The 57,671-nt window shown below is 40.5% G+C and carries 48 protein-coding genes (2 of these 48 cut by a window edge); 25 read left to right on the top strand and 23 right to left on the bottom strand.

Going from position 1 to position 57,671, the window contains the following annotated elements; translation table 11 throughout:
* Both OCI93_RS13420 and OCI93_RS13415 read left to right on the top strand, forming a co-directional pair.
* Positions 1-510 carry the final stretch of a DUF294 nucleotidyltransferase-like domain-containing protein gene (locus tag OCI93_RS13420; protein WP_261593534.1) on the top strand. 1,386 nt of this gene lie to the left of the window's left edge, so only the last 510 of its 1,896 coding nucleotides appear in the window; the start codon falls outside the window, past its left edge; its stop codon occupies positions 508-510.
* A gap of 37 nt (positions 511-547) precedes the next feature.
* The gene (locus OCI93_RS13415; RefSeq protein ID WP_261593533.1) at positions 548-1,249 is read left to right on the top strand and encodes a 3'-5' exonuclease; all 702 of its coding nucleotides are present in this window, start codon (positions 548-550) and stop codon (positions 1,247-1,249) included.
* 207 nt (positions 1,250-1,456) lie between these two features.
* Here the strand turns inward: OCI93_RS13415 and OCI93_RS13410 are convergent, their stop codons facing one another.
* From OCI93_RS13410 to OCI93_RS13400, 3 genes are all read right to left on the bottom strand, one after another.
* The gene (locus OCI93_RS13410; protein WP_261593532.1) at positions 1,457-3,037 is read right to left on the bottom strand and encodes a BCCT family transporter; all 1,581 of its coding nucleotides are present in this window, start codon (positions 3,035-3,037) and stop codon (positions 1,457-1,459) included.
* 476 nt (positions 3,038-3,513) lie between these two features.
* Positions 3,514-3,639: a hypothetical protein gene (locus OCI93_RS13405; protein WP_261626594.1), complete on the bottom strand. Its 126-nt coding sequence runs from the start codon at positions 3,637-3,639 to the stop codon at positions 3,514-3,516.
* 243 nt (positions 3,640-3,882) lie between these two features.
* On the bottom strand, positions 3,883-5,784 hold the full coding sequence (locus OCI93_RS13400; protein ID WP_261593531.1) for a beta-ketoacyl synthase: 1,902 nt from the start codon (positions 5,782-5,784) through the stop codon (positions 3,883-3,885).
* Positions 5,785-5,900: 116 nt separating this feature from the next.
* Between OCI93_RS13400 and OCI93_RS13395 the strand changes: the two genes are divergently transcribed.
* Positions 5,901-6,893, top strand: a complete 993-nt coding sequence (locus tag OCI93_RS13395; RefSeq protein ID WP_261593530.1) for a GlxA family transcriptional regulator — start codon at positions 5,901-5,903, stop codon at positions 6,891-6,893.
* A 147-nt stretch (positions 6,894-7,040) separates the two neighbouring features.
* Here OCI93_RS13395 and OCI93_RS13390 read toward each other — a convergent pair whose 3' ends face one another.
* The 6 genes from OCI93_RS13390 to seqA form a co-directional block, all read right to left on the bottom strand.
* On the bottom strand, positions 7,041-8,603 hold the full coding sequence (locus tag OCI93_RS13390; protein ID WP_261626593.1) for a dihydrolipoyllysine-residue acetyltransferase: 1,563 nt from the start codon (positions 8,601-8,603) through the stop codon (positions 7,041-7,043).
* 9 nt (positions 8,604-8,612) lie between these two features.
* Complete coding sequence (locus OCI93_RS13385) at positions 8,613-9,590, bottom strand: alpha-ketoacid dehydrogenase subunit beta (protein WP_261593526.1); 978 nt, start codon at positions 9,588-9,590, stop codon at positions 8,613-8,615.
* Entirely contained in the window at positions 9,590-10,807 is a 1,218-nt protein-coding gene (locus OCI93_RS13380; protein ID WP_261593525.1) for a thiamine pyrophosphate-dependent dehydrogenase E1 component subunit alpha, read from the bottom strand. Before OCI93_RS13380 ends, OCI93_RS13385 begins: the two co-directional genes overlap by 1 nt.
* 275 nt (positions 10,808-11,082) lie before the next feature.
* The gene (gene astE, locus OCI93_RS13375; protein ID WP_261593524.1) at positions 11,083-12,117 is read right to left on the bottom strand and encodes a succinylglutamate desuccinylase; all 1,035 of its coding nucleotides are present in this window, start codon (positions 12,115-12,117) and stop codon (positions 11,083-11,085) included.
* A gap of 103 nt (positions 12,118-12,220) precedes the next feature.
* Complete coding sequence (gene pgm / locus OCI93_RS13370) at positions 12,221-13,858, bottom strand: phosphoglucomutase (alpha-D-glucose-1,6-bisphosphate-dependent) (RefSeq protein WP_261593523.1); 1,638 nt, start codon at positions 13,856-13,858, stop codon at positions 12,221-12,223.
* A gap of 9 nt (positions 13,859-13,867) precedes the next feature.
* Positions 13,868-14,410, bottom strand: a complete 543-nt coding sequence (gene seqA, locus OCI93_RS13365) for a replication initiation negative regulator SeqA (protein WP_261593521.1) — start codon at positions 14,408-14,410, stop codon at positions 13,868-13,870.
* Between the two features lie 128 nt (positions 14,411-14,538).
* Between seqA and OCI93_RS13360 the strand changes: the two genes are divergently transcribed.
* The 6 genes from OCI93_RS13360 to OCI93_RS13335 all read left to right on the top strand — a co-directional run bounded on the left by OCI93_RS13360 (position 14,539) and on the right by OCI93_RS13335 (position 19,000).
* A complete protein-coding gene (locus tag OCI93_RS13360; RefSeq protein WP_261593520.1) occupies positions 14,539-15,303 on the top strand; it encodes an alpha/beta fold hydrolase in 765 nt (254 codons plus the stop codon).
* Between the two features lie 85 nt (positions 15,304-15,388).
* Positions 15,389-15,610 carry a DUF2788 domain-containing protein gene (locus OCI93_RS13355; protein ID WP_261593519.1) on the top strand — a complete coding sequence of 74 codons (222 nt, stop codon included), beginning with the start codon at positions 15,389-15,391 and terminating at the stop codon, positions 15,608-15,610.
* A 2-nt stretch (positions 15,611-15,612) separates the two neighbouring features.
* Entirely contained in the window at positions 15,613-15,891 is a 279-nt protein-coding gene (gene ybfE, locus OCI93_RS13350) for a LexA regulated protein (protein ID WP_070985549.1), read from the top strand.
* Between the two features lie 14 nt (positions 15,892-15,905).
* Entirely contained in the window at positions 15,906-16,433 is a 528-nt protein-coding gene (gene fldA / locus OCI93_RS13345; protein WP_261593518.1) for a flavodoxin FldA, read from the top strand.
* A 106-nt stretch (positions 16,434-16,539) separates the two neighbouring features.
* Positions 16,540-16,986: a ferric iron uptake transcriptional regulator gene (gene fur / locus OCI93_RS13340; RefSeq protein ID WP_261593517.1), complete on the top strand. Its 447-nt coding sequence runs from the start codon at positions 16,540-16,542 to the stop codon at positions 16,984-16,986.
* A gap of 169 nt (positions 16,987-17,155) precedes the next feature.
* On the top strand, positions 17,156-19,000 hold the full coding sequence (locus OCI93_RS13335; protein WP_261593516.1) for an ABC transporter ATP-binding protein: 1,845 nt from the start codon (positions 17,156-17,158) through the stop codon (positions 18,998-19,000).
* On the opposite strand, the gene OCI93_RS13330 is transcribed toward OCI93_RS13335, so the two are convergent.
* On the bottom strand, positions 18,984-19,586 hold the full coding sequence (locus tag OCI93_RS13330; protein WP_261593515.1) for a TetR/AcrR family transcriptional regulator: 603 nt from the start codon (positions 19,584-19,586) through the stop codon (positions 18,984-18,986). The genes OCI93_RS13335 and OCI93_RS13330 overlap by 17 nt on opposite strands.
* A gap of 282 nt (positions 19,587-19,868) precedes the next feature.
* On the opposite strand from OCI93_RS13330, the gene OCI93_RS13325 reads away from it, so the two are divergent.
* Positions 19,869-21,041 (top strand): efflux RND transporter periplasmic adaptor subunit, encoded by a 1,173-nt coding sequence (locus OCI93_RS13325; RefSeq protein ID WP_261593514.1) that lies wholly within the window; start codon positions 19,869-19,871, stop codon positions 21,039-21,041.
* 6 nt (positions 21,042-21,047) lie between these two features.
* Positions 21,048-24,221 carry an efflux RND transporter permease subunit gene (locus OCI93_RS13320; RefSeq protein WP_261626592.1) on the top strand — a complete coding sequence of 1,058 codons (3,174 nt, stop codon included), beginning with the start codon at positions 21,048-21,050 and terminating at the stop codon, positions 24,219-24,221.
* A 41-nt stretch (positions 24,222-24,262) separates the two neighbouring features.
* On the opposite strand, the gene OCI93_RS13315 is transcribed toward OCI93_RS13320, so the two are convergent.
* Positions 24,263-24,871, bottom strand: a complete 609-nt coding sequence (locus OCI93_RS13315) for a GNAT family N-acetyltransferase (protein ID WP_261626591.1) — start codon at positions 24,869-24,871, stop codon at positions 24,263-24,265.
* Between the two features lie 179 nt (positions 24,872-25,050).
* Here OCI93_RS13315 and OCI93_RS13310 point away from each other — a divergent pair, with 179 nt between their 5' ends.
* From OCI93_RS13310 to OCI93_RS13285, 6 genes are read left to right on the top strand one after another with little or no spacing between them, the layout of a single operon-like run.
* The gene (locus OCI93_RS13310) at positions 25,051-25,647 is read left to right on the top strand and encodes a PilZ domain-containing protein (protein ID WP_261593510.1); all 597 of its coding nucleotides are present in this window, start codon (positions 25,051-25,053) and stop codon (positions 25,645-25,647) included.
* A gap of 54 nt (positions 25,648-25,701) precedes the next feature.
* The gene (locus OCI93_RS13305) at positions 25,702-26,739 is read left to right on the top strand and encodes an agmatine deiminase family protein (protein ID WP_261593508.1); all 1,038 of its coding nucleotides are present in this window, start codon (positions 25,702-25,704) and stop codon (positions 26,737-26,739) included.
* 8 nt (positions 26,740-26,747) lie between these two features.
* Complete coding sequence (locus tag OCI93_RS13300) at positions 26,748-27,638, top strand: carbon-nitrogen hydrolase (protein WP_261593506.1); 891 nt, start codon at positions 26,748-26,750, stop codon at positions 27,636-27,638.
* A gap of 22 nt (positions 27,639-27,660) precedes the next feature.
* The gene (gene mfd, locus OCI93_RS13295) at positions 27,661-31,149 is read left to right on the top strand and encodes a transcription-repair coupling factor (RefSeq protein WP_261626590.1); all 3,489 of its coding nucleotides are present in this window, start codon (positions 27,661-27,663) and stop codon (positions 31,147-31,149) included.
* Positions 31,146-31,985, top strand: a complete 840-nt coding sequence (locus OCI93_RS13290) for a peptidoglycan binding protein CsiV (protein ID WP_261626589.1) — start codon at positions 31,146-31,148, stop codon at positions 31,983-31,985. Before mfd ends, OCI93_RS13290 begins: the two co-directional genes overlap by 4 nt.
* Before the next feature lie 13 nt (positions 31,986-31,998).
* A complete protein-coding gene (locus tag OCI93_RS13285; protein ID WP_261593502.1) occupies positions 31,999-32,247 on the top strand; it encodes an outer membrane protein assembly factor BamE in 249 nt (82 codons plus the stop codon).
* A gap of 260 nt (positions 32,248-32,507) precedes the next feature.
* Here OCI93_RS13285 and OCI93_RS13280 read toward each other — a convergent pair whose 3' ends face one another.
* The gene (locus tag OCI93_RS13280) at positions 32,508-32,675 is read right to left on the bottom strand and encodes a hypothetical protein (protein ID WP_261593501.1); all 168 of its coding nucleotides are present in this window, start codon (positions 32,673-32,675) and stop codon (positions 32,508-32,510) included.
* Positions 32,676-32,861: 186 nt separating this feature from the next.
* Positions 32,862-33,236 (bottom strand): rhodanese-like domain-containing protein, encoded by a 375-nt coding sequence (locus tag OCI93_RS13275; protein ID WP_261593500.1) that lies wholly within the window; start codon positions 33,234-33,236, stop codon positions 32,862-32,864.
* 191 nt (positions 33,237-33,427) lie between these two features.
* Between OCI93_RS13275 and OCI93_RS13270 the strand changes: the two genes are divergently transcribed.
* Together OCI93_RS13270 and sbcB are read left to right on the top strand one after the other, a co-directional pair.
* On the top strand, positions 33,428-37,669 hold the full coding sequence (locus OCI93_RS13270; protein ID WP_261626588.1) for a S8 family peptidase: 4,242 nt from the start codon (positions 33,428-33,430) through the stop codon (positions 37,667-37,669).
* 435 nt (positions 37,670-38,104) lie between these two features.
* Positions 38,105-39,571 (top strand): exodeoxyribonuclease I, encoded by a 1,467-nt coding sequence (gene sbcB, locus OCI93_RS13265; protein ID WP_261626587.1) that lies wholly within the window; start codon positions 38,105-38,107, stop codon positions 39,569-39,571.
* Between the two features lie 175 nt (positions 39,572-39,746).
* Here the strand turns inward: sbcB and OCI93_RS13260 are convergent, their stop codons facing one another.
* The gene (locus OCI93_RS13260; protein ID WP_261593497.1) at positions 39,747-40,634 is read right to left on the bottom strand and encodes an NAD(P)-dependent oxidoreductase; all 888 of its coding nucleotides are present in this window, start codon (positions 40,632-40,634) and stop codon (positions 39,747-39,749) included.
* Between the two features lie 136 nt (positions 40,635-40,770).
* On the opposite strand from OCI93_RS13260, the gene OCI93_RS13255 reads away from it, so the two are divergent.
* Both OCI93_RS13255 and OCI93_RS13250 read left to right on the top strand, forming a co-directional pair.
* Positions 40,771-41,286, top strand: coding sequence for a glutathione peroxidase (locus OCI93_RS13255; RefSeq protein WP_261593496.1), 516 nt, complete (start codon positions 40,771-40,773; stop codon positions 41,284-41,286).
* Entirely contained in the window at positions 41,252-42,235 is a 984-nt protein-coding gene (locus OCI93_RS13250) for a 2-hydroxyacid dehydrogenase (RefSeq protein WP_261626615.1), read from the top strand. The genes OCI93_RS13255 and OCI93_RS13250 overlap by 35 nt, the downstream gene beginning before the upstream one ends.
* Positions 42,236-42,284: 49 nt before the next feature.
* Here OCI93_RS13250 and OCI93_RS13245 read toward each other — a convergent pair whose 3' ends face one another.
* Positions 42,285-43,178: a DMT family transporter gene (locus OCI93_RS13245; protein ID WP_261593495.1), complete on the bottom strand. Its 894-nt coding sequence runs from the start codon at positions 43,176-43,178 to the stop codon at positions 42,285-42,287.
* A gap of 181 nt (positions 43,179-43,359) precedes the next feature.
* On the opposite strand from OCI93_RS13245, the gene OCI93_RS13240 reads away from it, so the two are divergent.
* Positions 43,360-44,133, top strand: coding sequence for a substrate-binding periplasmic protein (locus tag OCI93_RS13240; protein WP_261593494.1), 774 nt, complete (start codon positions 43,360-43,362; stop codon positions 44,131-44,133).
* A 359-nt stretch (positions 44,134-44,492) separates the two neighbouring features.
* Here OCI93_RS13240 and sucD read toward each other — a convergent pair whose 3' ends face one another.
* The 8 genes from sucD to sdhC all read right to left on the bottom strand — a co-directional run bounded on the left by sucD (position 44,493) and on the right by sdhC (position 54,327).
* Complete coding sequence (gene sucD / locus OCI93_RS13235) at positions 44,493-45,365, bottom strand: succinate--CoA ligase subunit alpha (RefSeq protein ID WP_261593493.1); 873 nt, start codon at positions 45,363-45,365, stop codon at positions 44,493-44,495.
* Positions 45,365-46,531, bottom strand: coding sequence for an ADP-forming succinate--CoA ligase subunit beta (gene sucC / locus OCI93_RS13230; protein ID WP_261593492.1), 1,167 nt, complete (start codon positions 46,529-46,531; stop codon positions 45,365-45,367). Before sucC ends, sucD begins: the two co-directional genes overlap by 1 nt.
* Before the next feature lie 178 nt (positions 46,532-46,709).
* Positions 46,710-48,203, bottom strand: coding sequence for a 2-oxoglutarate dehydrogenase complex dihydrolipoyllysine-residue succinyltransferase (gene odhB, locus OCI93_RS13225; RefSeq protein WP_261626586.1), 1,494 nt, complete (start codon positions 48,201-48,203; stop codon positions 46,710-46,712).
* Positions 48,204-48,213: 10 nt separating this feature from the next.
* A complete protein-coding gene (sucA, locus tag OCI93_RS13220) occupies positions 48,214-51,027 on the bottom strand; it encodes a 2-oxoglutarate dehydrogenase E1 component (protein WP_261626585.1) in 2,814 nt (937 codons plus the stop codon).
* A gap of 81 nt (positions 51,028-51,108) precedes the next feature.
* Positions 51,109-51,828: a succinate dehydrogenase iron-sulfur subunit gene (locus OCI93_RS13215; protein WP_261593489.1), complete on the bottom strand. Its 720-nt coding sequence runs from the start codon at positions 51,826-51,828 to the stop codon at positions 51,109-51,111.
* 10 nt (positions 51,829-51,838) lie between these two features.
* Positions 51,839-53,611: a succinate dehydrogenase flavoprotein subunit gene (sdhA, locus tag OCI93_RS13210; protein ID WP_261593488.1), complete on the bottom strand. Its 1,773-nt coding sequence runs from the start codon at positions 53,609-53,611 to the stop codon at positions 51,839-51,841.
* Positions 53,612-53,959: a succinate dehydrogenase, hydrophobic membrane anchor protein gene (gene sdhD / locus OCI93_RS13205; RefSeq protein WP_261593487.1), complete on the bottom strand. Its 348-nt coding sequence runs from the start codon at positions 53,957-53,959 to the stop codon at positions 53,612-53,614.
* A complete protein-coding gene (gene sdhC / locus OCI93_RS13200; protein ID WP_261626614.1) occupies positions 53,950-54,327 on the bottom strand; it encodes a succinate dehydrogenase, cytochrome b556 subunit in 378 nt (125 codons plus the stop codon). The genes sdhD and sdhC overlap by 10 nt, the downstream gene beginning before the upstream one ends.
* Positions 54,328-54,725: 398 nt before the next feature.
* On the opposite strand from sdhC, the gene OCI93_RS13195 reads away from it, so the two are divergent.
* The 3 genes from OCI93_RS13195 to OCI93_RS13185 form a co-directional block, all read left to right on the top strand.
* The gene (locus OCI93_RS13195) at positions 54,726-56,012 is read left to right on the top strand and encodes a citrate synthase (protein WP_261593486.1); all 1,287 of its coding nucleotides are present in this window, start codon (positions 54,726-54,728) and stop codon (positions 56,010-56,012) included.
* A gap of 103 nt (positions 56,013-56,115) precedes the next feature.
* Positions 56,116-57,333 carry an aminotransferase class V-fold PLP-dependent enzyme gene (locus OCI93_RS13190; protein WP_261593485.1) on the top strand — a complete coding sequence of 406 codons (1,218 nt, stop codon included), beginning with the start codon at positions 56,116-56,118 and terminating at the stop codon, positions 57,331-57,333.
* A 5-nt stretch (positions 57,334-57,338) separates the two neighbouring features.
* Positions 57,339-57,671, top strand: partial view of a SufE family protein gene (locus tag OCI93_RS13185; RefSeq protein ID WP_261593484.1) — the 5' portion only. The gene runs 75 nt beyond the window's last position; 333 of the gene's 408 nt are visible here — the first part of the coding sequence; it begins with the start codon at positions 57,339-57,341; its stop codon lies beyond the right edge, outside the window.

Raw genomic sequence — 57,671 nt, 5'->3', positions numbered from 1 at the left:
AAATGGGCTGAAAGCCTTACCAACTTTATTAGTAAAAAGGCGCAGAAAACACCCGGCTTTCTCGCCGCTATGGCGCACAACGCACTAAGAAGAACACCACCTTTAGGGTTTTTTAACGGCTTTGTTTTAGAGCAAGATGGTCAACATCGGCGCTCTATGAATATCAAACGTCGCGGTACAGCGCCCTTATCAGATTTAGTGCGTGTACATGCATTAGCTGTGGGTTCAAGAAAACAAAATTCATTTGAAAGACTTGAAGACATCAACGAAGCAAACATACTACCGAAAGGGAAAGTACAAGACTTGCAAGCTGCCCTTGAATACATTGCAATTATGCGCATTAAGCATCAATCTTGGCAAATTGAACAAAATGAAAAACCCGACAATAGTTTATCCCCTGAAACACTTTCAGAGTTTGAACAACGAAACCTTAAAGAAGCATTTGGTGTTTTAGACAAAGCACAAAGCTTTTTAAAATTCAGATATCAAAACAAATCAATAATGAAGTAAAAATAGGATTGCTTTAAATGAAACAGTTTAGCTAGTTATGCAGGGTAATATCATTTCGTGGCAAAGTCGTTTTCGGCGATTAGCACAAACATCAAAAGACACTCGCTTAAAAGCGTTTTATCAACAAGGTGTAGTAGACCCTTTTGGCACGTTAGCACAAAGTAACTTTGTTGCCCTTGACTTTGAAACTACAGGGTTAAACCCAAATAAAGATGACATAGTCAGCGTGGGTATTGTTCCTTTCAACTTAAGTAGGATCTGTTGTGCTCAGGCAAAGCACTGGTTAGTTAAACCAAGCTGTATATTAGCTGAAGAGTCCGTAACATTACACCGAATTACGCATTCTCAAATTGAGCAAGCGCCTGATTTAACAATTGTTTTAGAGGAAATATTAGCGGCGATAACAGGTAAAGTTATCGTGGTACATTATCAGTTTATGGAAAAATCATTTTTTCATGCTGCGTTAATGGCAAGATTAAGAGAGGGAATTGAATTCCCGGTCATCGATACTATGGAAGTAGAAAAAACAGCGATAAATAAGCAAAGAAGCTGGCTTGATAAACTTACCAACAAAGCGATACCATCGCTTCGGTTGGCTGATTGTAGAAAACGTTATGGCCTTCCCTATTATCAACCCCATCATGCGCTGTCTGATGCATTGGCAACTGCAGAACTATTGCAAGCTCAGTCACAATATTGTTTAGACCCTGCAACCATGATAAAAGATCTATGGCGCTAACTGATAACCGCTTTATTAAAATATTGATCATTCTAGCTCGCTAAATGACTCATGTGTGTAATAACTACATACTGGAATTTTTGTCTTGTTACTAAAGCATTTATCTATGGCAATATTTGATCATTTATTTGATGTAGTTGACATAAAAAACATACAAAAAAGCGAAACCTGAAGTTTCGCTTTTTTACACAAAAACTCTATGTAAATTTAATAGCTACTTTTAGGCTCTGTTCTTAATCCCAATATCAAACTAACACACATGAGCAATAGCACAAAAGTAAATGGTAAACCGGTAGATATGGCACCTGCTTGTAGTGCCTCTATAGCTTCTTTACCACCTATCCAAAGCAACGCCGCTGCAATTGTACCTTCAACACTTGCCCAAAAAATACGCTGTGGTACAGGCGCATCAATTTTACCACCCGCTGTAATACTATCTATAACCAAAGAGCCCGAATCAGAAGAGGTAATGAAGAATACCAATACCAGTAAAATCGCAACAACTGATAACAATTCACTCATAGGTAAATTTTCAAACATTTGGAACATAGCTAATGGCACTTCAGTTAAACCATCACTGCCTAACGCACCAATACCATTTTTAACTTGATCGATAGCCAACCCACCATAAATCGACATCCAAAGTACAGTTACCAAAGTTGGGATCAGTAACACTGCAATAATAAACTCTCTAATAGTACGTCCTTCAGAAACACGCGCAATGAACATGCCTACGAACGGTGACCAAGAAATCCACCAAGCCCAATAAAATACGGTCCAACCTTGAAACCAAGCTTCATCCTCTCGATTATGTGGGTTACTCAATGGAATGATATTTTCTACATACCCCATCAAAGTAGTCGGCACATTCCCAAGCGCCACCGCAAAACCAGCGATACAAACAAATAATAGTAGTGCAAATGCAATGAGCATATTTGCATTACTCAGCAGCTTAACACCTCCATCTATGCCACGTACGACAGATATAATCGCCAAAGCGGTCACACCCGCAATAACACCTACTTGCAAACCAAGTCCCGATTCAATACCAAAAACATGCTCAATACCAGCGCCAGCTTGTTGTGCGCCTAAACCTAATGACGTTGCAAGACCAAATAGCGTTGCGAGCACCGCCAATATATCAATAATATGACCTGGCCAGCCCCAAGCTCTATCACCTAATATAGGATAAAAAATTGAACGAATTGATAACGGTAGTCCCTTATTGTATGCAAAAAAGGCCAGTGATAATGCCACTATCGCGTAGATAGCCCAAGGGTGTAAACCCCAATGGTACATGGTTGCACCCATTGCCACTTTTGCTGCTTCAGGCGTATTTGCAGTAACGCCCAATGGCGTTTCATACCAACCAGTGTAATAAGCTACAGGTTCAGCAACCCCCCAAAACATTAAGCCAATACCCATTCCAGCAGCAAATAACATAGCTAGCCAAGACAAAGTAGAGTAGCTAGGTTTTGCATCGGCCCCACCGAGGCGTATTTTACCAAAAGGTGATATAACCAACACCAGACAAAAAACCACAAATAAATTGGCTGACCACATAAATAGTGCGTCAAATGTACCTATAATATCCCACTTTATGCCATCTAAAGTCGCTTTAGCTACCTCAGAATCAACAAGCAAAATGGCAACTAAAAAGGCTAAGATTAAACCTGCGCTCACACCAAACACTGGATTATGTACATCAAAACCCCATTTTTGAACGTTATCTTGTCCGACCGTATAGTCAGTATTGTCGATACTGTACTTATCGTGGTTATTACCCATGATATCCTCTTTTTTTGATTGTGATACGACACCAAACCATTTGTACCGTTACTTTCTTCACAGCACACTAAAAGTGCTGATAAGACTAAGTTAGCTTGGTAAGTCACTCGTAAAACTCAGTTGTAGCTTAGGTGTGTAAAATTTATTCCCGAGCATTAATTCCCGACCACTAAAAGAAATAAAAATTCATCTAAGTTGTTGTATCAATGTGTTACATCACTACAGTTAAACTACCAGCTAGTTTATTAACTACGCTTTTTTGAACTGAAGGGTAAATGATGGGTTTATGTTAGTTACAATGACAATATTATATCAATTGCATTAAATAAATGATCAGATGTTGCGATGGATAAATGGCTTGGTAACTAGGCAAAATTTCGCCATGTAGTTATTCTACATGCGTAATTTATAACGCAGTTAATGACTCATCTAACTCGCCAAAATGATCAATGTTCTAATAAAATTAATATCACGCCTTAAATAATTGTAATTAAGATAAACCAACCAAGCTGTTGTATATCAGCTTGTTTATTGCCTTGATAATCAATCAATACAACACTCAACTGCGTCTCTAGCTTTCCTTTACTAGTGTAGGGCTTCATATAAAAAAGTAAATGGAGACTGGATTTTTATTTATAAATCATCGCTTTCATGTACAAAAGTTAAACGTTAGTGGAATTTATGCGCTATCGAATAAGCAGATGTACGCTAAGTAAGAGAAAGCTATAACCCAACCCTAATACGTTCAATCGCAATTAAAGATGCCAGTTAATGCATTATAAAGCTTATAGGTACAACAAAAAGGCGCTCATCCTGAGCGCCTTGCTTTGCTTAACAATTCTTCTTTAGCTTAAATCGGTATACTGATTATTTTCAGTCAAGGTGATCTTATTATCAAACCCGGGGATGGTGAGTGACTCTTTATCAATCAGCAATTCTGACTCATCAATTTGCCCTTCGCCAAAGCGATAAATTAGCTCATATTGCCCTAAGTCTGCAGCGTGTTGATAACGTAACTGAGCTTGTACAGTACACTCTAGTTTGCTGTTGTAATCGGTAAATAAGTCATCGCTGTAGCGTTTAGCCAACAAGCGCATCGTTTGTTTAGGCGAAAAAACGGTCGCAGTGGCATTATTACCACCAAAACCTTTTGAATTAATAAATGCAATGTCCATATCTTGGCACTCATAATGCTCTGTGCGAATATCTAGATACTCGTTATACACATCATCAGCTACTTTATCTATCGTAGTCACCCCTGGCATTATATTGTGGCTAAACACCCCAAGTGCCATGGCTAGCTGGTCACCACTGGCAGGCGCTATGGTGTGTCCTACATAGGCTTTTGGTGCAGCGATTTTCCAGCCATTTATAGAAAAAGCTTCTGCAACTTTATGATAAATTAACGATTCGGTTACGCGATTTTGAGGCGTACTTGAGCCGTGAGCCAAAATAAAACTACGTTCTCGCAGCGCCTCAGTACCTGCAATCTGCTCTGCTAAAGCCACCGATTTTGCCATTGTTATATAATTACCCGGGCCCGGTGCCGTAATTGACTTTTTCACGCCATCAGCATTAACAAACACATCAACAACAGAGCCCATAATTTGAGCGCCCATAGCTAAAGCTAGTTCATCATCCATCAAAATAGCGACTTGTGCGCCCTCCCCAATGGTAAAGCCACAGTTTTCACCAAATGGACGACTGGTACGTCGATAATCTACATGATCACTGTTATCTAATTTTTTCAGACCTTCTTCATTAGCAAGCGCACCCATAGTACCAAAGCCCTCAATTACTTCAGGTGTTAAAGCACACTCAACGCTTGCCACAATTGCAACGCGCGTGCGGCCAGCTTGAATATCATTCACCGCAGCGCGCAGGTTATATAAAAAAGTGGCGCATGCACCTGATGTAGTGAAAGTTGTGCCCACACTTCCCGTTACGTAAGCATTAATAAAATCAGTCGACATCGTATTTAAGCCTAGCGCGAGTTGTTTAGTACTTACCCGCTCACCTTTCATGCGCGCTCGAATTAAGCCACCAAAGCCTTCATCACTCATTTGCCCTGCAATTGAGGCTGAATAAGTACCAATTTGATCTGGTTTTACGCTATTCATCACTTGCTGCCACTCAAGTCCAGTTGAGCGCACTGCATCTGTTGCAGCAAAAATAGTAGCTTGTAAACCTCTAGGTTGATAACGGCTGTTGTACATTTTCCCGGGCTCAAAACCACTTGGGAACTGGCCTGCAGCTTTAATAGGGTTATCTCTGTAACTATCGTGCTTTACTTCAAGTTGCTCAGGGACTAAAACAGAAACCAATTTACTCTCAATGTCAGTTACCTGCCAACTCGCGGGCACTGGAGTGGGTAAATCACGCTTTTTACATTGAAAACGTAAGCCAGCTGAATCACTGCTTTTTATTGTCAGTTTTTGCTGCCAATGCGTTGCGTCAACATCAAAATGGTTTTTTTCAATTTTACGAATTAACGTACCCGCTTTTATTTGCTCACCCAATCGTATTTCTATCTGGTCAGCCGTAATGACGGTGCCATCTTTATTTACAATAAGCTGACCACCTTGATAACTAACCAAATTCATTAGTGTGGCGAGGCCTAAAAACGTTTCTTGCCTAGCTTTTTGTGTCAACTTATCTAATACAATACGACGGAATCCTTGGTGGAATGAAGTACGCCCAGCGGCGTTAATGCCCCCCATACCAACAATAATAGGTAATGCTGTCATGCGAATTATTCTATATAGCTAAATATGTGTTGATTTTAGTTGGAACTTAGAAATTATATAATGCAAAATTAGACATATAACATTACTAATTAGCCAAAACAAGGTGGTCTGACCAGATGAGCCAACCTATTCACGTCGCTTTTATCCTTTATGAGCATATGTTATTTACCAGTGTCACTTTACCAGCGGAAATGTTACGAGCTGGTGAAGCGCATGCTAAGCGGCATTTAGGGAAAGGTTTTAGACCTTTAAAACTCTCTTGGCTAAGTAGTGCGGAACATGAGATTGATAACGAGCTGGGCATTCGATTACAACCCTCGGGAGAGCTAAGTGAAATTGCACAACAAGATTATGTGATTGTACCAAGTATTTGGCGTAACCCAAGACCCGTTATTCATAAAAACCCTCATTTGACCAATGAGTTAATGACCAGTTGGCAAAATGGCGGTACCGTCATTGGTGTAGGTACGGGCGTCTGTTTTTTAGCCGAATCAGGGTTGTTGGACGGACACCCTGCAACCACTCATTGGCATTACGCTGAACAGTTTAGTCGTAGCTACCCAAAAGTTGATTTAAAACCCGATTTTTTCATCACCCAATCTGAACGCATTTATACTGTAGCAAGCCTAAATGCTCTGGCAGACGTTATTGTTCATCTTATTTCGCTGCTATACGGCAGTGCGGCAGCCAATCATGTGCAACAAAACTTTTCTCATGAAATTCGCAAACCCTATGAAGAGCAAAGATATTTAGAAGGTGCCGTTGATACGCACCCAGATGAGCAAGTAGCAGCCATTCAATTCTGGCTTAAAAACAACTATGCCAGTGAGTTATCTCTCGCCCAAGTCGCTATGCAGTTCGATTTAAGCCAGCGCACTTTTAATCGACGTTTTAAAGCCGCTACAGGACAAACAGCCACTGACTACTTGCAATCTTTGCGCCTTGAAACCGCCAAAGAGTTATTAGCCAATAGCAATCTATCCATTCAAGATATTGCCATGTCTGTTGGTTTTAATTCGCAAGGTTTACTCACTAGAGTGTTTAAAAATAAACTAAATCAAACACCCAGTGAGTATCGAAAAGTAGTTAGGAAAAAACTATTTTCGTAACAAGCACCATTTACTTTACTGCCAAAATATAATTAGCAATTGCCCCCGATGCAGTAAAGAACAACACGCCCTAAAGGTGTAAAAACGCCACGCGTTCTAAAACGGGTGACGTTAATTAAATGATTGCGGTTTTATCAGCCTATGCTGCTAAATCATGGCCATCATCATTTTAGCTGGGTTTTCAAGGTAAGCTTTCCACAAGTTATTAAATCTTGCAATTGTGCCACCATCTATTACTCGGTGATCGCCAGACCAACTTACTTGCATTATTGCTCGAGATACTACGTTACCTTTATCATCAAAACGAGGTAAATGCTGGAGTTTGCCAAGTGCGACTATAGCGACCTCAGGCTTATTAATAATCGGAGTTGCAGTAGTACCACCAATCGCGCCAATATTAGAGATAGAGATAGTGCCACCTTTTAAATCATCTGGTGATACACGCCCTTCTCTAGCTGCATCAGTCAATCGCATCACTTCTTGCGCAACAGCAACAATCGATTTGTTCTGGCAGCCTTTAATATTTGGCACCAGTAACCCTAACTTTGAATCAACTGCCATACCAATATTATGATCATCGAAGTAAGTAAGCTCTGTGCACTCATCATTTACTTTTGAATTAACCACTGGGTACGCTTTAATTGCTAACGATAATGCTTTAATAAAGAATGGCATCATAGTTAGTTTAACGCCTTCTTTTGCGTACTGCTCTTTAAGCTCTTTACGTAGTGCAATGATTTCAGTTAAATCTATTTCATCACTGAAAGTGAAATGCGGTATAGTTGAAACCGAGGCTACCATTTGTTTAGCCATTGCCGCTTTCATACCACGAATTGGCTCAACTCGAGTCGTACCTGAGCTTACAATATTTGACGATGTTGTAGCTGGTATTTTACCTGCACTTTGACTGGTGGTTGCCTGAACCGCACCACCTTCAACAAAGCGAGTGATATCTTCTTTAAACACGCGGCCATTTTTACCTGTACCTGGCACTTGGTTAATATCGACATCTTGTTCGCGTGCCATACGCCGAACAGCTGGTGACGCAATGGCTTTGCCATTTGCCGGTAGCTGCGTTTTAGGCGCTTGTTTTTGTTCCGCTTTAACGGTTTGAGCCGCAGCTTTTACTTCTACTTTCGCCTCTGCTGGTGCATCACTCATGCCAGCTAAACGCATCTGAAATAATGGACTGTGTACTTGTGCGATATCGCCCTTCTGATAGTACAGCTTTTCAACCACACCATCATATTTTGCTGGGATCTGCACCAATGCTTTGTCTGTCATCACATCACAAACAGCTTGGTCTTCTTTGATTTCATCACCCTCAGCAACTAACCACTCGACAATTTCACACTCAACAATCCCTTCACCAATATCTGGTAAGATAAAATCATCTAGCTGCGATAATACACTACCTGTAGAGCGTTGTTCAGCTGCTTGCTCTTGACTTGCGTCATTAGCAGGTACTGAGCCTGCTACATCCATCGCAAATAAAGGATGATGTACCTTGGCGATTTCGCCTTTTTCATAATGCAAAGTCGTGATCACACCATCATGAACAGCTGGTATCTGAACTAACGCTTTGTCTGTCATTACGTCACAAATAGGTTGATCTTCTTTTACTTCATCCCCTACAGCAACTAACCATTCTACGATTTCACACTCTACGATGCCTTCGCCAATGTCGGGTAAGATAAATTCTTTAGCCATGACTAATCCTTAAAACTCTACTGACTGTTTAATAGCAGCGAATACCTTTAGTGCATCAGGCACATATTCTTTCTCAAGAGCAAGTGGGTACGGTGTATCCAATCCACATACTCGGGCAATTGGCGACTCTAAATGCAAGAAACATTCTTGTTGGATGGTAGCGGCAATTTCAGCGCCAAAGCCATTTGTGATCGGCGCTTCGTGACTGACAATCAAACGACCTGTTTTGATTACTGACTTTGCTATCGTTTCCATATCCCAAGGTAAAATACTGCGCAAGTCAATCACTTCACAGCTAATACCAGCCTCTTCTGCTTTGCTGGCAGCTTGCTCGATAATTTCCATTTGTGCACCCCAAGCAAGCAATGTTACATCACTGCCTTCTTTAACTACTTCAGCCTTGCCAATTTCAATTGTGTAGTCTTCTTCAGGTACCTCTCCCACTGATGCTCGATACAAGCGCTTAGGTTCAAAGAAGATAATTGGATTATCATCTTTAATACATGCACGTAACAAACCTTTGGCTTGATAAGGGTTTCGTGGAACAACCAATTTTAAACCGGGTGTATGTGCAAAATATGCTTCAGGAGATTGAGAGTGGTATAACCCACCAGCAATACCACCACCGTAAGGTGTTCGTATGGTAAGGTTTCCTACATCAAATTCATTACCACTACGATAGCGGAATTTTGCTGACTCGTTTACGATTTGATCAAACGCGGGAAAGATATAATCTGCAAACTGAATTTCTGCTAATGCGGGAGCACCAAATGCAGCTAAACCATTTGCAAACCCTAAAATCCCTTGCTCTGTCAGTGGCGTATTAAATACACGGTGTTTACCATACTTCTCTTGCAAGCCTGAAGTGGCACGAAAAACGCCTCCGAAATAACCCACATCTTCACCAAAAATACACGCTTGAGGGTGTTCATTCATAGTGATATCTAGCGCCGAGTTAATGGCGTGTAGCATGTTCATTTTAGCCATTATTTAATTCTCCCTGCGGTCACTGGATAAGCATCTGGGTGCTTTTTAATATGCTCTTTCAATTCTTCATATTGCTTTTGAAGTGATGGAATTGGCGTATCGTAAACGTCTGAGACTAGCTCTTCAAGGGCAGGTTTTTGTATTTTTTCTGCAACTTTTACCGCTGCTAAGATATCTTCGCGTATTTTATCTTTTGCCGATTCATCTTCAGCTTCATCTAGCCAGCCTTGTTTTAATAGCCACTTTCTAAAACGCTCTATTGGGCAGCTTGCTTTAAATGCAGCTTCTTCTTCTTTACTACGATAGCCAGATGGGTCATCAGACGTTGAGTGCGCACCAAGGCGATAAGCAATTGACTCAATGAGGATAGGCTCCCCATTCTCAGCTGCTATTTTACGTGCTGCCTGTGTTGCGGCATAGACAGCTAAAGCGTCTGCACCGTCAACACGAATTGTTTTAATACCGTAACCCACACCACGCGATGCAATACCATCTCCTTTAAACTGCTCGTCAGCGGGGGTTGAAATTGCGTAGCCATTGTTACGAGCAAAGAAAATCACCGGTGCTTCATGGACCGCTGCCATATTTAAGCCAGCATGAAAATCGCCTTCAGATGCAGCACCTTCACCAAAATAACAGATAGTGACATTATCAATTTCTGAATCAAGCTTACCGGTCTCTTTATCAATATGTTTTAATTTTTGACCGTATGCATAACCTGTTGCTTGGGGTATTTGCGTACCAAGAGGTGACGAAATCGTTAAGTAAAATAAGTCTTTTGACCCATAATGCACTGGCATTTGGCGACCTTTACCTAAATCTTTTTCGTTAGAGAATAACTGGTTCATGAACTGCTCAAGTGTAAAGCCCCGATATGCAATAGCAGCTTGTTCACGGTATTGCGCCATTATCATATCTTCGGGCTTTAATGCAGCAGTGCTGGCTGTAATAGCGGCCTCTTCACCTAAGCATTGCATATAAAAACTTACACGCCCTTGTCTTTGCGCCGCTTGCATGCGCTCATCTAACAGGCGAATAAAACGCATGGTTGAATATAAATGCTGTGCTGTTTCTTTATCAATATCTGGTGCTTGCGCACCATCTAGCACTTCACCGTTGTCACCTAAAATGGTTAACGTTGGAATATCTAGGGCATGGCTATCAATAAACTTCAACGCATGGCTGATATTTAACGATATGTTATTGGGGTTAGTCATAACCTACCTTCTCTTGTTGTCATAACACGTGCACGCTTGAGTATGTATACTCGTTCCAAACAGCACTAATCACAATGAATTTTTTAATTATGGATCAGCGTTAAATTGTAAGAATTATCTGTTTAGAGAATGCAAATTGCTTAAATAAAAACTAGTGACACTTTACGTTAACGTAAAGGGTTATTCAACTAATCCTAGATGAATAACCCTCTATTTGCATAATTATGCTTGGAAAGATTTTGATACGCAGGAGTTATTACTTTAAAAACAGATGATTAAACAAACCTTTCATCGACTTCCATAGGAATAACCGTTAATAGCGCCCTTTGACCCAATGCCACCTTAGCATTTGGGAAAATAATTGCCTCACCCTCTACTTCCGCTAAATACTTAGTATCACCGTCAGAGGCTAATAATTCACCTTGTGCGAAGCCCGTAAAATTTTCAGCGCTGTCTGAGAAGGGAAAGCTAAAGCTTTGCTGTGTTCTATTAATGGTTCTATGAACCTGGAATAGCTCAAAATCGCTAGAATTAAAATTCTTATATTTAATGCTAGCTTGGCTAATTAATGCAGTTAATGTGTTCTTTGTTTTAGTAAAACGACTCATGTCATTTTCACCAAATGGTTTCACCTGTCCAAGCTCTATTGTAAATGCGTCTGCTGCAAATTGATTTGAAGAAAAATAACTAAATGTTGTTGCTGCAGAGCGCATCATCAATACCGTGTTCACACCACATGCGAGTAAAAATTGTAATTGTGATTTCTTCCACGGCTTACCATGTAAGAACGGATATACTGCGAACTTTTCATTTTTAGAACCGCGAATAGCAGTATGTAAATCATAATGACAGCGATAGCGGCCCTGCTCAACTGAAGTGAAAAACTCTCTAACGTATTGCTCTAGATTGGCAGCACGTTTACGCTCTTCATTCATTACCGAGCCTTGTCCGTGTACGCCATTAAATAAGCGGTTCAAATTTTCTTCCACAAACCGCTCACCAATATTAATTGATTTAGGGTTACCGAAAATAAACAACACACGATGCGCAAGTTGTAGTTCTTCTTTTATTACAGCTGTTATTAGTTCATCACAGATCTCAATAGGTGCTGTTTCATTACCATGTACAGCACTTGATAATACGATGTCTTTATTACCATAATTGGCTGGTGTAAATTGAATAACGCCAGTATCTATCACTTCAACCACAGTGCCATTGCTTAAAGTAAACTGCTGCGCAGGTAGGCTAAATTCGTTGTTTCTAGTGAGGCTTAAAAAATCCCCAGATGTTTTTAGTTCTTCAAGGTACATACGGTCACCTAGTTAGATATGTGAGAGATGCTACCCACAATAGATAGCAATACAAAGATATAAAAAAACCATGCAATAGCATGGCTTAATACACGAGCTTTAATTAGTTAATGACTGAATCAACAAGTGCTTTAGCTTCTTGTTCGAGCTGTAGCAAATGCGCTTCGCCTTTAAACGATTCTAAATAAATTTTATAGATATCTTCTGTACCAGAGGGGCGAGCTGCAAACCAACCATTTTCGGTTACCACTTTTAAGCCGCCTATGGCTGCATTATTACCCGGTGCGTTAGTTAAAATTTGCGTAATTTTATCACCTGCGAGTAAATCTGCTTTAACGTCTTGCGCACTTAGTGACTTTAAACGTGCTTTTTGCTCAGGCTCAGCTGGCGCATCTATTCGCTTATATAAAGGTGCGCCAAATTGTTGCTCTAACTCTTTATAACGCTGTGATGGTGTTTTGCCTGTTACAGCTAATATTTCAGCAGCTAATAATCCAAGGGTAAAACCATCTTTGTCAGTATTCCAAACACTACCATCTAAGCGTAAAAATGATGCACCTGCACTTTCTTCTCCGCCAAAGGCAAGCCATTGCTTATTAAGCCCTTTTACAAACCATTTAAAGCCAACAGGTACTTCATATACTTGACGATTATTGGCAGTAACTACTTTATCAATCATTGCTGAAGACACTAAAGTTTTACCAATTTTTACATCCTGCGGCCAATTTCTATGGTTGAGCAAATAGTCAATGGCAACCGCTAAAAAGTGGTTTGGGTTCATTAACCCATCTTTGGTTACTATTCCATGGCGGTCGTAATCTGGATCGTTGCCAATACCGATGTCATAATCATCTTTAAGTGCAATCAGATTGGCCATAGCGTAAGGAGATGAACAATCCATGCGAATTTTGCCGTCTTTATCCAATGGCATAAATGCAAAACGAGCATCGAGCTTATCATTAACTACAGTTAAATTGAGATCATACTTTTGCGCAATGACAGGCCAAAAGTTAATCCCTGAGCCCCCTAAAGGGTCAACACCAATATTAACGCCAGCTTTAGCGATAGCTTGCATATCAACGATATTTTCTAAATCATCAACATAAGGAGTGATCAAATCTAGGTATTTTATAAAACCAGAACGTTTGGCTTTAGCAAAAGAAAACAGCTCAACTTCAACCAAATCTTCTAGAAGTAACTTATTCGCGCGATCTTCAATCCATTTAGTGACATCAGTATCTGCTGGGCCACCATTTGGTGGATTATACTTAAATCCGCCATCTTCAGGAGGGTTATGCGATGGTGTTACCACAATTCCATCTGCAAGCTCGTTTGGATTTTTTTTATTATGACAAACAATCGCATGACTAATTACGGGAGTTGGCGTGTAATCATCATTTTCTTGTGTAATAACTTGTACTTCATTAGCAACCAATACTTCAATTGCAGAGTTATACGCGGCTTCTGAGAGCGCGTGCGTGTCTTTACCCAAAAATAGCGGGCCAAATATATCATTGGCTTTTCTATAATCACAAATTGCCTGAGTAATGGCCAAAATATGTGATTCATTGAACTTCACATTATAAGAGCACCCCCGGTGACCTGATGTACCAAATGCAACGCATTGCTCTGGGAATTGCTCTAAGTCTGGCTCATTAATATAATAAGCAGAGACAAGCTTTGAGATATTAACCAATTGCGACTGTGTCACCGGTTTCCCAGCGTCTGGATGGATTGCCATAAGATTTCCTTATAGGTAGTCTCGGATAGTTTCGGCTTGCGCTTCATTGTAGCCTAGGCTTAATGCGACTTCATGAAGCATCATTTTCTTACGAGTTGTATTTGAGTTGGTCATCACCCAATATTCACTGTCAAGAATATTTTTTGGGTTCATACTACTACCACTTTCAAGTAACGCTTCTTTACTTTTTGCAAAATAAATTCTGTCACGCCCTTTAATATCAAGCACTTTATTAAAATTCTTTTTATGGGTACGATGTAACGCGCAAAGGATAAACAAAAACCGACCTACTACGCCTTTTTGCATCGCCAGTTCTTCTTTATTAAGGATATTAAATACATTTTCATGCAATTCAACCGGCGTGTCTGCTTGCTTGCTAGCCTCTGATTGATCCATATCTTGCGCTACATCATCAGTGACAATGGCTGAGGTTTTACTGTCAGTAGAGAGGTTTAATAAACGACGTAATATTTGTGAGGCACTCTCGCCAATACTTTGAGTATTACTAGCGATGTATTGATACAGTTCGTCATCTATTTCTATTTTCTTCATGCTTTTCCTGTCATTACTGAAATTTTGTGCATCTACTTTCGATTATATCCTGATTTCGCACATTACTCTACGGCTTTGCATTTTTGCCTAATACTGGCACAATTGCAAAAATAGACTTAGGAGAAAACATGCTACTTAACTACACTAAAACAGGCACAGGTCCTCATGTTGTTCTTATGCATGGTTTATTTGGTTCACTTGATAATTTAAATATTATTGCCAAAGCACTTAGTGAATACTTTTGTGTTATCAATGTCGATTTAAGAAATCACGGGCAGTCATTTCACGATGAGTCAATGGACTACCCTAGTATGGCTCAAGATATTATCGTGCTTATGGACCATTTAGGTATCGAAAAATCGCATATTATAGGGCACTCGATGGGTGGCAAAGTTGCTATGCAAATTGCTATGCTAGCAGAGCAACGCGTTAACCGATTAGTAGTGCTCGATATTGCCCCTGTTACCTATCATTCTCGTCATGATGAAATAATCAAAGGTTTAAATGCCGTAGCACAAAGCACGCAAATCAATAAAAGAAGCGATGCTGACAAACTGCTATCTAACTATATTGCAGAAGCTGGTGTGAGACAATTTTTACTAAAAAGTCTCGAGAAAAATGTACAAAATAAATTTAACTGGCGATTCAATTTGCCAACAATATCGAAAAATTATACTAACATCACCACAAATATAAATGAAACGCATTCTTGTTTATGTGATACCCTATTCATTAAAGGCAATAACTCAGATTATATTGTTCCTGAACATAAAGAAGCAATAACTCGGTGCTTCATAAATGCCAAAGCAAAGGTGATACATGGAGCAGGACACTGGCTACATGCTGAAAAGCCACAATCAGTAAATCGTTCGATAATTGATTTTCTTCAATAATCGTATTGTTTTTGCTTTGTGAACTTAATTTATGTCAAATGATTATGTTATAGTGTGCGCCGTTTGATTTTTTAGTAGAGCGTACATGGTCAGTCAGTTTATAAATGAATTTGAAACCTTAGGGCTGTATTTTGCTTTAGCAGGGATCTTCTTTTTTATAGGAATGGCAATTCAAGACGTTCTTAAAAAAGGTAATGTACCCAAATTTGGCAGATATACTGTTTGGTTAGTATTGTTTTTAGGCTGCTCAGGGTTTATTGCTAAAGGATTAATTCAAGTGTTTTGGCAAGGTGCAGGTGTTGGTTAAAAATGGCAAAATCTGAGACAGATAGGACCACAATTGACTTATTTGATAATGAAAAGCGCCCTGGTCGACCTAAGACAAACCCGCTTCCTAGAGAAGTGCAATTAAAGGTAAACAAGCGCAATCAGATTAAGCGCGATCGTGCAAGAGGCTTAAAGCGTGTAGAATTTAAAGTGTCATCTGAGCTGTATCAAGCTTTAAGTGACATGGCAGATGAGCAAAATATTAGTCGCAGCGCGTTAATTGAAACAATCTTGCAAGAAAAATTAGCGAATAACAGATAGAAGGTAAGCATTAAATGGCAAGCGTAGGTATATTTTTTGGCAGTGACACAGGCAACACTGAACACGTTGCTAAGATGATACAAAAAGAGCTAGGTAAACAGCTTGTAGACGTCAAAGACATTGCAAAAAGTAGTAAAGAAGAAATTGCAGAGTTTGATTTGATCTTATTCGGCATTCCTACATGGTATTACGGTGAAGCGCAGTGTGACTGGGATGATTTTTTTCCTGAATTAGAAGAAGTTGATTTTGAAGGTAAGTTGGTAGCCATATTTGGTTGTGGTGATCAAGAAGACTACGCAGAATACTTCTTAGATGCTATGGGTATGGTCAATGACATCGTCACAGAGCGCGGCGCTATCGTTGTTGGTAATTGGTCAACTGATGGATACCAATTTGAAGCATCTAAAGCGCTCGTTGATGACAATCATTTTGTTGGCCTTGGTATTGATGAAGACAGGCAACCTGAACTTACTGAAAAGCGCGTTAAAGACTGGTCTGCACAAGTATACGATGAGATGTGTCTTGCCGAGCTAGAAGATTAAATTCATGCATGCTTTGCACTTAATTGCAGAGCACGTTATTCTTAGGTCTAGCAGCGTCGTGCAGATAGCCTAAGATAAATACACATAATAGATTGAGACAGATTTAATGACTGATCACAACTTAGAACTAAAAAAAGCAGGTTTAAAGGTAACCCTCCCTAGAATCAAAATTCTAGAGATTTTACAATCTCCAGATAATCAGCATATTAGCGCTGAAGATGTTTATAAAATTTTATTAGATTTAGGGGAAGAAATTGGTCTAGCGACCGTTTACCGTGTTTTAAACCAGTTTGATGACGCGGGCATTGTAAGCCGTCACCATTTCGAAGGTGGAAAGTCAGTATTTGAACTCTCTGGTAGCACCCACCACGACCATCTTGTTTGTCTTAGATGTGGTAAAGTGGTTGAGTTTGAAGACGATGTTATTGAAACTCGCCAAGAAGAAATAGCCAAGCAAAATGGTATTAAGCTCACCAATCATTCACTTTACCTTTATGGTGAATGTGAAGATAAAGCGGCGTGTAAAACATACGCAGATAATAACGGTAATTAATTAACCTTTACTATCTGCCTTTTTGATTTAAACCGGCTTTAGCCGGTTTTTTTATCTCTACTTATTCGTCTTTGATTAAATATTCCTAGCATTCCTTCACATATAACTGTTATTTTAAACTGTATAAATATACAGATAAATCGCATGTAAGTTTTTTAAGGAAGATAATATGTACAAAATTTTTGAACGCTTTACTGATGCCTTTCCTGATAACTCTGTATCTCAGCCGCCAAACACACTGTTTGCATTTTGCCGCTTTTATACCAAAGGGATGGAGTGGCCATTAATGCTTATGTCAATCAGCGCTGCTATGTTAGCAATACTCGAAGTTACCTTGTTTAGCTATATGGGCAACTTAGTTGATTGGTTATCAGCCTACACGCCAAAAGCTCTCTTTGAACAAAAGCGTTCAGAGCTTGTTATGATGGCGGTTATAACATTAATTGTGTTACCTATTTTAGTGTTTTTTCACTCTGCGATCTTACACCAAAGCCTGCTAGGTAACTACCCAATGTCTATCCGCTGGCAAGCACACCGGTATTTACTCAAGCAAAGCATGAGCTTTTATCAAGATGAATTTGCCGGGCGTATTGCAACCAAAGTTATGCAAACAGCGCTAGCCGTACGTGAAAGTGTAATGAAATTACTTGATGTACTCGTTTATGTCTTTGTCTATTTTGGTGCAATGTTAGCATTAGTAGCGCAAGCAGATTTACGGCTAATGCTGCCAATGTTGACTTGGTTCGTTTTATATATCTGTGTACAGGTTTACTTTGTGCCAAAACTAAAAAGGGTTTCTAGTGCACAAGCTGATGCACGCTCCGAAATGACAGGGCGTATCGTAGATAGCTATGCGAATATTTCGACTGTAAAACTTTTTTCTTACACGCAAAGGGAGGAAGAGTATGCTAAAGACAGCATGGATGTATTTATTCAACCTGTGTATAAACAAATGCGCTTAGCAACATCGTTAAATGTATGCGTTCAAATACTGAACTATTCATTAGTTTTTTCAGTCGCTGCACTTTCTGTTTACCTGTGGTCATTCAACGCTATCACCGTTGGCGCTATCGCCATTACCGTTAGTTTAGCACTGCGTCTAAATGGTATGTCACAATGGATTATGTGGGAAGTAAGTGGCTTATTTGAAAATATAGGCACCGTTACGGATGGGATCACCACCCTATCTAAACCCGTTGATATACAAGATTCACCTGACGCTGAGCCGCTTGAATTTAAAAATGGTGCAATAGATTTTAGCCAACTAAATTTTGCCTACAAACGTTTAGATAAGAATATACAGAGCAATGTGATCAATAACCTAAGTTTATCCATCAAACCAGGGGAAAAAGTCGGCGTCGTAGGTCGCTCAGGCGCAGGTAAATCAACATTAGTGAACTTGTTATTAAGGTTTTACGACCTAGATAACGGGACAATTACAATAGATGGACAAGATATTTCAACGGTCACGCAAGAGAGTTTACGCCAACATATTGCTATGGTCACGCAAGACACCTCACTACTACATAGAAGTGTACGTGATAATATTTTATATGGTCGCCCTAACGCAACAGAACAAGAGCTAATTGAAGCAACTAAGCAAGCGCAAGCTTTTGATTTCATCCAACAGCTGGAGGATGCAAAAGGTAATCAAGGATTTGATGCTCAAGTAGGTGAGCGAGGCATTAAACTCTCTGGCGGTCAACGCCAGCGTATTGCAATAGCACGAGTTTTACTTAAAAATGCCCCTATTCTTATTTTAGATGAAGCAACTTCAGCACTTGATTCTGAGGTTGAATCTGTGATTCAAGAAAGTCTCGATGCACTGATGACTGCAAAGACCGTGATTGCTATTGCTCACCGGCTATCGACAATCGCACAAATGGATAAACTCATCGTTATGGAAAAAGGCGAAATAGTTGAGCACGGTACACACCAAGAACTGCTGGCATCTGGCGGAATTTATGCAAAACTATGGGCTCACCAAACTGGTGGTTTTATTGGTGTAGAGTAATACCAGAGCAAAATAATAAACATGCTTGGTCTATAAGCTCTTCAAGTGCCTCTTCATCTAGGGGTGCTTGCCATTTTATAGCTTGCTCCCAATATGTCAGCTTTTTTAACCCTCCCCAGAAAAACGCAGCGGCAAAATGTGCTTTAAATTGGCCTAAACAATGCGCACTTTCTGCATCTTCAAACCACTGTAATAACGCTTTTTCACAGGTCATAAAGCGTTTGTTGAGGGCTTCTGCACGTTCTTTCGAGCGCATCGATTCAATCAGAACAATACGTGATAAAGTCAAATAATCGTCATCACTGAGCATCGTCACAGCATTTGTGGCTAGATTTTTAAGCTGGGTGATAAAGTCATAATTAGGAATAAACTGTATCGCCGTTAAGGGTTCGACCCGTGAGAGAAGTAACTCTACCACAACATCAAAAAGTGCTTCTTTATTGGCAAAGTGCTTATAAAGGGTACGCTTCGATACGTTTGCATTATTGCTTATTTGCTCCATCGTCGTAGCTGACACACCGTGCTGTGCAAATAATTCAATTGCTGCACGTAAAATATCTAACTGTTTTATTGAATAATCGGCCATAGTAAACTTAAACCACCTGAGTTGTTAACCGTATTTTAATGATTATAGCTTGAAATAGAAAGGTAAACGATATCGTTTACCTTTCTATTAAATACGTATAGACTTACGCTTACCTGCGTAAAAGTCGTCCATTTAAGTTTACTTTGGTATATATTGTAATGGTGGTAGGCATACATTAGTCAGCTCAATTCGTGTTAGATAAGCCCATATCTCGATACGACTAAAGCCCTTAAGTCTTTATACGAAAAATTTAAATCACTAAAAAATGGAATTGGAGTAAACATGTATTCACACTTCTTCAACCGTGTAATATTCTTTATATTAACGGTTAGTGTATTAATGATACTAACTGGTTGCCAAGAACAACAAACTCAACCCGAGACTCACTCAATGCCCCCTGCAACAGTGAGTGTAATAGCAGTAAGTAAAACAAATGTGCCTATTCATATAGAACTACCTGCAACCCTTGCCGGTAATAAAGAGGTTGAAATCAGAGCTCGAGTATCTGGTATTGTTGAATCTAGAAATTTTGAAGAAGGGCAAATAGTGAGCACGGGGCAATCATTATTCACTTTGGATTTAAACCCTTTCACACTAGAGCTCAACAAAGCACAAGCTTTATTAAACGCAGCAAAGGCACAAGTTGAGCAAAACAAACGTGAGCGAGATCGTTTTGAAACGTTAACGAACGAGCGTTCAGTTTCTAAACGAGACTTTGATAATGCGGCTTCAAATTATGACATTTCTTTGGCTAATTTAGAATCAGCCAAAGTGGCACTCAATGAAGCAAAACTTAATTTAGAGTACGCTCACGTGAAAGCGCCAGTTTCAGGTATTATAGGCCGCGAGTTAGTATCAGAAGGAAGTTATGTCTCTGGACCTGACGTGCTGCTTGCAGAACTTACCGATACGACCAACATGCGCGTACGATTTGGCTTTTCTGAACGAGAACAGCTTAAAATGCGCCAAGATGTCACAAATGGCAGTCTAACTCTACCCTTACATAATGAATTTGATGCTCAAATTATTTTGCAAGATGGGAGTATCTATCCTCACACAGGCAAAGTTAACTTCTCTGATGTTAGAGTTAATCGCTACACTGGGACTAGTGAACTACAGGCTAAAGTTGTTAATCCTAATTCACAATTAAGGCCTGGCCAATTTGTGCGCGTGCGCTTAGCTGGCGCTGTTCGCCATAATGTTGTCTTGTTACCTCAAAGAGCAGTACTTGACAATGGAACGGGTAAATTTGTTTATATTGCCACCGAAAATAAACAAAATCAGCTAATTGCCTTGCCAGCACCAGTTAAGGTCGGTGAATGGGTTCAACAAAATGGTAAAAATTACTGGGTGATCAGAGAGGGACTCACTCCCAATCAACGTGTAATAACTGAAGGTATGGCAAGAATATTCTTCCCAGGAATGCCAATACAAGTGGCTGACAAAGGAGAATAATTGCATATGTTTTCACGCTTTTTTATCGACAGGCCTATTTTTGCATTTGTCATATCAATTGTTATTGTACTCGCAGGCCTTGCGGCAATGCGCAGCCTTCCCATTGCACAATACCCTGAAATAGCCCCACCTGTCGTCCAAGTTACTGCGGTATACCCTGGTGCGTCAGCTGAGGTTCTAGAACAAACTGTTGCCGCCCCCATTGAGAATGCAATTACCGGTGTTGAAGGCATGATGTATATGAGTTCAACAAGTACTAACTCAGGGGTTACAACGATAGCGGTCACCTTTGAAATTGGCACTGACGTGGACCAAGCAGCAGTCAATGTCAATAACAGGGTTAAACAAGTTGAAGCCCGTTTACCTGAAGAAACACGCCGACAAGGAGTGGTTGTTGCAAAAGGCTCTTCAAGCTTTTTACAAGTACATGCTTTTTATTCACCTGACGACTCCCGAACCAGTTTATGGACATCCAACTATGTCACGATGAATGTACTCGATAGAATAAAACGGATCCCAGGTACTACAAACGTACAAATCTTTGGGGCAAAAGACTACGCAATGCGTGTCTGGCTGCGCCCGGATATTATGAGCCAACTAGGTGTAACGGTTGAAGAAGTATCTGCTGCAATTAGAGAACAAAACTCCCAATATGCTGCAGGTCAAATTGGTGCGACGCCTACGGCAGAACATGCACAAGAATTAGTTTACAGCGTAACGGCTCAAGGCCGTTTATCAACAGTTGATGAGTTTGAGGATATATTAATTCGCGTCAATCCAGATGGCTCAAACTTAAGATTGAAAGATGTAGCACGCGTAGAATTGGGTTCCAAAGATTATAACTTTGCCGGTACTGTTAATGGCAAACAAGCTGTTTTACTTGGTATATTTTTGCAACCTGGTGCTAATGCGTTAGACGTTGCTGAACAAGTAAAAGACACGATTGAACAACTTAAGTCACAATTTCCTTTGGGCTTATCCCACCTTACCGCTTATGACACAACCCGTTTTGTAGAAGTATCAATCCGAGAGGTGCTTATCACGCTTGGCGAAGCTATGGTTCTTGTCTTTCTCGTCGTCTACTTATTTTTACAAAATTGGCGAGCAACGCTTATTCCTACGCTGGCTGTACCAGTATCCTTGCTCGGTACTTTTGCTGGCATGTATATGCTCGGGTATTCAATTAATACTTTAACTCTATTTGGCATGGTGTTATCCATTGGTATTGTAGTTGACGACGCTATTGTTGTGCTTGAAAATGTCGAACGTATCATGCATGAAAAGCACGTCAGTGCACGCGAAGCAGCTATTCAAGCAATGCAAGAAGTTAGTGGTCCAGTTGTGGCCATTGTACTGGTACTTTGCTCCGTGTTTGTACCCATCGCCTTTTTAGGTGGATTAACAGGTGAGTTGTTTAGGCAGTTCGCTATCACGATTTCTATTTCTGTTAGTTTATCAGGTGTTGTTGCATTGACTATGACTCCCGCATTATGCGTGATGATTTTAAAGCATGAGCACAAGCAAGCTGCTGGTTTTTTTGTATGGTTTAATACATTGTTTGCCAAGATCACAGCCCGTTACGTGAGCTCAGTTAGCTTTATGATTAGACGTGGTTTATTAGGCTTGGTGCTGGTTGGCACTATGGTCAGTGTTACAGGTGTAATGTGGAAAAACACACCTAGTTCACTCGTTCCAGATGAAGATCAAGGGTTCTATATTTCTGCCATATTTTTACCTGATGGTTCATCACTTGAGCGCACTGCAAAAGTTGTTGATGAAGTGATCGAAGCCGTGCAATCTAATCCCGCAAACGAAAACGTAATCGCTTTTACAGGTTTTGACTTTATAGGCAATGGCTATAAAAACAGTGCAGCTACAATGTTTGTGACACAAAAACACTGGGATGAACGCGACGTGGACACCAAATCTCTAGTTGGTGAATTGTATATGAAAACGGCTCATATCAATGAGGCACTGGTGCTAGCTTTCAATCCACCCGCTATTTTTGGGCTAGGTAACACCGGTGGCTTCGAAGTTTATCTGCAAAATAAAGGCGCAGGCGGTAGCGAAAAATTAAAGCAAGGTATGCAATTACTGATGGCAGAAGCACAAAAAAGCCCTGTACTTGCCAGCTTACAAACACTGTGGCGACCGGATGCTCCTCAGTTGAAAGTGCATATGGATAGAGAGCAAGCAAGAGCAATGGGTGTAAATATTAATAGTGCATTTAATGCCCTTGGTGCCAATTTAGGCACTTATTATGTGAATGATTTTAACAAATTTGGTCGCGCTTGGCAGGTGCTACTTTCTGCAGAAGCCGAATTTAGAATGACCCCAGAAGATGTAGGGAGAATTTATGTTAAAAATAATCAAGGTGACATGGTACCTATTTCCGCTTTCACTGACATTGAGTATAGTCGCGGCCCTGAAACTTTAGAGCGTTATAACAACCTATCAGCTGTAAAACTGCTTGGTGAACCCGCGCCGGGCTATAGCTCTGGTCAAGCTATCGCTGAAATGGAACGTATTGCACGTAAAGTGCTGCCTCCTGATATGAGTTATGATTGGACCGGTTCTGCCTTTCAAGAAAAACAAAGCTCTGGCACTACAGGCCTTGCACTGGGTTTGGCGGTTATTATGGTATTTTTGATTTTAGCCGCATTGTATGAACGTTGGTCACTACCTTTATCAGTATTACTGGCACTGCCTTTTGGTACATTTGGCGCACTCATATCAATCTGGATAGCAGGACTGACGAATGATGTTTACTTTCAGATAGGCTTGGTTACGCTGTTGGGACTTGCCAGTAAAAATGCAATTTTAATCGTCGAGTATGCGCTGATGAAACATCAACAAGGTTGGAGTGCAAGTGCAGCTGCACTTGAAGCTGCCAGATTAAGGTTTAGACCAATAATCATGACCTCACTTGCGTTTATTTTAGGGGTTGTACCTCTTGTGATTAGTTCAGGAGCTGGCGCTGGAGCGCGCCATAGTGTTGGTACTGGTGTTATGGGTGGCATGATGGCTGCAACTTTTTTAGCGGTATTTTTTGTACCGTTATTCTTTTTCTGGTTAACAAACCGCCAACTAACCGAAAAGCGCTCTTGTAAAGAGTTAGCTGATGAAATAGCACTGCAACATAAAAAAGAGCATGTCGATACTAATGAAGGTTTAGTCTAAGGGTTTTAAGAGGCGGCCGCTGGCCGTCTCATCTTATATTGCTAGGTAAAATTAAAAACACTTTCTACTTCAATGCCATAACAAACTTCATCAAAAGGATATTTGTTCATTGTTAAGCCAAGCGCACGGTCCAAATTAACAGCGCCATATTTTTCGTAAAACATACAAGCTCGGATGTTTTTTGCATAAATCCATGTATATGCTTTGTGATACCCTTGTTCGTGCAACTTAAGCAAACGCGCCTTTAATAGTGCTTGCCCTATTCCCTTATTTTGATAGCTTGGTAGCACATATCCTCGATATAATTCTGCCGCATTTAATTTACATACCTTACGGCTAACTGGGTTATGCAAATTTCGATATGCCCCAGCTGTGCCGCATGCAATAATTTTGCTCCCATCGCATAGCAAGACTGCACTATGTTTTTTTGGCTTAGCTAACATCGCATGCCAGATATTTTCAAAAAAGTCTAATGTCCCCTTTTCTAATACTTCCTGTGGAAGAAATTCACTAAAAGCAGTTTGCCAACTTTCAAAAGTCACACCTGCCATTGCTTGTGCATCTGATAAAACTGCGTTTCTTATTGTAAAGTTGCTTGGCAAAGATAAGGCCACTGTCAGCGATTTTGCATCCTTGTCGATTATTTCCATATAAAACCCCACTTTTAGTTAATTATTAAGTAACAACTTAATACATTATTATTACAATGCTTTATTTGTACAAATTATTATTCGTTTTAACACATTCTTTATTTTCACACCGTGTGGCGTCTATGGCGTTTTGCATGCTAAGCCGTTAATATTAAATAAAACACTACATTGGTCATGCTATGAGTAAGCAACTTCAAGACAATTTTGAGCAATACTTTCAAATTGACGACATAAATCAAGTCAATCTAAAAGAAGTAAGCAATGAGGAAGTACCTAAAAGTGTGGCTGAACTAGAATTAAAAATACCAGCCCTATTCAAACTCGCTACAGAAATGAAAGAACTGGATCACAGCATGCTCAGTCCACTTAGGAATATGGGAGACTTAGCATCGGAGCTTGCGTCATTTTTACAAGCACAGTCGCGTAAAATTGATCTCATGATGAGTCATATATTAGCAACAGAACAACCTGATGAAGACAATATTTTTTGTGACTCATATGGCGGTGGCGGTATTCGCTTTAGCGATAATCTAGTGCACCCTAAAGGCACTGCGTTTCGTACCAAGTTGTTTTTGCGCCAAGAAGCTGCCGCAATTTATTGTTACAGTGAAGTGATTGATGTTAAAGCGTTATCAGATGAGCAATTTCAACATACGCTCGCGTTTACAAAGATAAGAGAAGAAGATCGAGAACTTGTCGTGCGTGCCAGCCTCCATGCTCAAACTAGGCAGTTAAAAAAACGCCAATCAGAACCAGATGAAGAACAAAATAGCTGACACCTTACAACACAGTGATAAACTATCACCTTGTTCATAAATTAATGTTTGATCATGACCTTTAGACTTTTACCTGAATGGGCACCACAAGACGCAGTAATGCTGACTTGGCCACATAAAAAAACTGACTGGGTTGACATATTAGCAGAGGTGGAGCCGGTTTATGTCACGCTTTGCCAGCATATTAGCCAAATGCAACTTGTAGTTATCGTTGCACATGATGAGACGCTAAAAGCGCATGTCTCACAACTATTATCTAATGCAGGTGTTGAACTTTCAAAGATCATATTTGTCGTTGCTCCATGTAATGATACTTGGGCTCGAGATCATGGTCCTTTAACATGTGCAAATGAACAAGGCGAACTTTGCATTAAGGACTTTACCTTTAACGGTTGGGGCAATAAGTTTGCAGCAAATTTTGATAATGCGATTAACAAGGCATTAGTCAAGCACACAGCCCATTGCACTAATCAATATCAGTCGTTTGATTTTGTGCTTGAAGGTGGTGGTGTTGAAATAAACGAACATGGTGTATTACTAACGACTTCTGAATGTTTACTTAATCCTAATCGTAACCCTAACTACGATAAGCAAAGTATTGAGTCATTACTAGAAAAAGAGCTTGGAGCGCAAAGTTTTTTATGGGTTGATCATGGCTACTTGGCTGGCGACGATACAGACAGTCACATAGATACACTCGTTAGATTCGCGCCACACAATACACTTGTATACGTCAAGTGCGACGACCAAAATGACGAACATTTTACCGCGCTTGCTGCGATGGAAAAACAGTTGCGATCTTATAAGACAACTGATGGTGATGCTTATAAACTAGTTGCGCTGCCTTGGCCTAAATCGGTATTCAATGACGAAGGTGAACGTTTGCCAGCTACTTATGCAAATTATTTAATAATCAATAACACAGTTTTGGTGCCCCTTTATAACGATAGTCATGATGCATTTGCCTTATCTCAAATACAAAGTGCCTACCCAGAACACACCATTATTGGTATTGATTGCCTGCCCATTATTCACCAATTTGGTAGTCTGCACTGTATCACAATGCAACTACCGCGTGGCTTTTTGAAATAGGACCACCCATGAAATCACACATACTCAAAGTTGGCTTAGTACAGCATGCTAATACTAGTAACGTGGCAAATAATGCAACAAAAACTGAACAAGGTATTCGCGATGCAGCAAACCAAGGTGCAACCTTAGTCGTATTACAAGAGCTACACCGCAGCCTATATTTTTGCCAAACTGAAGACACTGCACTGTTTGACTTAGCTGAAAGCATACCAGGCACCAGTACAGACTTTTATGGCGCGTTAGCAAAAGAGCTCGATATTGTAATTATTACGTCATTATTTGAAAAACGTGCCACTGGCTTATATCACAACACAGCTGTTGTTATTGAACGAGATGGTACTATCGCAGGAAAGTACCGGAAAATGCACATTCCAGACGATCCTGGATTTTATGAGAAGTTTTACTTCACACCGGGCGACCTTGGCTTCACCCCTATTGAAACATCAGTAGGAAAATTAGGTGTATTGGTATGCTGGGATCAATGGTTTCCAGAAGCTGCAAGGTTAATGGCTATGGCAGGTGCAGAATTACTTATCTATCCAACAGCAATCGGTTGGGACCCTCGTGATGATAAAGATGAACAAATACGCCAGCGTGATGCTTGGATTATTTCCCAAAGAGCGCACGCTGTAGCCAACGGCGTACCAGTCATTAGCGTCAATCGTGTTGGCTATGAGCTAGACCCAAGCGGCCAAAGTGACGGTATTCAATTTTGGGGCAACTCTTTTGCAGCAGGCCCCCAAGGAGAAATGCTCATTCATGCGAGCGAAAACCAAGAGCAAACTCTCGTCGTTGAAATCAACCAAGCACGCAGTGAGTCAGTGCGTCGAATTTGGCCATACCTGCGGGATCGTCGCATCGATCATTATGACGATCTTTGTAAGATCTATAGAGACTAATAACCACAAATAGGAGTGTTCAATGGCCTCTGCGCATTGGAGCGAACTACCTTGGGTAAAAAGCCCAAACGATAAAATCCATTGGGGTCAACTCAGTGGCAGCGGCTTAAGTGTGGCGCTAAGCTCTGGTATTGCACAACACCATGAATTGGTTGTTATTGTTACCCCAGATACACCTTCGGCCCTGCGCTTAGAAACAGAGCTTGAGTATTTATTACCAGAGCGCCCAGTGATGGTATTTCCTGATTGGGAAACTCTGCCCTATGATCACTTTTCACCACATCAAGATATTATTTCTCAACGCCTAGCATCTTTAAATGCACTGAAAAGACAAAGCGACAGCGTATTAATTGTACCAGTTGCTACTTTGATGCTTCGTACTGCCCCACCCGCTTTTATTTACGGTAATGCACTTAAATATAAAGTAGGCGATATCATTGATGCACAGCAACTCAAATTATCATTGAGTGAATCTGGCTACCGTCACGTGCAGCAAGTCATGGAGCATGGCGAATTTGCGGTTCGCGGCTCAATTGTAGATTTATTCCCCATGGGTAGCCCACACCCATATCGCTTTGATTTTTTTGATGATGAGTTAGATAGCATCCGATTATTTGATATCGAAACTCAACGCTCTAGTGACAAAGTCGATGACATTGATTTACTCCCTGCACATGAATTTCCAACTAACGAAGCTGATATTGAACGTTTTCGAGTTGCTTATCGTGAAGTCTTTGGCGCAAGTGCTGAACAAGATTCGATTTACATGCAAGTAACCAAAGGTCATTGGCCTGCAGGGATAGAATATTACCTACCACTGTTTTACGAGCAACTTGCTACCATCTTTGATTATTTACCTGATAATGCAACGTTCATGCACCTAGGCGATATTGAGCATTCGGCCAATATTTTTTGGCAGGATGTAGAAAAGCGATATGAAAATCGTCGAGTCGACCCACTTAGGCCATTACTGAAACCAGTTAAATTGTATCAGCCTATTGATGAACTATTCAGTAACTTTAACCGATATGCACGTATCAAGCTCAGCCAAGCCAAGTTAGGCACGAAAGCTGGCCATACAAATTTGGCCGCAAATGAACTTACAGATATTCGTATTGACCATAAACAGTCACAGCCTTATAGCGCAGTATTGGACTATATTGCAGCGCAAAAAAAACAACAATCACGCGTTATATTTAGTGTTGAATCAGATGGTCGACGTGAGTCGCTAATCACCTTGCTAAAACCCAGCGGACTAAAGCTTAAAGAGTTTGACAACTTTTCAAAATTTATCAGCAGTAAAGCAGATGTCGGCCTGATTGTAAGTCCACTTGAGCAAAGCGTATGTTTGGCAGGCTCATCAAAGTTAGACAAGCCAGCTTTGAGTATCATTACAGAGCAAGAGCTCTTAGGGATTAAAGTATCGCAGCGTCGACGTCGTAAACATAAATACGAGCAAGGCCAAGATGCGCTCATTCGCAATTTAGCCGAATTAAAAGAAGGTCAGCCGATTGTTCACCTTGATCATGGTGTTGGCCGCTACATAGGCTTACAGACGATTGATGCCGCAGGTGTTGCAACTGAGTTCGTCACCATTACCTATGCCAGTGAAGCTAAATTATATGTGCCAGTATCGGCATTGCATATGCTCAGCCGTTACTCTGGTGGTGAAGAAGCATCAGCACCATTACACAAGCTTGGATCCGATGTATGGGAAAAAGCCAAGCGCAGAGCGGCTGAAAAAGTCAGGGATGTGGCTGCTGAGCTGCTTGATATTTATGCCAAGCGTCAAAGCAAACCTGGTTTTGCATTTAAATTGGATGGCGCAATGTACCGCGACTTTGCGACGAGCTTTCCATTTGAAGAGACCGATGACCAACGCAACGCCATAGAAGCTGTTTTAGCTGATATGCAGTCAAACCAAGCAATGGATAGGTTAGTGTGTGGTGATGTTGGTTTTGGGAAAACTGAAGTAGCCATGCGTGGCGCATTTGCTGCTATAAATGATAATAAACAAGTTGCTGTATTGGTGCCTACTACTTTATTAGCGCAACAGCATTTTGAGAACTTTAAAGACCGCTTTGCCGACTTACCCGTTGAAGTAGGCGTACTATCGCGTTTTAATAGTTCAAAACAACAAAAAGAGACACTAGATAAACTAGCAACTGGTCAAATTGATATTGTAATTGGCACTCACAAACTGATCCAAGAAAACATCAAGTTTAGTGATTTAGGCTTACTAATAGTAGATGAAGAGCACCGTTTTGGCGTGCGTCAAAAAGAAAAAATCAAACAGCTAAGAGCCGATGTAGATATACTAACGCTCACTGCAACCCCTATCCCACGTACATTGAATATGGCGATGAGCGGCATGCGTGACTTATCTATCATCGCCACACCACCTGCAAAACGTCTAGCAATAAAAACCTTTGTGAAAGAGCGTAATGATGAACTCATCCGCGAAGCAATTTTACGAGAGATCAAGCGCGGTGGGCAAGTTTATTTTTTGCACAATAATGTGGAGACAATTGATAGAACAGCCGCAGATATTGCACAATTAGTACCAGAAGCAAGCGTTGCGGTTGCTCATGGACAAATGCGAGAGCGAGAACTTGAGCACTTGATGAGTGATTTCTATCATCAAAAGCATAACGTATTAGTATGTACTACTATTATCGAAACTGGCATTGATATACCTACTGCAAATACGATTATCATGGATAGAGCAGACCGGTTAGGGCTTGCACAAATGCACCAATTACGTGGTCGTGTTGGGCGCAGCCATCACCAAGCTTATGCTTATTTGCTTACCAAAAGTACGCAAACCTTGACTAAGGACGCAGTTAAGCGCCTGCAAGCAATAGAATCATTAGAAGACTTGGGCGCCGGTTTTGCCTTAGCAACCCATGATTTAGAGATACGCGGAGCTGGTGAGCTACTTGGGGATGACCAAAGTGGTCAAATTCAATCGGTAGGTTTTAATTTATACATGGAGATGCTCGATCAGGCCGTACAAGCACTCAAAGATGGCAAAGAGCCAACGCTTGATAATCTTTTACAACAACATACTGATGTTGAACTTAAAATTCCTGCACTGCTTCCTGATGACTATATTCCTGATGTCAATATGCGTCTTAGCATGTACAAACGTATTGCTAGTGCAAAAAGTGCTGATGAATTAGATGAACTTCAAGTGGAGTTAATTGACCGATTTGGTTTACTGCCTGATGCAGCTAAAAACCTATTTCAAGTACAGCTTTTGAAAATAAAAGCCAATGACTTAGGTGTCAGTAAAATTGAGGCAAATATTAAAGGGGGTTACTTTGAGTTCAATGAAACAACAAAAGTTAACCCAGCATTCATCATCGGTTTGATACAAAGCAATCCTCGCGTATACAAGATGGAAGGTGCCAATAAGCTGCGCTTTGCCATTGAAGAAAAAAATGCCAAAGAGCGCTTAAAGCTCATTGATGCTATGATAGAGGACTTTCAGAAAAAGGCTGTTGCATGAAGCACTTAATACTAAAATCAGCGTTCACCTTGCTGCTAGTTACACAACCATTTTCAGCACATGCCGTGCGTTGGTTTGAGGTGGAAATGATTGCATTTGAGCAACAACCTGCGTCAATGTTACGTGAGGACTTTACATTGGTTCACCCTGATATTGAAGGTAAAAATCAACGCGATTTACTCACAAGCGGATTCAACGCGCAAGGACAACAGCGCTGCCTTGAAGGCGACTCCGATTTTGACCCTCGTGCGCTAATAGATAAGCTAGATGGCTCATATTCTTGGAGCTGTCCTGATAGCTACGATTACATCTCTCGCTATGAAACGTTACCAATTTCGCCCTATGCACAATCACAAGAACATATGGACAACATTTATCTATTGTCAGAGCAACAATTACAATTTTCAAATATTTTAAAAAAGCTGCAACGCAAGGGGCAAAAACCGATTTTACATACGGGATGGCGATTTCCAGAGCAAAGTCAACGACGTGCCCCTTTTATCAAAATCTATGGGGGAAAGCGCTTTAAATCTCCAGTTAGTTATAAACTTGTCGATACAGTGCAGCACGATGGATATTCAGGACTCTTAAATCCATCATTTGAGTTACACAAAGAGGGTGGCAAAGATAATTGGCAACTCGAAGGATTACTAAAGATCCATGTGCGACATTACTTATATGTAACAAGTAATATTGATATTCGTTATCAATTAGAAGATGGTGCAATTGAAAAAGCAAGAATGTCTCAGTTTACACGTGTATACAGCGGAGACATACACTATTTAGATCATCCAAAGCTTGGAATTATCTTTCAAATTAGAAAATATCAACACTAGGAACGAGGAAATCATGAAAAAGCTATTAGTTACTGCGGCAATATTAACACTTGTTGGCTGCTCAAAAGTCAATATTGAAAACTACAATAAAGTAACTGTCGGGATGGATAAAACGGAAATTGAAGCAATTTTAGGTTCTGCAGATAATTGTGAAGAAAAGACTCTACATACTAACTGTATCTGGGGCAATGAAGACCAGCATATCAAAGTGACATTAGTATCCGAGAAGGTTACCTTATACACACAAAAAGGCTTAAAATAGTATTTAATAAACCTGAAAAGTTAACTTTTTGGGTTTGTTCACTCGCGCTGTAATATATTAAAAATCCACCATTAACTGCCACTAAAATCAATCAATTAAATTATAAATTCGGTAATAGTATTTTTGGGACGACGTGGTTTTGATCTTTTAAAATAAAAGCGATTTAATGTAAAGAAGTCACAGGATACTATATTAATCGCAATATAAAAAATATTGCTTTAAATTTATAAAGCGCTTTTAAAAAGCGCTAATAATACTATTTAAAAAGGCTGAATACATGTATCTTCGCGGTCACCCCAGCCACAAGTAAATGCCCAATCTCTACTCAAACGGCCTCCAGCTCCACCAACTGCTGGCGTTAGTTTGTGAGAAATAGTTTTGTTTTCAGATAACTTTTTAATGCTTTTCTTTTGTAATTTTAGTTTCATTTTTTTTCCTTATCATCTATTAAAAACCTTTATTTCCTAAAGGCAATATCAACCATATTAAATTTAAATTTCAATTTCAAGAGTTTTTTATTAAAATTAAATCTTCATTTAATTTTAATATTCTATAAAGTAAAGCACCGAGTAAGATATATGCACTCCTCCTGAAAATGAGAATGTCAGTACTATCTAATTTTTTAATACTGGCAATTTAGCACCTAGCCAACCGTTCATGTCTCCTTCTAGATGCAGCAAGTTAAACCCTTTTCCTTGTAATGCATCTATAAAAATACCTGCTCTGCGGCCTGAACGGCAATAAACAACAAGTTGGTCGCTTTTTACCTTGTTAAGTAAAACTGTATGCTGTTCAATTGCATTAAAGGGAATATTAATTGCACCTTTTAAGTGCCCTGTCGCAAACTCTTCTGCACTGCGAACATCTATGATCGTATACGGATGCTTTGACATTTGATTGCTCAACAATTGCTGTTGCGTAATCGTCTGTTGAGCACTCACTTTGAATGTGAAAATAAGTAATAAAGCTAATAAATACCTTAATAACATCGTTATCTCCCTACATTTAAATTTCAACTTAATCTTGAGCAACATATTAAATGTAAACGCTTTTTACTCATAGTGCAGTTATGAAATTTACAATTCTTAACAAAAATCCCTGCAGCAGGATAAGTAAAAGCACCATACATGTGTATGATGTCGAGCTTTTGACGACAAGCAGCATTGCAGAAATAACATTAATGGCATCAAATATCCCTAAAATCAGACCTAGATTTATCTACTTCATTGTAATGATACTGAGTTTAAATACCTATGCAGATACGCATGTAAAAAAAACATCAGTAACTCAACAAAGTACCTTTGAGATAATTGTGCAATTAAATGAACCTGCACTCTATGCCAATGATAGGCTGTTAAAGTCATTAAACAATAGTGAAACGCATCAAGCAAAACAACGGATTGTAAATCCTCAAAAGCAGTTCATGGATATTTTAGCTCAAAATTACCCAACGCTAAAAATCCGCTCTAAATATTATAAAGTCTTTAATGGTTTTGCACTTTCAGCTACACATTCACAAATAGACACGCTAAAACGCCTTGCTGTTGTCAAAAAGGTGCACCTTGTTGAAAATAAAACATTACCCCCGATAAACACACAGATAACGAACACCACCGTAACGACCGCAGGTAGAATGCTTCAAAAATATACCGGTAAAGGTATTACTGTGGCCGTCCTTGATTCTGGAATTGACTACACCCACCCTGATTTAGGCGGCTGCTTTGGCAAAAACTGTAAAGTTAAAGGCGGATACAATTTTCTTGATGCAAATACAGACCCAATTGATAGTAACGGCCATGGTACCCATGTAGCAGGCGTTATTGCAGCCAATGGCCAAATGCAAGGTATTGCACCCGATGCGCAGCTACTGGCTTACAAAGTCTGTAATAAAACCTGTCCTGTTAGCGCTATACTGCAAGCGTTAGAGCATGCACTGGACCCAGATGGCAACCCTGCAACCGACGATGCTGCTGATGTGATTAACATGAGCTTAAGTGGCCCAGGTAGTATCGATGACCCAGTCACTATTGCGGTAAACAACATTGTTAAGCAAGGCATCACGGTGGTGGTAGCAGCAGGAAACCTTGGCAAACAAGGTCCACAAACCATTGGCAGTCCAGCAAATGCGCAACTTGCGATTACGGTAGGCTCACATGGGCCATCGACAAATGCAAGCTATGATATTTCTAGTTTTAGCTCACAAGGTCCCGTGGTTTCCTCAGACTTTCAAAAACCCGACCTCGTCGCTCAGGGTGACCTGATAAATTCACTTGCAGTAAAAACGGGTCGCATACGCATGTCTGGTACATCAATGGCGGCACCACATGTTGCAGGCTTAGTTGCTTTATTAAAAGAGCAGTACCCCACAATGCAACCCGCACAACTTAAGTCATTAGTGGTTAATAGTGCACGCTCTATTTACTCTCCATTTACTTTAGAAGGTAATGGCCGATTAGACATATCAAGTGCCCTCAAAAGTAAATTGGTAGCGTCCAAGTCACAGATTATGCTTGGTAAATTAGATAGAAATTTAGAACAATGGCAACAATCACAAACAATTACAATTACCAATATATCAAAACAACCAGTTACTTTAGCGCCAAAGATTGAACATGACAAGGCAAGTGATGATGTGAGTGTGTATGTTGAAGGGTCGTCCTCGGTAACTATTGCACCAGGCAAGGCTCATACATTTAGCATAAAAGCCGAGTTAAACAACTCATTGACATATGCGAATAACTTCTTACATCAATTTTCTTTAGTACTTAGCGATGACTTTCATGTTCCTATTTTAGTACTGGATGCTATTCAATATAGCGTTAATTCAAATGACCAAATTAAAGAAAGTTGGCTTTATGAGCATGATGGTAATGGCTCTTACACCCATAAATACGCATATCAAACTGAGTATCTGTTAAGACCGGGTATCTATACTCTACACGCTTGGTACGACTTAGCAGACAAGCACGCTATTATTGTGAAAACGCTAAAAATTTCACAACAAGATGAATTGCTGCTCTTAGTATCAGATGCGGTACATAAAGTTCAAGTGAATGAATGGCTTGATCATCAAGGTCAAGCCAGAAATTTAGAAGATTTAGAGGGCTTTGGGGTATTTTTTGAGGTTGTGAACTATCAGCAAATGCGCCGCTGGACAAAGTTTTTCAAGCAATCTCTTAATGACGCTTTTGTGAAAAAGCCCGTGTTTGTTTCCAATGTTCCTGAGGAAGATACATTTAGCTACGCCATGATGTTTGGCGATAAGCAAAGCACAAACGATGACTATCATTTATATGCCTGGTCAAATAGCATAAAAGGCTTAAATAAGCCTCAGTTAATATCTCTTAACGGCGAACAAAGCAACACCGTGTTTAACATTTTTGCAAAAGAGCAAAAAGCACACAATTGGTATTTGTATAACCACATCAACTTTACTCACAATACCCAGGTGTTTGATACCAATGTATCTGGCTTTGAAACCTCAGGCCGCGCCTATGACTCTTTAACTATGAATAAAGCCGCGAGCTTTAACAGTGATTTTACCGTAAATATTCATGGTAATAGCGCACAAAGTCAGCATGCCAGTTATTATAAATTTGAAGTACATGAGCAATCATCCGCCAATCGGTATATCGCAACAACCCCATTCCACTTTGCTAACAAGGGTATTGCGCGCCAAGGTGAAAATAACCTTAGTCAAAATATAGATATCAATTGGCAAGGTGTTTTTGCAGACAGCGCTCAAGTTGGCTTCAACACCGACTTAAGGTTTTATGATGAACTCACAGATAACAATGGCATCCTTTTTACACACTATATTAATGACTCAATACTCGTTTGTGACAACATAATTATCGCAAAACGCAACAAGAACCTGTCTTTTATAGACAACCGTATACTTGGTTTTACAACAGCCAAAAATAAAGCGAAAAACTGCGAGACGACTCAATTTATTACCCTTGCTGATAACTATCTAGCTGGCGTAAGTGCCCCTGTCGTAACAACGCAGCATCAGCTCAATTCTCAGGCAAACGGTATCCAGTTTCATATCGAACATATTGACTACCAAGTCCAAGAAGCCAATGAACATAAAGATAGCGTTGAATTAACCTATATTGTTAAGAACATTGCATCATCACTCGGAAACATCGTCGTCACAGCAGAGCTATCTCAAAACGCTTCTTGGCAACCTCTACAAACAGAACAAGTAGTCATCAGCAGCAATGAATTAGATCAAACGATAAAAATGCAGATTAAATTACCGCCTACAGATACCGTATCGCTTTCTAGTTTACGGATAAAGTTTGCAGATAACCTCTTAAGGAAATCAATTTTGCTCAGTGATGCAGTCGTATCCGGTGGTACTTTAAATGAGTTGTTAGTCTTGGATTCTGACCACGACGGAATTAACGATGCACAAGACAGAGACAGTGATAATGATGGTATGAGTAATGGCTATGAATACATCAATGGATTGAACCCTTATGACGCACATGATGCAGAAACAGATAGTAATAATAATGGCGTGAATAATGTTGATGAATTTCGAGCTGGAAGTTGGAGTCTTTTTAGATATAGCACTTTAGACAGTGATGGTGATGGCTTTGTAGATTTAAGAGATGAATTCCCAAACAATGCTTTAGAATGGTACGACTTTGATCACGATGGTGTCGGAGACAATAGCGATACCGATGACGATAACGATGGATATTTAGATACCCACGATGACTTCCCTTTTGATGCCACTGAATGGTTAGATACCGACTCTGATAGCCTTGGTAATAATATCGATGTTGATGATGACAATGATGGTTACCTTGATGTAGACGATGTATTCCCTCTTAATGCAAATGAGTGGCTTGATAATGATTTAGATAGAATTGGCGATAATTCAGATCTTGATGATGACAACGATGGCTATCTTGATGTAGACGATGTATTCCCTCTTAATGCAAATGAGTGGCTTGATAGTGATTTAGATGGAATTGGCGATAATTCAGATCTTGATGATGACAACGATGGCTATCTTGATGTAGACGATGTATTTCCTTTTAACGCAACAGAATGGTTCGATACTGACAAAGATGGATTAGGCAACAATACAGACACAGATGATGATAACGATAGTCATTTAGACCACCTTGATTCGTTCCCATTGGATAGTAATGAATGGCTAGACACTGACTCCGATGGCATTGGTAACAATCAAGACAACGATGATGATAATGATGGATACTTAGATGATAACGATGATTTTCCATTAGACCCTACTCGATGGTCGCAAAAAGTGAACATTAGTAAGGCTAAAATAGATGACGGCAGCATTTCAGAATCGAAAACATCAAGTGGTGGCAGTTTATATTTCTTACAACTTGTACTTGCATACTTGTTTATCTTGAGACGATTTAAAAAAGCTGCATGAGCAGTTACATAATAAATTGAGCTATAGCGTGTAGCCTCGATAACAAAAAGCTTCTAAATCATACAAAAGTTTTGCTGTCGGGTAGCTGTATTTAAGGCCTTGCTTATTCTAGGGGCTTATATGGACATGAAAGTATACCAGTTGCATTAAAAACGACCGGATATTGCGACATGTCGGAAAAAACACAATGCTTGGTGTATATATACAGTCTTACAATAGTCGTTAAATAACGAATTCCGTTTTACCCAAAACCCATCACTATGTGATAATGTGCTTATACTAAAATGCTGTGAATATGGCTTAATCTTTGTCGCTTTTCGCCTGTACACTCATTGATTTTTTATATACACAACTATACACACTAAGCTATAAGAGCCAGTTATTTAGTAATTTATCTATAGCCATAAAAAAAGATAGCAGAGCATTGATTTTTATATGAATAAAACCCAGCAAAATACAAAAAACTATAACAATATTACCACAACTATCTTTTGGCACGATTATGAAACTTGGGGGGCTTCACCACAAAAAGACCGTCCAAGCCAGTTCGCAGGTATTCGTACAGACTTAGACTTAAACATTATTGGCGAGCCGCTGATTGAATACTGTAAACCCGCACCAGACTATTTACCTCACCCTGAAGCGTGTTTGATCACCGGGATCACCCCACAGCATGCACAAAAACATGGGTTAATTGAAGCTGAGTTTTTGGCCAAAATCCATGCAGAGTTTAGTCATCCAGATACCTGTGTAGCGGGCTACAACAGTATTCGCTTTGACGACGAAGTAACCCGTTATAGTTTTTATCGAAACTTTTATGACCCATACGAGCGCGAGTGGAAGAACGGTAACAGCCGCTGGGATATAATCGATTTAGTACGAGCCTGTTATGCGCTTCGCCCAGAAGGTATTGAATGGCCGTTAAAAGAAGATGGCACCCCAAGCTTTAGACTGGAACATTTAACAGTGGCTAATGGTATTGAGCATGGTGCTGCACACGATGCGCTCAGTGATGTAACTGCAACTATTGCACTGGCTAAGTTGATTAAAGAAAAGCAACCTAAATTATTTCAATTCTTTTTCGGCTTGCGGCACAAAAAAGCACTATTAGAGATGGTGGATGTTTATAATATGCAGCCATTAGTCCACACATCGTCACGCATTCCTGCTACTCAAGGTTGTACAACCTGGATTGCGCCTATGAGCTTTCATCCTGTTAATAAAAATGCCGTTGTATGTTTTAATTTAACGCATAACCCACAAGTACTGCTAGATTTATCGGTTGAGCAATTGCGGGAACGATTATATACCAAACACAGTGATTTAGCCGAAGGTGAATTGCCAGCAGGGTTAAAACTGGTACATGTAAACAAGTGCCCTATTTTAGCCCCCGCCAAAACCTTGCTACCTGAAAATGCAGCAAGACTAGGTATAGATAGATCACAATGTTTAGAGCACCTCAAAGTACTTAAAGCACACCCAGAATTACGCGATAAAGTAGCGCAAGTATTTAATGAGCAAGGTAACTTTGCCGAAAACACTAACCCTGACTATCAACTATACAACGGTTTTACCAGTAAAGCCGATAAAGCTAAGTTCGCCATTATTCGCGATGCGCAACCCCAAGCACTTAGCACACTAAATCTAACTTTTGACGATGCTAAGTTTACGACTATGCTATTTCGTTATCGAGCTCGCAATTGGCCGGGAACACTCAATCCTCAAGAGCTAGATAGCTGGCGAAAATATTGTCAAAACAAGCTAATGCATGGTGAGGATAACCCATCAATTAGCGCTGAGGATTTTATGCTAACACTCGAGAACTTAGTACATGAAAATGATGGAAACGAGAAAAATCTAAGTATTTTAAAAGCGCTTTACCATTACGCACAAAGCTTATAGACAACTGTAAACTTAATAAAAAGCGTCTAGACACTCAATGTCGCAGGTTTAAGTGTAATGAAATTCTTAAGCGAGTTAAGAATAACAAACACTTAAACAAGCAACGTTTAGTTATTTTAACAAAGCTGAGTATCTCCTAAGCAATTGACTTTATGCATCAGTTTGGCGTTTTAACTCACGATTTTTTATCATGAATAGCATCAAGCCTCGCCAATAGACTTGATGTATCAAAGCGCCCACCACCAAGTGCTTGCACATCCGCGTAGTATTGATCGACCATAGCCGTCAATGGTAGCGATGCACCATTATTACGTGCTTCATCAAGAGCAATGCCTAAATCTTTACGCATCCACTCCACTGCAAAGCCAAACTCATACTCTCCAGCTAACATGGTCTTGTAACGATTTTCCATTTGCCAAGAACCTGCCGCGCCTTTAGAAATAGTCTCAATCACTTTTTCACCGTCTAAGCCAGCTTGTTTAGCAAAATGAAGCCCTTCAGCTAAGCCTTGTACTACACCCGCAATACAAATTTGATTCACCATTTTACAAGTTTGCCCGCTACCTACTTTACCTAATAATTGAGAAAATTTGCTGTAAGCCGACATAACAGGTTCTACAATATCAAACACGGCTTGCTCGCCACCTACCATGACAGTTAATACGCCATTTTCTGCACCTGCTTGGCCACCTGACACGGGTGCATCTAAAAACGTTACATTTTTTTCACTCGCTTTTTGTGCTACCTCAACTGCCACTTTTGCAGACGTTGTCGTATGGTCGACCAGTATTGCCCCCTCGGCCATGCCCTCTAACACCCCAGAATTACCATATACAACAGAACGTAAATCATCGTCATTACCAACACACATAAACACTATATCGGCGTTGTTCGATGCTAATGCAGGGGTTTTAGCCCACTGTCCTTTATGTTTTTCAGCCCAAGCTTGGGCTTTAGTATCAGTGCGGTTGTATACCGTTACTTGGTGACCTGCATTGGCTAAGTGGCCAGCCATGGGGAAGCCCATCACACCTAATCCAATGAACGCAATTCTCATTGACATAATTCTGTCCTATTTCGTTGTTATGGTATCGATAATGGAGTTTTTATACCTAACTCATACAGGTATAGCAAATGAAAAACACGAATGAATTATGAAATATCTTAACAGTAGATTTAGCGGGCAAGGAGTCTAAGCTTTGGAAACAATACATCGCTACAGTGTCAAACTAATTAATGGCGAAACGCTCGCACTGAAGCAAATGCAGGGGAAAACCTTGCTGATCGTCAATATCGCCAGCAAGTGTAGTTTTGCTGCACAACTGAGTGCTTTAGAAAAACTATATCGACAGTACAGAAACTACGGATTTGAAATTTTGGCCTTCCCATGCAATCAGTTTGGCCGAAATGAACCGCTAGAAGGCGCTATGTTAAATGAATTTTACAAAAGTCATTTTGGCTTAAGCTTTATGGTATGTGATAAAGTACAAGTGAACGGCCCTGATGCACATCCTCTATTTAATTATTTGAAATCAAATACTAGGGGAATTGCCCAGAACCGTGCAATTAAATGGAACTTTACCAAGTTTTTAGTAAACTCACAGGGAGAGCTGGTTTCTCGGTATGCACCAAGGACAAAACCAGATACTTTAAAACCGGTCATTGAGAGCCAAATAAATGATGAAAGTAGCCCTATTCAGTTCGCAAAATTATGAAAAGCCTTTTTTTTCAGAGGCATTAAAAGATCATCCTCAAATAGAGTTGAGCTACTTCAGTGAGTCACTGAACGAGCAAACTACTGCGCTATGCCAAGGTTTTGATGCAGTCTGTGCTTTTGTAAATGATACTTTAAATAAAACTGTACTAACAGAACTAGCTGAGTCAGGTATTCAGACGCTCGCATTACGCTGCGCAGGCTTTAATAATGTTGATATTAAAACAGCTCAAGCACTGGGCATTAAAGTTGTTAGAGTACCAGCTTACAGCCCCGAAGCGGTTGCTGAGCACTGTATTGCATTAATGCTAACACTAAGTCGTAAAACACATAAAGCGTACAATCGAGTTCGAGAAGATAACTTTGATTTAAATGGTTTACTAGGCTTTAACCTGCACAACAAAACAATTGGGGTAATAGGAGCAGGAAAGATAGGTCAAGCGTTAATTGCTATTTTGAATGGTTTTGGAGCCAATATACTCGTTTACGATCCAAATATTGGTGAAGGCTCATACACTTTATCCTCTTTGGATATGCTGCTAGAACAAAGTGATATCATCAGTTTGAACTGCCCGTTAAGTGAAGCAACTCACCATATGATAAATGATAATGCATTTAATAAAATGAAACCCGGTGTTATGCTGATTAACACTAGCCGTGGCGCGCTCATAGATACAAAAGCTTGTATTCGTGCCTTAAAAAACAGTACATTAGGTTATTTAGGGCTCGATGTATATGAACAAGAATCAGAGCTATTCTTTAAAAACCGTAGTGACGAAATTATTCAAGATGACGTATTTTCTCGTCTTGTGAGCTTTCCCAATGTATTAATCACAGGCCACCAAGGTTTTTTTACTCAAGAAGCACTAGAGCAGATTGCTAATGTAACACTGTTTAATTTACAAGAGGCATTGGATAGGCGTTCAGAGCTTACTAACCAAGTTAGGTAATCCATCTGGTGATGCAATTGGTATAAACAATTGCATCACTCGCAAAAGGCTAGCCAAGTAACAATGCCCCAACACCAACAAAAGCCAAAACTCCACCACCTACCATGTTTGCAGTTATAGGTTCATTTTTAATAAGGCCAAGTGTCATAACCATCAAAGGGGCCGTAGCAAAAACGGTTTGAGCAATTGCAGGGTCGGTGTGCTTAACCGATAAAAGCTGCAACCATAAGCCAATGAACGTCCCAAAAAATACCGCTATAAATAACCAAGTCTTCCCTTCGACATTATGCAATCTAATGGACTGTTTAAGATTATGCTCTTTCAAACAAGCAACAATAATAGCGACACAAAAAGTACCACTGAATAGACGAATTAACGCAGCCCATAGACTACTTGTTTGTTCAATGTTCATCGCACCCTTAGACATTACCATACCAGTAGCTTGGCAAAAAGCAGCTAACAAGGCAAATAATACGCCCTTATAATAAATACCGCGTTCAATTTGGGGTAGAATGTGCTTAGGTTTAAGCGCTATCAAAACACCTATTATTGTAAGTAAAATACCAAACCATGCCTGTAAAGATAAATAACTTCCCAATATTACAATATTCAGTATACCAGCAATAACCGGGGCAAATGACTCGACAATTAACGTTCTTGCTGGCCCAATATTTCTTAGGGCAGCAAAGTAAGCGCTGTCTCCAATCGCTATACCAATAATGCCGCTGGCAATTAACCAATACCAACTTTCCTTAAATTCAGGTATTTGCCAATCCTGAGTAATGATAACAGCAATAAGCATCATCAACCCTGCTAGAACCCCCTTACTAACATTAAGTTGCAAGGGCGATAAACTATGACTGAAGCGCTTGTACAGTAATGTTGAACTTGCCCACACTAGAGCAGCAAATAACGCTGCTACTTCACCAATTCCTAGATGCATAAAAGACGCTTTTAATTTTTTGAGCAATTATGCAGTGCTGATTTTTAAATGCAAATAACTGTGGATGAGATAATAAAATTTTCATCATCCGATTCTTACCTGAAAATATACTCAGCAAAAATATTCACTAAAGTTATTTAAATTTTTCAAACTTGACTAAATTTAATAAGATACAAGATCATTGGAAATAATTTTGCTGTCGTTATCAAAAATAGCTTTAATATATATTTTAACATATATAACAAAAGGTTATGCACATCAAAGCTGTTCTCAAACTGTTCAGCTCGGATTGGTTGCTGATTGGCCTCCTCTGACTTATTTTTACCAAGGCAAAGCACATGGCTTAGATATTGAAATTGCAAAAATTATATTCGACTCGATTGATATTTGTGTTAAATATGTTCGCTTACCATCAAGTGCACGTGCCTTAGAGCAAATAGAAAATGGAGATATTGATGTAGCTGTAATGGTTAGCTATACAGAGCAAAGGGCACAATTTGGCTATTTTTCAAAACCATATAGATATGAAAAAATGAGACTTTTCAGTTATTTAGACGCTTACCCAATTAAGAGTTTATCTGAGCTATTAGACAAACAAAAGATAATTGGCCTCAGTATCGGTTCATTTTATGGCAAAGAGATCGCTAAACTAAGCACGCTGCCAAAATACCAAAATCAATTTGTAAAAATTTCAAGTTCAGACCGCAGAGCAGACATGCTCCTGAAAAAACGCGTCGACTTTATTGTAGATGACATTATTTCTGGCCTTTATATTAAAAGAACTAAGGGCTATAAAGACATCAAGCCATGGCCATATATAGTTCATGACAACCAAGTACATTTTATAATTAAAAAGAGTCCTACTAATAAAGATTTGTTAAAACAAGTTAATTGGGCAATTACCCAATTACAACCAACAATTGATGAACTAGTTCAAAGCTATATTCAATATTAGCTTTACGACTGCAAAAAATTTCATGCTAACGGTGGCGCTCTATGGCCAGCAGAATATAAGCAAAAGTATCTTAATTTAATCACGCAAAACAATCAAAGTCACTCCTACCATGCTATCGCTCTTGCAAAATAACAACCGGAAATAAAACCATTTATTAAAACATTAATCATTTTAGCCAGCTAAATGGCTCATGTTGAATAACTATATACCGAAGTTTTTGCCCGATTATTAAGCCATTTTTCAGTTGCAATATCTGGTCATTTATTTAATGCAATAAGTATAATAAATTAAAAGCCCATAATGAAAAATGCCAGTCATATAGACTGGCATTTAGTATTTGCTTTGAAGTTAAGCGGTTATTACCAACCTGCTTTTTCTTTTAGTGCAACACCTATATCTGCAAGAGAACGCACAGTTTTAACACCTGCGGCTTCAAGAGCTGCAAACTTCTCGTCTGCTGTACCTTTACCACCTGCGATAATCGCACCTGCGTGCCCCATACGCTTACCTTCTGGTGCAGTTACACCAGCAATGTAAGAAACGACAGGCTTTGTCACGTTCGCTTTGATGTACTCAGCTGCTTCTTCTTCCGCAGTACCACCAATTTCACCAATCATCACGATTGCTTCTGTTTGAGGGTCGTTTTGGAACATTTCTAGTACGTCAATAAAGTTAGTACCAGGAATTGGGTCACCACCGATACCAACACATGAAGACTGACCGAAACCTGCATCTGTAGTTTGCTTAACCGCTTCATACGTTAACGTACCAGAGCGAGAAACAATGCCTACTTTACCAGGTTTATGGATATGGCCAGGCATGATACCAATTTTGGTTTCACCCGGAGTGATAACACCAGGGCAGTTAGGACCAATCATGCGCACACCCGTTTGATCAAGCTTAACTTTAACGTCAACCATATCAAGCGTTGGAATGCCTTCAGTGATACAAACGATAAGCTCGATGCCAGCATCGATTGCTTCTAAAATTGCATCTTTACAAAAAGCTGCTGGTACATAGATAACCGATGCCGTTGCGCCTGTTTCTTCTACCGCATCACGTACTGTGTTAAATACAGGAAGACCTAAGTGAGTTTGACCGCCTTTACCAGGAGACACACCACCAACCATCTGCGTACCATACTGGATAGCTTGCTCAGAGTGGAAAGTACCTTGACCGCCAGTGAAACCCTGACAAATTACTTTAGTCTCTTTATTAATTAATACAGACATTATTTGCCCTCCGCAGCAGCAACAACTTTCTGTGCAGCATCTGTTAGTGATTCTGCAGCGATAATGTCAAGGTCTGAGTTAGCTAAAACTTCACGACCTAGTTCAGCATTAGTACCTTCTAAGCGTACTACTACTGGCACTTGAACGCCAACTTCTTTAACTGCACCGATAATACCTTCTGCAATCATGTCACAACGTACAATACCACCGAAGATGTTAACTAGCACTGCTTTAACATTGTCATCAGATAGGATAATCTTGAATGCTTCAGCTACACGCTCTTTTGTTGCGCCGCCACCAACATCTAAGAAGTTAGCTGGCTTGCCGCCATGTAGGTTTACGATATCCATAGTACCCATCGCTAGGCCTGCACCGTTAACCATACAACCTACGTTACCATCTAGTGCAACGTAGTTAAGCTCGAAGCTTGCTGCGTGGGCTTCACGCGCATCTTCTTGTGATGGATCGTGAAACTCACGGATCTTAGGCTGACGGAATAATGCATTACCGTCTACACCGATTTTACCATCAAGACAGTGAAGGTTACCTTCATCAGTGATTACTAGTGGATTGATCTCTAGTAATGCGAAATCATGGTTGTTAAACATATTTGCAAGACCCATGAAGATCTTAACAAATTGTTTAATTTGTACTGGGTTTAGACCTAGCTTGAAGCCTAGCTCACGACCTTGGTAAGCCTGTGGGCCAACTAGAGGATCAATTTCAGCTTTATGGATTAGCTCTGGTGTTTCTTCTGCAACGGTTTCAATTTCAACACCGCCTTCAGTAGACGCCATGAACACAACTTTACGTGTTGCACGGTCTACAACAGCACCTAGGTATAATTCGTTCGCGATATCTGTGCAGCTTTCTACTAAAATTTTAGCGACTGGCTGACCTTTTTCGTCCGTTTGGTAAGTTACTAAGTTTTTACCTAACCAGTTTTCAGCAAATGCGCGAATTTCTTCTTTGCTATCAGCAAGCTTAACACCACCTGCTTTACCACGGCCACCGGCGTGTACTTGACATTTAACTACCCATTTGTCGCCGCCAATTTTAGCAGCTGCTTCTACCGCTTCCTGAGGTGTATCACAAGCGAACCCCTCAGATACTGGCAAACCATAGTCGGCAAATAGTTGTTTTGCCTGATACTCATGCAAATTCATGATGCTTTATCCAATTTCTTATACTAAAAAAGCTGAATATTTATGCAAATAATCAGCTATCCCAAATTGCGCTCCTAGTATAGATCCCAAGGCTTACGATGAAAACCCTAGTTAGACCAAAGGCGCAAAAAAAAAGCTGTATGAACAAACATACAGCTTAATATCTAATCAATTACGATTAAACGTCTAGTAATAAACGTGTCGGGTCTTCTAATAAGTCTTTAATCGTAACTAAGAAACCTACAGATTCCTTACCATCAATTTGACGGTGGTCATAGCTTAGTGCCAAATACATCATAGGCAAGATTTCTACTTTGCCATTTACCGCCATTGGACGTTCTTGAATTTTGTGCATGCCCAAGATTGAAGACTGAGGCAAATTAATGATAGGTGTTGATAGTAACGAACCAAACACACCACCGTTAGTAATAGTAAAGTTACCACCAGTCATATCTTCAACAGTTAACTTACCATCGCGACCTTTAAGCGCGAGCTCGCGGATGCTTTTTTCAATTTCAGCAACAGATAATTTGTCACAATCACGCAATACAGGTGTTACTAGACCGCGTGGTGTTGACACTGCAATACTAATATCAAAATAGTTGTGATAAACGATATCATCACCATCAATTGATGCGTTTACATCAGGGAAACGCTTAAGTGCTTCCGTTACTGCTTTCACATAAAAAGACATAAAGCCTAGGCGAATACCATGGCGTTTTTCAAACACTTCTTGATATTGCTTACGAAGATCCATGATTGGTTTCATGTTCACTTCGTTGAACGTTGTTAACATTGCTGTTGAGTTTTTAGCTTCAAGTAGACGGTTGGCAATCGTCTTACGAAGACGCGTCATTGGTACACGCTTTTGTGTACGCTCACCCAAAGGTGCAGCAGGTGTAGAAGACGCTGCTGCTGCCGGCTTAGCAGCCGGAGCTTTTAAGAATGTATCAACATCTTCTTTGGTAATACGACCGCCCTTACCTGTACCTTTAATCTTAGACGCATCTAGGCCTTTTTCTGCAATTAGACGACGTACAGATGGCGTCAATACATCTGAGCTCTCATCTGAAGACGCTTGCGGTGCTGCGTCAACTTTGGCTTCTGATGATGCAGCTGGTGCACCACCTGCTGTGATTTTACCAATCACTTGCTCACCTAATACCGTGTCGCCTTCTGCGTGCACGTGTTCACCCATTACACCGTCTTCTGGTGCAACAACCTCTAAAACAACTTTATCAGTTTCAATATCAACTAGGTTTTGGTCACGGCTTACTGCTTCACCTGGTTGCACATGCCAAGTTGCGATTGTAGCATCCGCTACTGACTCTGGAAGTACAGGTACTTTAATGTCCACTTCTTTACCTTCTGCTGCTGGCGCCGATGAAGACGCTGCTGGTTGATCATTTGACTGAGCTGGTGCGCTAGCTTGCTCACCCGCGCCTAGAATTGCAATAACTTGTTCACCTAAAACCGTTGCACCATCTGCTTGTGTAATTTCAGTGATCACGCCATCTTCAGGCGCAACTACTTCAAGCACAACTTTGTCTGTTTCAATATCAACTAGGTTTTGGTCACGAGTTACTGTATCACCAACGCTAACGTGCCAAGTTGCTACTGTAGCATCTGCAACTGACTCAGGAAGAACAGGAACCTTAATTTCGGTTGTCATCTCTTATCCCTTACTTTTTAATTGTTAATGCGTCAGCAACTAACGCGTTTTGTTCTTTAGTATGTGTTGACATATAGCCACACGCAGGTGCTGCCGAGGCTTTACGGCCAGCATAAGTTAGGTTCGCGCCCGCTGGAATTGCATCCCAGAAATGGTGCTGCGAACAATACCAAGCACCTTGGTTTTGTGGTTCTTCTTGACACCATACAAAATCTTTTACGTGCTGGTAACGAGCCATAATTTCGTCCATTTCCTGATGCGGGAACGGATATAATTGCTCCACACGCACAATAGCGACATTATTTAACTCAAGTTTTCGACGTTCTTGCAATAACTCGTAATATACTTTACCGCTACAGAACACCACTCGTTCAACGTTAGCCGGATCGAGATCATCTACTTCATCAATCATATTGTGGAATGTGCCTTGTGCTAGCTCTTCAATGGATGAAACAGCTAACGGGTGGCGAAGTAATGATTTTGGCGTCATAACAATTAGTGGACGACGCAACGGACGAACCGACTGACGACGCAACATAGCATAAACCTGTGCAGGTGTTGAAGGCACACACACTTGCATATTGTGATCAGCACACAACTGTAAGTAACGCTCTAAACGAGCAGAGCTATGCTCTGGACCTTGACCTTCATAGCCATGAGGTAACAACATAGTCAGGCCACATAAACGACCCCACTTTTGCTCACCTGAGCTTAAAAATTGGTCAAATACAACCTGAGCACCGTTAGCAAAGTCTCCAAATTGAGCTTCCCAAAGTACTAAAGAAGTCGGCTCTGCCGTTGCATAACCATATTCAAATGCTAGTACAGCTTCTTCAGATAATACTGAATCGTATACTTCAAATGCACCTTGCTCTTGGCCAATATCCTGCAATGGTAGATAGGTAGAGCCATCTGCCTGATTATGCACAACTGCATGGCGGTGGAAAAAAGTACCTCGGCCAGAATCTTGACCGGTCATACGAATATCAACACCTTCGTCCACCAAAGTCGCATAGGCTAATGTTTCTGCCATCCCCCAGTCAAGTTGCTTGTCACCTTTTGCCATTGCTTTACGGTCATCGTATATTTTCTTAACACGAGATTGCGCTTTATGCGACTCTGGATAGGTTGACACTTTATCCGCTAAGTCTTTTAATTTTTCAACTGACAGTTTTGGATCGTATTCAACATCCCAATCGTGACCCACAAACTTAGACCAATCTGAGGAATGCTTAGTATCTGATTTTATTTCTTCTACTACACATTCGCCATTATCTAAGCCATTACGGTAATCGTTAGCCAGTTTTTTAGCATCATCCGCTGAAATAACACCTTCAGACACTAACTGATCAGTATAAAGCTGACGTGGTACTGGGTGTTTTTTAATTTTCTGATACATCAACGGCTGCGTTGCGTTTGGTTCATCAGCTTCGTTGTGACCGTGTCGACGGTAACAAACTAAATCAATTACCACATCGCGACGGAACTGATTACGAAAATCAAGTGCAAGCTGAGTTACAAAAGCAACTGCTTCTGGGTCATCTGAATTGACATGGAAAATAGGTGCCTGAACCATCTTAGCAATATCAGTACAGTAGTCTGTAGAACGTACATCTTCTTGTTTAGAAGTCGTAAAGCCCACTTGGTTATTGACGACAATTCGAATTGTACCGCCAACACCAAATGCACGTGTTTGTGATAAGTTGAAGGTTTCTTGAACAACACCTTGGCCTGCAATTGCAGAATCGCCATGAATCGTAATTGGCAGTGCTTTTGACCCCGTTTTACATCCTAAACGGTCTAAACGCGCCCGTACTGAACCCATGACTACTGGGTTAACAATTTCTAAGTGGGACGGATTAAACGCTAACGCCATATGGACGTCACCACCTTGCGTGGCAAAATCAGATGAGAAGCCCATGTGATATTTAACATCACCAGAGCCAGCTGATTCGCCATATTTACCAGCAAACTCGTCAAATAGCTCCTGCGGGTTTTTACCCAACACATTGACTAGTACGTTTAAGCGACCACGGTGCGCCATACCAATGACAGCTTCTTCTTGACCACTTTCACCAGCTCGGTGAATTAGCTCTTTAAGCATCGGTACTAATGCATCGCCACCTTCAAGAGAGAATCTCTTGGCACCAGGGAATTTTGCACCTAAATACTTTTCTAAACCATCTACTGCTGTGAGGCCTTTCAGAATGCGTAGTTTTGTTTCTTTGCTAAATTGAGGCTTGGAGAAGGTTGATTCTAAGCGTTGCTGTAACCAACGTTTTTCTTCAGTAGAAGTGATGTGCATATATTCCGCGCCAACAGAACCACCATAAGTGGTTTTTAACGCTGAGTATAAGTCTTTTAGCTTCATTGTCTCTTTGCCACCTGCGAAAGAGCCAACGTTATATTCTTTTTCTAAATCCGCATCGGTTAGGTCGTGATAATCAAGCTCTAAATCTCGAACTCGTTCACGTTTCCAAAGACCAAGTGGGTCTAAGTTGGCATTTTGGTGGCCTCTAAACCTAAATGCGTTTATCAGTTGCAGTACTTTGACCTGCTTCGCGTCAGACGAGCTATCCGCTGCAACCACTACTTCTCTATGTTTGTTTTTCGCAAGGTCAGCAAACTGCTCCCTTACTTGCGAATGTTTAACATCAACATCCACTCCATCAACTTTAGGTAGTTGATCAAACACTTCCCGCCATTCTTCTGGCACTGAAGTCGCATCATCAAGATACGCTTCATACAGCTCTTCTACATAAGCTACGTTTCCGCCGTACAAATGCGAAGATTCTAGCCATGCCTTCATCACACCTTCGTGCATTTATTAGCCCTTTTCTCTAGCGCAGAAATTTAATTAACAAGATGGCATGCGCCGCATGCCATCTAAGGATTTAAATATGTATTAAACCGAACGATTTAACAACATAGATTTAATCTGACCAATGGCTTTAGTTGGATTCAAGCCTTTTGGACATACGCTAACACAGTTCATTATACCGTGACAGCGGAATACGCTGAACGCATCATCAAGATCTGCCAGGCGTTCTTCAGTTGCTGTATCACGAGTATCAGCTAAGAAGCGATACGCATGCAAAAGGCCAGCTGGACCGATGAACTTATCTGGATTCCACCAAAACGATGGACAAGACGTTGAACAACACGCACATAAAATACACTCATATAACCCATCTAGCTCTTCACGCTCTTCGATTGTTTGAAGACGCTCTTCACCACCAGTTGGCTTATCATTAATTAAGAAAGGTTTCACCTTTTCATATTGAGTGTAGAACTGACTCATATCAATTACCAAGTCACGCACTACCGGTAAACCGGGTAGTGGACGCAAAATAATTTTACCTTTGCCATTTTTTTGCAATGCAGAAAGAGGGGTAATACATGCAAGGCCGTTTTTGCCATTCATGTTTACTCCGTCAGACCCACATACGCCCTCACGACAAGAGCGGCGAAAAGATAGGGTTGGATCTTGCTCTTTTAAGAGTAAAAGTGCGTCCAACACCATCATGTCACGACCTTCTTCTACTTCTAGCGTGTAATCCTGCATGTGTGGTGCATTATCCACATCAGGATTGTAACGATAAACAGAAAATTCTAAAGTTGCCATCGCTGTGCTCCTAGTAAGTACGTGCTTTAGGTGGGAATGCTTCACGAGTCTTAGGCGCGTAGTTTACTTCACGCTTACTCATACTTTCCGTCACAGGGTTATAAACCGTATGACATAGCCAGTTTTCATCATCACGTTCAGGGTAATCAAAGCGAGAGTGAGCACCACGGCTTTCTTGACGGAAGTTTGCTGCAACCGCTGTTGAATAGGCTGTTTCCATCAAATTATCAAGCTCTAAGCATTCAATACGCTGTGTATTAAATTCTGTTGACTTATCATCAAGACGCGCGTGCTGAAGCCGCTCGCGAATTTCTTTAAGTTGCTGTAGACCCTCAGACATTGAGTCTCCTTCTCGGAATACCGAGAAGTTAAGCTGCATGCATTGTTGTAAATCTTTTTTGATTTGAACCGGATCTTCGCCTTGACCTTTACTTGAATTTTCCCAGCGATTAAAGCGAGCAAACGCTGCATCAATATCATCGCTTGTTGCTTGCTTTGACACTTCTGCTTGAGCAAGGTACTGACCCAAGAAGTTACCAGCTGCACGACCGAATACAACTAAGTCTAGCAATGAGTTACCACCAAGACGGTTGGCACCGTGTACAGATACACATGCAATCTCACCTACGGCAAATAGGCCTTCAACTAACTTATTATTACCGTTTTCGTCTACACTCAATACCTGACCATTAACGTTAGTTGGTACACCACCCATCATGTAGTGGCACGTTGGTATCACAGGAATTGGCTCTTTGGCTGGGTCAACGTGTGCGAATGTCTTCGACAAATCACATACGCCTGGCAGACGAAGGTTAAGTGTTTCTTCACCCAAATGATCAAGCTTAAGCTTAAGGTGAGGACCCCAAGGACCATCACAACCACGCCCTTCACGAATTTCTGTCATCATTGAACGAGCAACAACATCGCGTGAAGCTAAGTCTTTAGCATTTGGTGCATAACGCTCCATGAAACGCTCACCGTCTTTGTTCAACAGATAGCCACCTTCGCCACGACAACCTTCAGTTACTAGCGTACCAGCCCCTGCAATACCCGTAGGGTGGAACTGCCACATTTCCATGTCTTGCATTGCGATGCCAGCACGTGTTGCCATACCTACACCATCACCGGTGTTGATATGAGCATTGGTCGTAGAAGCAAAGATACGCCCTGCACCACCCGTTGCTAATACAACAGCTTTAGACTTGAAGAAAGTAACTTCACCTGATTCAATATCAATCGCAGTACAGCCAACAACATCACCGTTGTCGTTTTTAACCAAATCTAATGCATACCATTCAGAAAACACGTTAGTTTTGTTTTTAACGTTCTGTTGGTATAGGCAATGAAGCAATGCATGACCAGTACGGTCTGCAGCCGCAGCAGTACGTGCCGCTTGTTCACCACCAAAGTTTTTCGATTGACCACCGAAAGGACGTTGATAAACACGGCCATTTTCAAAACGAGAAAAAGGTAAACCCATGTTTTCTAATTCGGTAATTGCTTCTGGGCCAGTTTGACACATGTATTCAATTGCGTCTTGGTCACCAATAAAGTCAGACCCTTTAACCGTATCATACATGTGCCATTCCCAATTATCTTCATGAGAATTACCTAACGCAACGGTAATACCACCTTGCGCAGATACAGTATGAGAACGAGTAGGGAAAACTTTTGAAATCAACGCACAAGTTTTACCTGATTCAGAAATCGCAAGCGCTGCACGCATACCAGCACCGCCCGCACCAATTACAACAGCATCAAATTCACGAGTATTGTATTTCACTTAAACACCCCACAGAACAAACAGACCAATTGCTACGTAAGCAAGAGCCATTAGGTTTAATACAAAGCCAAGCACAGAACGCATGGTTGAGCACTTTACGTAGTCTGTTAATACTTGCCAAAGACCGATACGTGTATGCACCATGATGCAAACTAATGTAACGATTGTTGCAGCTTTAACAGCTAAGTTTGAAAATAAACCCTGCCACGCTTCGTATGTAAGTTCTGGTGTTAGAAGTAAATAACCAACAATAAATACTGCATATGCTGCAATTACTAATGCGGTTGTGCGTAGTGAAACGTAATCTTGTACGCCATCACGCTTGAGAGTTGCTTGATTTAAGACCATATCCACACTCCTGCTAAAATTGCTGCTATCACAGAAAGTGAAATTGCAATTATAGCGCTGCTATTGCCCGACTCTAATTCTTCCCAATGACCCATGTCTTGGATCATATGGCGGATACCAACGATTAAGTGGTATGCCAACACACTGACGGTGCCCCACGCAATGAACTTTGCAATAAAGCCAGTGAATAGGCCCCTCACAAATTCAAAACCTTCAGGAGAAGAAAGAGACTCAGACCAAGCCCAAATGACAAAAGTTAAAGCGAAGAACAAGGCTACCCCAGTTACACGGTGCAGAATTGACGCTTTAGCCGTTGCCGGCATAGATATAGTCGTAAGATCTAGATTTACAGGTCTTTGCTTTTTCACAGTTACTTGCCCATCTTGCCCCATAAAGGAGCTCATCTACTTGTTGTTATAAAACCCATTTGCACCCATGTACAAATGGCACACTCTAAATAAACCTGTTTTTCCAAAAAAAAGATCATTTTTCGTAAAAATAGGTTTACCCACAGACGATACGGTATAAAACCTTTTACAGTATATAAGGCCATGCGCGCTTTTACAATTCTTGTTTAGATTGAGACGGTTGCGAATTAGCCAATGGTATAATATTTAATCTTGATAGAATATTTATTATACATATTTGCATAATTCTTAGAAAAATTGACTTTCTACCCTATTTTTACGTTAAAATGATCGGAATTTGCTTAACATTAGTATCACAACATAACAATCAGAATTGTTATTTCATAGGAGATAAATAGATGGCAGATAAGAAAGCCACTGTACATATTGAAGGTCACGATCCAATCGAGCTTCCAATTTACTCAGGCACAGCAGGCCAAGACGTAATAGATGTTCGCACACTAGGCGCTCATGGCCACTTCACTTATGACCCAGGTTTTATGTCTACCGGTTCGTGCGAGTCATCTATCACCTACATTGACGGCGGGAAAGGCGTACTATTACATCGTGGCTACCCAATTGAACAGCTAGCAGACAACTCTAACTACATCGAACTTTGTTATCTTTTACTTAACGGTGAGTTACCGACAGCTGAACAGCATGCTGAATTTGCAGATGAGATCACACGCAACACGATGTTGCATGAAAAAATCGCGGTATTCTTCCAAGGCTTCCGCGTAGATTCACACCCAATGGCAATGCTTTGTGGTGTGGTAGGTGCTTTGTCATCTTTTTACCATGACGACTTGGATATCTCTGATTCTGAACAACGTCACCGCAGTGCGGTTCGCTTAATTGCTAAGTTACCTACCATCGCGGCAATGGCTTACAAATATAACGTTGGTCAGCCATTTGTTTATCCTCGCAATGACTTGAGCTATGCAGAAAACTTCCTTCACATGATGTTTTCGGTCCCAGCTGAAGAATATAAAGTTAACCCCATTCTTGCAAAAGCAATGGACAAAATCTTTATGCTTCATGCAGATCACGAACAAAATGCATCAACATCTACAGTTCGCTTAGCTGGCTCTTCAGGTGCTAATCCTTATGCTTGTATCGCAGCAGGTATCGCATCATTATGGGGCCCAGCACATGGTGGTGCTAACGAAGCATGTTTGAACATGTTAGAAGAAATCGGTTCGCTAGATCGTATCGACGAATACGTAGCTAAAGCAAAAGACAAGAATGACCCATTCCGTCTTATGGGCTTTGGTCACCGTGTTTATAAAAACTTCGATCCTCGCGCAACAGTCATGCGTCAAACGTGCCATGAAGTATTGAAAGAGTTAAACATTAAAGATCCATTGTTAGATGTAGCAATGCGTCTAGAGCAGATCGCACTTGAAGACCCATACTTCATCGAGAAGAAGCTTTACCCTAACGTAGATTTCTACTCAGGTATCATTTTGAAAGCAATTGGTATTCCTACTAGTATGTTTACCGTTATTTTCGCGATGTCACGTACTGTTGGTTGGATCTCTCATTGGGATGAAATGTTATCTCAAGCAGGTCACAAAATTGGTCGTCCTCGTCAGTTGTACACAGGCTACGCAAAACGCGACTATAAAGCCACAACGCAGAGATAAGTTCACTTTAATTTGCTTTAAGGCCGCCTAATGCGGCCTTTTTTATTGGCTTTATCTCAGAATATATTTAAAATCTCCGCTCTTTAAATCTGAGGACTTATGCATGAGCGATATTGCGCAGCTAAGAAATGACTTTGTAACGCTAAACCAGAGCATAGAAGGTAATCCTTTAGTCTATCTAGATTCAGGTGCTACCAGCCAAAAGCCTCAGGTGGTAATAAATGAAATCAATCATTTTTACTCAAAAAACAATGCAAATGTACATAGAGGTTTACACACACTCAGTGAGCGAGTGACATCTCAGTATGAAGGTGTGCGTGAAAAGCTGGCTCAGTTTCTTGGTGTTTTTGCAACAGAATTAGTTTGGACCAGTGGCGCAACGCATAGCATTAACCTTGTTGCATCGGGTTTAACTAATCAATTGCGATACGACGATGTTATTTTGATTACCGCACTGGAGCACCACGCGAATATTGTACCATGGCAACAGCTCGCGCAACGAACAGGTGCCAAACTCAAAGTGATCCCAGTTAATGATCAAGGAATAATTTGCACAAACAACGTATTAGCACAAATACAGAAATGGCAACCGAAAATATTTGCCTGCACACATGCATCAAATACATTAGGTAACATACTCGATGTACAAGTCTTTATCGCACAGGCAAAAAAAATAGGTGCAACAACAATAATTGACGGAGCACAGGCTTTTTTGCACTTACGACCTAACCTTCGCCAGCTAGATTGCGACTTTTATGTGCTCTCGGCACACAAGGCACTTGGCCCAACGGGCCTAGGAATATTATTTGGTAAGTATGAACAATTAAACGCTCTCCCTGTATATCAAACTGGTGGAGAAATGATTGAAACGGTTACCTTTGATCAAACAACGTTTAGACAGGCTCCTGCTAAATTTGAACCGGGAACGCCTAATATATCTGCCGTTTTAGGCTTTGGAGCAGCAATAGATTACCTCAGTAATATCAACTTTTCTGCCATGCATAAATATGAACAAAGTTTGTTCAAATACTTGCTCGAACACTTGTCAGCTATTAAAGGCGTTAAGCTATATGGTGATTTAGACAATAATATTGGTACTATCAGTTTTACTTTTAAGTCAGAGCATCACTATGACTTAGCAATGCTACTTAACAGTTATGGCGTTGCTGTTCGCAGCGGCCACCATTGTACTCAGCCACTCATGCAAGCACTCAATCTCAATGGTACAATTCGAGTTAGCTTGGCGTTTTATAACAACCATACCGATATTGATAGGTTTATCAGTGCCTTAAATAACTGTATTCAATTGATAGAAGGATAGTATTTGTGACATATCAGGAGATCCACGATAAGTTGACCAGCACCTCAAGCTGGCAACAAAGTTATCGTGAAATCATGTTGCTAGGTAAGCAGCTCCCTAACCTACCAAATGCTTTGAAAACAGAGCAAGCACAAGTAAAAGGGTGTGAAAGTAATGTGTGGCTTCATGTTGAATTGGATGAATCACAACAACATATGCTGCTGGTTGGCGACTCTGATACGCGTATCGTTAAAGGCTTATTAGCTATCGTACTTTCTTTATACAATAGTAAAACTCCCACACAAGCTGCCAAAATAGATGCATATCAAGAATTTGAATCACTGGGATTAATAAAGCAT

Origin of the sequence: Pseudoalteromonas holothuriae (assembly GCF_945859825.1) — a bacterium.
Taxonomy (GTDB): Bacteria; Pseudomonadota; Gammaproteobacteria; order Enterobacterales; family Alteromonadaceae; genus Pseudoalteromonas; species Pseudoalteromonas holothuriae.
Note: the sequence above shows the minus strand (reverse complement) of the source record. Positions and strands in the feature narration are given on the sequence as shown.

Excerpts from the sequence above, each read along its gene's own strand:
- OCI93_RS13380 (WP_261593525.1), bottom strand. The coding sequence starts at position 10,807 with ATGACTAACCCCAATAACATATCGTTAAATATCAGCCATGCGTTGAAG.
- OCI93_RS13280 (WP_261593501.1), bottom strand. The coding sequence starts at position 32,675 with ATGAAACTAAAATTACAAAAGAAAAGCATTAAAAAGTTATCTGAAAAC.
- pgm (WP_261593523.1), bottom strand. The coding sequence starts at position 13,858 with ATGGCAATCCATCCAGACGCTGGGAAACCGGTGACACAGTCGCAATTG.
- OCI93_RS13195 (WP_261593486.1), top strand. The coding sequence starts at position 54,726 with ATGGCAGATAAGAAAGCCACTGTACATATTGAAGGTCACGATCCAATC.
- sdhD (WP_261593487.1), bottom strand. The coding sequence starts at position 53,959 with ATGGTCTTAAATCAAGCAACTCTCAAGCGTGATGGCGTACAAGATTAC.
- OCI93_RS13285 (WP_261593502.1), top strand. The coding sequence starts at position 31,999 with ATGAAAAAGCTATTAGTTACTGCGGCAATATTAACACTTGTTGGCTGC.
- OCI93_RS13300 (WP_261593506.1), top strand. The coding sequence starts at position 26,748 with ATGAAATCACACATACTCAAAGTTGGCTTAGTACAGCATGCTAATACT.
- sucC (WP_261593492.1), bottom strand. The coding sequence starts at position 46,531 with ATGAATTTGCATGAGTATCAGGCAAAACAACTATTTGCCGACTATGGT.
- OCI93_RS13190 (WP_261593485.1), top strand. The coding sequence starts at position 56,116 with ATGAGCGATATTGCGCAGCTAAGAAATGACTTTGTAACGCTAAACCAG.
- fur (WP_261593517.1), top strand. The coding sequence starts at position 16,540 with ATGACTGATCACAACTTAGAACTAAAAAAAGCAGGTTTAAAGGTAACC.
- seqA (WP_261593521.1), bottom strand. The coding sequence starts at position 14,410 with ATGAAGAAAATAGAAATAGATGACGAACTGTATCAATACATCGCTAGT.
- OCI93_RS13400 (WP_261593531.1), bottom strand. The coding sequence starts at position 5,784 with ATGACAGCATTACCTATTATTGTTGGTATGGGGGGCATTAACGCCGCT.
- OCI93_RS13320 (WP_261626592.1), top strand. The coding sequence starts at position 21,048 with ATGTTTTCACGCTTTTTTATCGACAGGCCTATTTTTGCATTTGTCATA.
- OCI93_RS13385 (WP_261593526.1), bottom strand. The coding sequence starts at position 9,590 with ATGGCTAAAATGAACATGCTACACGCCATTAACTCGGCGCTAGATATC.
- OCI93_RS13335 (WP_261593516.1), top strand. The coding sequence starts at position 17,156 with ATGTACAAAATTTTTGAACGCTTTACTGATGCCTTTCCTGATAACTCT.
- OCI93_RS13305 (WP_261593508.1), top strand. The coding sequence starts at position 25,702 with ATGACCTTTAGACTTTTACCTGAATGGGCACCACAAGACGCAGTAATG.
- OCI93_RS13215 (WP_261593489.1), bottom strand. The coding sequence starts at position 51,828 with ATGGCAACTTTAGAATTTTCTGTTTATCGTTACAATCCTGATGTGGAT.
- OCI93_RS13325 (WP_261593514.1), top strand. The coding sequence starts at position 19,869 with ATGTATTCACACTTCTTCAACCGTGTAATATTCTTTATATTAACGGTT.
- sucD (WP_261593493.1), bottom strand. The coding sequence starts at position 45,365 with ATGTCTGTATTAATTAATAAAGAGACTAAAGTAATTTGTCAGGGTTTC.
- OCI93_RS13415 (WP_261593533.1), top strand. The coding sequence starts at position 548 with ATGCAGGGTAATATCATTTCGTGGCAAAGTCGTTTTCGGCGATTAGCA.
- sbcB (WP_261626587.1), top strand. The coding sequence starts at position 38,105 with ATGAATAAAACCCAGCAAAATACAAAAAACTATAACAATATTACCACA.
- OCI93_RS13270 (WP_261626588.1), top strand. The coding sequence starts at position 33,428 with ATGGCATCAAATATCCCTAAAATCAGACCTAGATTTATCTACTTCATT.
- OCI93_RS13330 (WP_261593515.1), bottom strand. The coding sequence starts at position 19,586 with ATGGCCGATTATTCAATAAAACAGTTAGATATTTTACGTGCAGCAATT.
- OCI93_RS13390 (WP_261626593.1), bottom strand. The coding sequence starts at position 8,603 with ATGGCTAAAGAATTTATCTTACCCGACATTGGCGAAGGCATCGTAGAG.
- OCI93_RS13315 (WP_261626591.1), bottom strand. The coding sequence starts at position 24,871 with ATGGAAATAATCGACAAGGATGCAAAATCGCTGACAGTGGCCTTATCT.
- OCI93_RS13355 (WP_261593519.1), top strand. The coding sequence starts at position 15,389 with ATGGTCAGTCAGTTTATAAATGAATTTGAAACCTTAGGGCTGTATTTT.
- sucA (WP_261626585.1), bottom strand. The coding sequence starts at position 51,027 with ATGCACGAAGGTGTGATGAAGGCATGGCTAGAATCTTCGCATTTGTAC.
- OCI93_RS13310 (WP_261593510.1), top strand. The coding sequence starts at position 25,051 with ATGAGTAAGCAACTTCAAGACAATTTTGAGCAATACTTTCAAATTGAC.
- OCI93_RS13405 (WP_261626594.1), bottom strand. The coding sequence starts at position 3,639 with ATGAAGCCCTACACTAGTAAAGGAAAGCTAGAGACGCAGTTGAGTGTT.
- OCI93_RS13290 (WP_261626589.1), top strand. The coding sequence starts at position 31,146 with ATGAAGCACTTAATACTAAAATCAGCGTTCACCTTGCTGCTAGTTACA.
- OCI93_RS13275 (WP_261593500.1), bottom strand. The coding sequence starts at position 33,236 with ATGTTATTAAGGTATTTATTAGCTTTATTACTTATTTTCACATTCAAA.
- fldA (WP_261593518.1), top strand. The coding sequence starts at position 15,906 with ATGGCAAGCGTAGGTATATTTTTTGGCAGTGACACAGGCAACACTGAA.
- mfd (WP_261626590.1), top strand. The coding sequence starts at position 27,661 with ATGGCCTCTGCGCATTGGAGCGAACTACCTTGGGTAAAAAGCCCAAAC.
- OCI93_RS13245 (WP_261593495.1), bottom strand. The coding sequence starts at position 43,178 with ATGCATCTAGGAATTGGTGAAGTAGCAGCGTTATTTGCTGCTCTAGTG.
- OCI93_RS13250 (WP_261626615.1), top strand. The coding sequence starts at position 41,252 with ATGAAAGTAGCCCTATTCAGTTCGCAAAATTATGAAAAGCCTTTTTTT.
- OCI93_RS13260 (WP_261593497.1), bottom strand. The coding sequence starts at position 40,634 with ATGTCAATGAGAATTGCGTTCATTGGATTAGGTGTGATGGGCTTCCCC.
- OCI93_RS13395 (WP_261593530.1), top strand. The coding sequence starts at position 5,901 with ATGAGCCAACCTATTCACGTCGCTTTTATCCTTTATGAGCATATGTTA.
- astE (WP_261593524.1), bottom strand. The coding sequence starts at position 12,117 with ATGTACCTTGAAGAACTAAAAACATCTGGGGATTTTTTAAGCCTCACT.
- OCI93_RS13410 (WP_261593532.1), bottom strand. The coding sequence starts at position 3,037 with ATGGGTAATAACCACGATAAGTACAGTATCGACAATACTGACTATACG.
- OCI93_RS13360 (WP_261593520.1), top strand. The coding sequence starts at position 14,539 with ATGCTACTTAACTACACTAAAACAGGCACAGGTCCTCATGTTGTTCTT.
- odhB (WP_261626586.1), bottom strand. The coding sequence starts at position 48,203 with ATGACAACCGAAATTAAGGTTCCTGTTCTTCCTGAGTCAGTTGCAGAT.
- ybfE (WP_070985549.1), top strand. The coding sequence starts at position 15,613 with ATGGCAAAATCTGAGACAGATAGGACCACAATTGACTTATTTGATAAT.